General features: G+C 64.5%; 46 protein-coding genes (2 of these 46 running past the window's edge). 24 read left to right on the forward strand and 22 right to left on the reverse strand.

Annotated features, from left to right (window positions below; translation table 11 throughout):
* A protein-coding gene (locus GSQ75_RS16755; RefSeq protein WP_158756019.1) for a S53 family peptidase crosses the window boundary here: on the reverse strand, positions 1 to 1,266 show its 5' portion. Its footprint begins 342 nt before the window's first position; the window shows 1,266 of its 1,608 coding nt (coding positions 1-1,266); its start codon is at positions 1,264 to 1,266; its stop codon lies beyond the left edge, outside the window.
* 181 nt (positions 1,267 to 1,447) lie between these two features.
* Between GSQ75_RS16755 and hemB the strand changes: the two genes are divergently transcribed.
* Together hemB and GSQ75_RS16765 are read left to right on the forward strand one after the other, a co-directional pair.
* Positions 1,448 to 2,440, forward strand: a complete 993-nt coding sequence (gene hemB / locus GSQ75_RS16760; protein ID WP_158756020.1) for a porphobilinogen synthase — start codon at positions 1,448 to 1,450, stop codon at positions 2,438 to 2,440.
* A 183-nt stretch (positions 2,441 to 2,623) separates the two neighbouring features.
* A complete protein-coding gene (locus tag GSQ75_RS16765; protein ID WP_158756021.1) occupies positions 2,624 to 3,343 on the forward strand; it encodes a hypothetical protein in 720 nt (239 codons plus the stop codon).
* 102 nt (positions 3,344 to 3,445) lie between these two features.
* Here the strand turns inward: GSQ75_RS16765 and GSQ75_RS16770 are convergent, their stop codons facing one another.
* The gene (locus GSQ75_RS16770; RefSeq protein ID WP_158756022.1) at positions 3,446 to 3,826 is read right to left on the reverse strand and encodes a tautomerase family protein; all 381 of its coding nucleotides are present in this window, start codon (positions 3,824 to 3,826) and stop codon (positions 3,446 to 3,448) included.
* A gap of 164 nt (positions 3,827 to 3,990) precedes the next feature.
* On the opposite strand from GSQ75_RS16770, the gene pyrC reads away from it, so the two are divergent.
* Entirely contained in the window at positions 3,991 to 5,034 is a 1,044-nt protein-coding gene (gene pyrC, locus GSQ75_RS16775) for a dihydroorotase (protein WP_158756023.1), read from the forward strand.
* Positions 5,035 to 5,114: 80 nt separating this feature from the next.
* On the opposite strand, the gene GSQ75_RS16780 is transcribed toward pyrC, so the two are convergent.
* The 5 genes from GSQ75_RS16780 to trxA form a co-directional block, all read right to left on the reverse strand.
* Entirely contained in the window at positions 5,115 to 6,365 is a 1,251-nt protein-coding gene (locus GSQ75_RS16780) for a lytic murein transglycosylase (protein ID WP_158756024.1), read from the reverse strand.
* A gap of 290 nt (positions 6,366 to 6,655) precedes the next feature.
* Positions 6,656 to 8,023, reverse strand: a complete 1,368-nt coding sequence (locus tag GSQ75_RS16785; RefSeq protein WP_158756025.1) for a glutamate--cysteine ligase — start codon at positions 8,021 to 8,023, stop codon at positions 6,656 to 6,658.
* Between the two features lie 150 nt (positions 8,024 to 8,173).
* Positions 8,174 to 8,992, reverse strand: a complete 819-nt coding sequence (locus GSQ75_RS16790; protein WP_158756026.1) for a hypothetical protein — start codon at positions 8,990 to 8,992, stop codon at positions 8,174 to 8,176.
* A 115-nt stretch (positions 8,993 to 9,107) separates the two neighbouring features.
* Positions 9,108 to 10,988, reverse strand: coding sequence for a transcription termination factor Rho (gene rho, locus GSQ75_RS16795; RefSeq protein ID WP_158756027.1), 1,881 nt, complete (start codon positions 10,986 to 10,988; stop codon positions 9,108 to 9,110).
* A gap of 187 nt (positions 10,989 to 11,175) precedes the next feature.
* The gene (gene trxA, locus GSQ75_RS16800; protein ID WP_158756028.1) at positions 11,176 to 11,502 is read right to left on the reverse strand and encodes a thioredoxin TrxA; all 327 of its coding nucleotides are present in this window, start codon (positions 11,500 to 11,502) and stop codon (positions 11,176 to 11,178) included.
* A 551-nt stretch (positions 11,503 to 12,053) separates the two neighbouring features.
* Between trxA and rhlB the strand changes: the two genes are divergently transcribed.
* The 11 genes from rhlB (at position 12,054) to GSQ75_RS16855 (ending at position 26,482) form a co-directional block, all read left to right on the forward strand.
* Positions 12,054 to 13,808: an ATP-dependent RNA helicase RhlB gene (gene rhlB / locus GSQ75_RS16805; protein WP_158756029.1), complete on the forward strand. Its 1,755-nt coding sequence runs from the start codon at positions 12,054 to 12,056 to the stop codon at positions 13,806 to 13,808.
* Between the two features lie 120 nt (positions 13,809 to 13,928).
* The gene (gene ftsE, locus GSQ75_RS16810; protein WP_158756030.1) at positions 13,929 to 14,606 is read left to right on the forward strand and encodes a cell division ATP-binding protein FtsE; all 678 of its coding nucleotides are present in this window, start codon (positions 13,929 to 13,931) and stop codon (positions 14,604 to 14,606) included.
* A 2-nt stretch (positions 14,607 to 14,608) separates the two neighbouring features.
* Entirely contained in the window at positions 14,609 to 15,601 is a 993-nt protein-coding gene (ftsX, locus tag GSQ75_RS16815; RefSeq protein WP_158756031.1) for a permease-like cell division protein FtsX, read from the forward strand.
* Between the two features lie 137 nt (positions 15,602 to 15,738).
* The gene (locus tag GSQ75_RS16820) at positions 15,739 to 16,581 is read left to right on the forward strand and encodes a response regulator (RefSeq protein ID WP_158756032.1); all 843 of its coding nucleotides are present in this window, start codon (positions 15,739 to 15,741) and stop codon (positions 16,579 to 16,581) included.
* Entirely contained in the window at positions 16,578 to 17,297 is a 720-nt protein-coding gene (ung, locus tag GSQ75_RS16825; protein ID WP_158756033.1) for a uracil-DNA glycosylase, read from the forward strand. The genes GSQ75_RS16820 and ung overlap by 4 nt, the downstream gene beginning before the upstream one ends.
* Before the next feature lie 173 nt (positions 17,298 to 17,470).
* Complete coding sequence (gene rpoH, locus GSQ75_RS16830; protein WP_158756034.1) at positions 17,471 to 18,334, forward strand: RNA polymerase sigma factor RpoH; 864 nt, start codon at positions 17,471 to 17,473, stop codon at positions 18,332 to 18,334.
* Between the two features lie 161 nt (positions 18,335 to 18,495).
* Complete coding sequence (locus tag GSQ75_RS16835; RefSeq protein WP_158756035.1) at positions 18,496 to 19,176, forward strand: response regulator transcription factor; 681 nt, start codon at positions 18,496 to 18,498, stop codon at positions 19,174 to 19,176.
* The gene (locus GSQ75_RS16840) at positions 19,160 to 20,533 is read left to right on the forward strand and encodes an ATP-binding protein (protein WP_254058625.1); all 1,374 of its coding nucleotides are present in this window, start codon (positions 19,160 to 19,162) and stop codon (positions 20,531 to 20,533) included. Before GSQ75_RS16835 ends, GSQ75_RS16840 begins: the two co-directional genes overlap by 17 nt.
* 163 nt (positions 20,534 to 20,696) lie before the next feature.
* Positions 20,697 to 23,888: an efflux RND transporter permease subunit gene (locus GSQ75_RS16845; protein WP_158756036.1), complete on the forward strand. Its 3,192-nt coding sequence runs from the start codon at positions 20,697 to 20,699 to the stop codon at positions 23,886 to 23,888.
* Entirely contained in the window at positions 23,881 to 25,068 is a 1,188-nt protein-coding gene (locus tag GSQ75_RS16850) for an efflux RND transporter periplasmic adaptor subunit (protein ID WP_158756037.1), read from the forward strand. The genes GSQ75_RS16845 and GSQ75_RS16850 overlap by 8 nt, the downstream gene beginning before the upstream one ends.
* Entirely contained in the window at positions 25,055 to 26,482 is a 1,428-nt protein-coding gene (locus GSQ75_RS16855) for an efflux transporter outer membrane subunit (protein ID WP_158756038.1), read from the forward strand. The genes GSQ75_RS16850 and GSQ75_RS16855 overlap by 14 nt, the downstream gene beginning before the upstream one ends.
* 21 nt (positions 26,483 to 26,503) lie before the next feature.
* Here the strand turns inward: GSQ75_RS16855 and GSQ75_RS16860 are convergent, their stop codons facing one another.
* Together GSQ75_RS16860 and GSQ75_RS16865 are read right to left on the reverse strand one after the other, a co-directional pair.
* Entirely contained in the window at positions 26,504 to 27,898 is a 1,395-nt protein-coding gene (locus GSQ75_RS16860) for a S41 family peptidase (protein ID WP_158756039.1), read from the reverse strand.
* A 146-nt stretch (positions 27,899 to 28,044) separates the two neighbouring features.
* Complete coding sequence (locus GSQ75_RS16865; RefSeq protein ID WP_254058626.1) at positions 28,045 to 29,331, reverse strand: peptidoglycan DD-metalloendopeptidase family protein; 1,287 nt, start codon at positions 29,329 to 29,331, stop codon at positions 28,045 to 28,047.
* Between the two features lie 295 nt (positions 29,332 to 29,626).
* Here GSQ75_RS16865 and gltB point away from each other — a divergent pair, with 295 nt between their 5' ends.
* From gltB to ligB, 5 genes are all read left to right on the forward strand, one after another.
* Positions 29,627 to 34,072 (forward strand): glutamate synthase large subunit, encoded by a 4,446-nt coding sequence (gltB, locus tag GSQ75_RS16870; RefSeq protein WP_158756040.1) that lies wholly within the window; start codon positions 29,627 to 29,629, stop codon positions 34,070 to 34,072.
* Entirely contained in the window at positions 34,069 to 35,508 is a 1,440-nt protein-coding gene (locus tag GSQ75_RS16875; RefSeq protein WP_158756041.1) for a glutamate synthase subunit beta, read from the forward strand. The genes gltB and GSQ75_RS16875 overlap by 4 nt, the downstream gene beginning before the upstream one ends.
* Before the next feature lie 69 nt (positions 35,509 to 35,577).
* The gene (locus GSQ75_RS16880; RefSeq protein ID WP_158756042.1) at positions 35,578 to 36,807 is read left to right on the forward strand and encodes a spore maturation protein; all 1,230 of its coding nucleotides are present in this window, start codon (positions 35,578 to 35,580) and stop codon (positions 36,805 to 36,807) included.
* Positions 36,807 to 37,580, forward strand: a complete 774-nt coding sequence (locus GSQ75_RS16885) for an NRDE family protein (protein ID WP_158756043.1) — start codon at positions 36,807 to 36,809, stop codon at positions 37,578 to 37,580. Before GSQ75_RS16880 ends, GSQ75_RS16885 begins: the two co-directional genes overlap by 1 nt.
* 116 nt (positions 37,581 to 37,696) lie before the next feature.
* A complete protein-coding gene (gene ligB, locus GSQ75_RS16890) occupies positions 37,697 to 39,382 on the forward strand; it encodes an NAD-dependent DNA ligase LigB (RefSeq protein ID WP_343160926.1) in 1,686 nt (561 codons plus the stop codon).
* A gap of 22 nt (positions 39,383 to 39,404) precedes the next feature.
* Here the strand turns inward: ligB and GSQ75_RS16895 are convergent, their stop codons facing one another.
* The 6 genes from GSQ75_RS16895 to dinG all read right to left on the reverse strand — a co-directional run bounded on the left by GSQ75_RS16895 (position 39,405) and on the right by dinG (position 44,070).
* Positions 39,405 to 39,809, reverse strand: a complete 405-nt coding sequence (locus GSQ75_RS16895) for a YchJ family metal-binding protein (RefSeq protein ID WP_158756045.1) — start codon at positions 39,807 to 39,809, stop codon at positions 39,405 to 39,407.
* Between the two features lie 43 nt (positions 39,810 to 39,852).
* Positions 39,853 to 40,449, reverse strand: a complete 597-nt coding sequence (locus GSQ75_RS16900) for a DUF938 domain-containing protein (RefSeq protein WP_158756046.1) — start codon at positions 40,447 to 40,449, stop codon at positions 39,853 to 39,855.
* A 28-nt stretch (positions 40,450 to 40,477) separates the two neighbouring features.
* Positions 40,478 to 40,675 carry a hypothetical protein gene (locus GSQ75_RS16905; protein WP_077439231.1) on the reverse strand — a complete coding sequence of 66 codons (198 nt, stop codon included), beginning with the start codon at positions 40,673 to 40,675 and terminating at the stop codon, positions 40,478 to 40,480.
* Positions 40,676 to 40,766: 91 nt separating this feature from the next.
* Positions 40,767 to 41,345: an NnrU family protein gene (locus tag GSQ75_RS16910; RefSeq protein WP_158756047.1), complete on the reverse strand. Its 579-nt coding sequence runs from the start codon at positions 41,343 to 41,345 to the stop codon at positions 40,767 to 40,769.
* A gap of 53 nt (positions 41,346 to 41,398) precedes the next feature.
* Positions 41,399 to 41,953, reverse strand: coding sequence for a HutD family protein (locus GSQ75_RS16915; RefSeq protein ID WP_158756048.1), 555 nt, complete (start codon positions 41,951 to 41,953; stop codon positions 41,399 to 41,401).
* A complete protein-coding gene (gene dinG / locus GSQ75_RS16920; protein WP_158756049.1) occupies positions 41,950 to 44,070 on the reverse strand; it encodes an ATP-dependent DNA helicase DinG in 2,121 nt (706 codons plus the stop codon). Before dinG ends, GSQ75_RS16915 begins: the two co-directional genes overlap by 4 nt.
* 255 nt (positions 44,071 to 44,325) lie before the next feature.
* Between dinG and GSQ75_RS16925 the strand changes: the two genes are divergently transcribed.
* The gene (locus GSQ75_RS16925) at positions 44,326 to 47,280 is read left to right on the forward strand and encodes a GGDEF domain-containing protein (protein ID WP_158756050.1); all 2,955 of its coding nucleotides are present in this window, start codon (positions 44,326 to 44,328) and stop codon (positions 47,278 to 47,280) included.
* 13 nt (positions 47,281 to 47,293) lie between these two features.
* On the opposite strand, the gene GSQ75_RS16930 is transcribed toward GSQ75_RS16925, so the two are convergent.
* The 6 genes from GSQ75_RS16930 to hemH form a co-directional block, all read right to left on the reverse strand.
* Positions 47,294 to 47,962, reverse strand: coding sequence for a DsbA family oxidoreductase (locus GSQ75_RS16930; protein WP_158756051.1), 669 nt, complete (start codon positions 47,960 to 47,962; stop codon positions 47,294 to 47,296).
* 87 nt (positions 47,963 to 48,049) lie between these two features.
* Positions 48,050 to 49,720, reverse strand: coding sequence for an NAD(P)/FAD-dependent oxidoreductase (locus tag GSQ75_RS16935; RefSeq protein WP_158756052.1), 1,671 nt, complete (start codon positions 49,718 to 49,720; stop codon positions 48,050 to 48,052).
* A 123-nt stretch (positions 49,721 to 49,843) separates the two neighbouring features.
* Entirely contained in the window at positions 49,844 to 50,350 is a 507-nt protein-coding gene (locus GSQ75_RS16940) for a DUF1993 domain-containing protein (RefSeq protein WP_158756053.1), read from the reverse strand.
* Entirely contained in the window at positions 50,347 to 51,684 is a 1,338-nt protein-coding gene (locus GSQ75_RS16945; RefSeq protein ID WP_158756054.1) for a TCR/Tet family MFS transporter, read from the reverse strand. The genes GSQ75_RS16940 and GSQ75_RS16945 overlap by 4 nt, the downstream gene beginning before the upstream one ends.
* Positions 51,685 to 51,754: 70 nt before the next feature.
* Positions 51,755 to 52,600, reverse strand: coding sequence for an alpha/beta hydrolase (locus GSQ75_RS16950; protein ID WP_158756055.1), 846 nt, complete (start codon positions 52,598 to 52,600; stop codon positions 51,755 to 51,757).
* A complete protein-coding gene (hemH, locus tag GSQ75_RS16955) occupies positions 52,597 to 53,652 on the reverse strand; it encodes a ferrochelatase (protein ID WP_158756176.1) in 1,056 nt (351 codons plus the stop codon). Before hemH ends, GSQ75_RS16950 begins: the two co-directional genes overlap by 4 nt.
* Positions 53,653 to 53,746: 94 nt before the next feature.
* Between hemH and GSQ75_RS16960 the strand changes: the two genes are divergently transcribed.
* From GSQ75_RS16960 to tatC, 4 genes are all read left to right on the forward strand, one after another.
* Complete coding sequence (locus GSQ75_RS16960) at positions 53,747 to 54,439, forward strand: lipid-binding SYLF domain-containing protein (protein ID WP_158756056.1); 693 nt, start codon at positions 53,747 to 53,749, stop codon at positions 54,437 to 54,439.
* A 63-nt stretch (positions 54,440 to 54,502) separates the two neighbouring features.
* A complete protein-coding gene (gene tatA, locus GSQ75_RS16965) occupies positions 54,503 to 54,763 on the forward strand; it encodes a Sec-independent protein translocase subunit TatA (RefSeq protein WP_158756057.1) in 261 nt (86 codons plus the stop codon).
* Positions 54,764 to 54,787: 24 nt separating this feature from the next.
* Positions 54,788 to 55,249 carry a Sec-independent protein translocase protein TatB gene (tatB, locus tag GSQ75_RS16970; RefSeq protein WP_158756058.1) on the forward strand — a complete coding sequence of 154 codons (462 nt, stop codon included), beginning with the start codon at positions 54,788 to 54,790 and terminating at the stop codon, positions 55,247 to 55,249.
* The gene (tatC, locus tag GSQ75_RS16975) at positions 55,236 to 56,006 is read left to right on the forward strand and encodes a twin-arginine translocase subunit TatC (protein WP_158756059.1); all 771 of its coding nucleotides are present in this window, start codon (positions 55,236 to 55,238) and stop codon (positions 56,004 to 56,006) included. The genes tatB and tatC overlap by 14 nt, the downstream gene beginning before the upstream one ends.
* Positions 56,007 to 56,020: 14 nt before the next feature.
* Here the strand turns inward: tatC and GSQ75_RS16980 are convergent, their stop codons facing one another.
* Positions 56,021 to 57,671, reverse strand: the 3' portion of a protein-coding gene (locus tag GSQ75_RS16980) for a primosomal protein N' (protein ID WP_158756060.1). 524 nt of this gene lie beyond the right edge of the window; 1,651 of the gene's 2,175 nt are visible here — the last part of the coding sequence; its start codon lies off the right edge, out of view; its stop codon occupies positions 56,021 to 56,023.

The following is a 57,671-nucleotide window of genomic DNA, read 5'->3' on the forward strand; positions in this document are numbered from 1 at the left end:
CTGGCCGTCGACCAGCACGCTGTAACCCGTGAGCGGATCCGCGTTGCCGGCGACATCGGGCACGCCGCGCCCGACGAAACCGCCCGGTGCTGCTGGGACCTTCGATGTCGCTTGCCATGCGGGCAGCGCGAACACGGTGCTGACACCGCCGCCGGTGGCGCCCTCGTTGCCGGCGGTCTCGTTCCACACCACCTCGCTGCTGATCGTGCTGCCGCTGCTGATCAGCTCGGTGCCGCCGCAGCCCAGCACGGACGGGCTGGAGGCGGGGAAATCCACGGTCGGCTGGCCGCCACTGACGCCATCGCTGGAGCCGTTGTCGCCGGCCGCCACGGTCACCGTCACGTCGAGCGCGGCAGCATCCTCCAGCGCGGTTTCCATTGCATTGCGCGAGGCCGTGCTCCAGCCGCTTTCGGGGCCGCCCCAGCTGATCGACATCACCGTGGCCGGCTGGGTGGTGCTGTGCGCGGCCTGCGAGATCGCGTTATAGAAACCTTGGTCGGTGTTCCCGCCGAAGTAGACGACTAACTGCGCCGCTGGTGCGAGCGCACCGGAGACCTCGATGTCCAGCATCACTTCCGCATCCGCATCGCCGCCGGGCTGGTTGCTGCCGCTGTCGACCGAAACCGCAGTGATGGAAGGTGTTTTCAGGCCGAGTCCGCTGAAGTAGGTGTCCAGATCGGCCTGCACATAACCGCCGCCGAGTTCGATGATTGCAATGATCTGGCCAGTGCCGTCGCCAGCGGGAAAGTTGTACAACTGGCCGACCTGCAGCGGCGTATAGGTATTGGCCGGCTCTGCCTGCGCGATGCGGAAATGCGGCTGTGCGACCGGGCGTTGATCCAGTCCCAATACGGCGATCACCGCAGGATCGGGCAGGGTCGGTGCCTGCGCGGAGCCGACATAGGACGCCCCGCCAAGGGTGAGCTCGTAATGCCCGAGCTGCACGCCGAACGCCTGCTGCAACGCTTGCGCAGTACCACGCAGATGCAGTGTGCGTCGTCCCGGCTCGCAAGCCAGTTCCTGCAGGCCATGCTGACGGCTGAAGCTGCGCAGGCGCTCCACATCGGCCGGATCGGCGCCGTAGCGCGCCACGAAATCGGCATGCCGGGCGCTGCGCGATGCTGAAGGTGCCAGTTTGCCCAGCGCGTTCTTGCGCCGCAGTACCAGGGTTACATCGAGCGTTTCATCCGAGGCATGCGGACCCAGGTAACGGGCGCTGGCCGGCAGATGCCAGTTGGCAGAGTCGGTGGGCGTGGTCTTGCTCATGGTGCATCCTCCGGTGGGGAAACGGCGGGTCGTGATGTCGAGGGTGCACCGGAAAACGTTACGGAAAAGTGTCGTGGTCGATCGAATCGGCGATCACGTGGGTGCAACCAATGTCGCAGCGCGGCCGCAGGCTTTGCGTTGTGGCCTAAAATGGCCGGGATATCACCCGTCAGGATCCGCCATGAGCTTTCCCGCCATCCGCATGCGTCGCATGCGTCACGACGCCTTTTCCCGCGCGCTGATGCGCGAGAACACCTTGCTGGCAAGCGACCTGATCATGGTCGCGTTCGTGATCGAAGGCGAAGGCCAGCGCGAAGCGGTGCCGTCGATGCCGGGTGTGGATCGGCTGTCGATCGACGAGCTGCTGAAGCTCGCTGGCGAATGCGTGCGACTCGGTATCCCGGCGCTGGCATTGTTCCCGTCGCCGGGTTCGGCAGTGAAGAGCGAGGACGCCGCCGAGGCGTGGAATCCGCAGGGCCTGATGCAGCGCGCCACCCGCGCGCTGAAGGCGAAGTATCCGGAGCTGGGTTTGATCGGCGATGTCGCGCTCGATCCGTACACCACGCACGGCCAGGACGGCCTGATCGACGACACCGGCTACGTGATGAACGAGCCCACCGTCGAGGCGTTGATCAAGATGTCGCTGGCGCAGGCCGAGGCCGGCATGGATTTCGTGGCGCCGTCGGACATGATGGACGGCCGCATCGGCGCAATCCGCGAGGCGCTGGAAGAAGCCGGTCATATTCACACGCGCATCCTCGCCTACTCGGCGAAATACGCCTCTGCGTTCTACGGCCCGTTCCGCGATGCAGTGGGCTCGTCGGCGAACCTTGGCAAGGGCAACAAGCACACCTACCAGATGGACGTTGCCAACAGCGACGAGGCACTGCACGAAGTCGAGCTGGACATCAACGAAGGCGCCGACGCGGTGATGGTGAAGCCGGGCCTGCCGTATCTGGACATCGTGCGCCGGGTGAAGGACACGTTCGGCGTGCCGACCTTCGTGTATCAGGTCAGTGGCGAGTACGCGATGCTGAAGGCCGCGTCTCAGAATGGGTGGCTGGAGGAGAAGGCGGTAGTGCTGGAATCGCTTACGGCGATGAAGCGGGCGGGGGCGGATGCGATTCTTACGTACTACGCAATCGATGCGGCGCGGTGGCTGCGTGGGGAGTAAATGAAGTTTGCTTTGTGACGTCAGTTATCGATCCGTAGCAGCCATTGGTATCTACACTGAGCGTCAATGAAACCGGAGGCAACTCACGGCCATACCCCCACCAACATATGGCCCGACAACTAATCCAAGTGGCTGCGTGTGCTGGCCGCCAATTAACTTAAGCGTTAGAGCGCTGGAGACCCAATGCCGCCACTTCCGCCAGAGCAACGCATCAAGTTCTTCGTCTTCGTAATCGAGTCGCCTTCAGCTGTCGACCTCTATCACAGGCGAAGCGAAGGCGAAATCGTTCGGCAGGCGGTGGAGCTAAACGGCATCAAGTGCACCGTCAAGACAGCAATATCCTTTCTCGCGTTTGACGCATGTCTCAAGGTCGGCTTGTCGGAAGCGATGGGCCAGATGCCAGGTTTCATTCCGCTTTTGCATATCAGTGCGCATGGCGACGCCAACGGTATCCAACTCTCAGACGGTTACAACATGAGTTGGGTGCAACTCAAAGACCTACTTCGTCCGATAAACCAAGCTCTTGGTGGATCGCTAGTCGTCTGCATGTCCAGCTGCGAAGGCTATTCAGGGACTCGCATGGCTATGCATCCGGAGGAATCCGATCTTCCATACTTCGCTCTTATTGGCTGTGGTGCTCAACCTACTTGGGGAGAGACGGCTGTCGCCTATGCAACGCTCTATCACCAACTTTGGCGTGGAGAGCGAATTGACAATGCTGTTCAAGCGATGCGCGTAGCTTGCGGCAATGAATTCTTCTTCTTAGAACATGCCGAGAAAAGCAGACAGAACTACATCGAGTACCTGAATACCGTCAATCCTGCTCAGGCACAGGAAAACTTAGAGCAAATTGTCGCCAATGAATCCGCAGACAATCAGCAGAGTCTCAAGCTCCTTCGGTAAGCTCTCGGTCAAGCACACGTGCTTACTGCGTGTCTCATAATTCAAGTGGTGAATGTCCGTTAATGGCCGTGAGTGATCATTCGCCGTTAGCCGAAAAGAACTTCACGCGTACTGTGCGACACCATTCCCGAACGACCAGTTCTCCTTCGCCACCTCGACCAGATTGATGAATACATCCTCGGGACGCAGGCCCGGGTCGGCGGAAAACTTCTCTGCGATGCCCCGGTACAGCGCCTGCTTCTGCTCCACTGTGCGGCCGCTGTTGCAGGTGATCTGCACGATCACCAGATCGTCGCTGCGATCGACGCTGAGATAGTTCGGGTCGTAGTCGAACTCGTCGGCGTCGTGCTGGCTGACCAGGATGAAGCGGTCGTTCTCCGGCACGTTGAAGGCTTCGCGCATGGCCTGGTAGATGCCGTTGCGCAGGGCGGCGAGGTGGGCGGGCGACTTGCCGCGACGGAGTGAGATGCGAACCAGTGGCATGGCGGACTCTCCACGAGGATGAAGCACGGTAGATGGGGATGGGTGGTGCGATATCATGTGCCATTGGCAGCCATGACACGAGACATCCGGCATATGTCCGCCAGGTAACCAGTCCTGACATCTGCTGTGTTCTTCTCACGATACCCATTCCGAGTCCGCAAGCCATGACACCCACGCGTCTTGAAATCACACGCCCCGATGACTGGCATCTGCATCTTCGCGATGGCGAGACGCTGGCCTCGGTGATCGGACACACCGCGCAGCGCTTTGCGCGCGCCATCGTGATGCCGAACCTGAAGCCGCCGGTGACGACGGTCGCGCAGGCGGAAGAGTATCGGCGACGGATTCTGGCGAGCTTGCCGGCGGGCATGCGCTTCCAGCCGCTGATGACGCTGTACCTCACCGAGAGCACCCCGGCCGAGGAGATCATCCGCGCCAGGGACAGCGACAGCGTCTTTGCGGTCAAGTATTACCCCGCGGGTGCCACCACCAATTCACAGTCCGGCGTGCGCGAGCTGTCGCGGGTGTATCACGTACTCGAAGCGATGGAGAAGCACGAACTGCCCTTGCTGCTGCATGGCGAGGTCACCGACCCGGACATCGACATCTTCGATCGAGAGCGCGTTTTCATCGACCGTCATCTGATGCCGCTGCAGGCCCGTTTCCCCGGCTTGCGCATGGTGCTTGAGCACATCACCACCCGTGATGCAGTCGAATTTGTCCGTGGCGCCCCGGCCAACGTGGGCGCCACCATCACCGCGCATCATCTGCTACTCAACCGCAACGCGCTGTTCGAGGGTGGCATCCGTCCGCACAACTACTGCGCCCCGATCCTCAAGCGGGAGACGCATCGTGCTGCCTTGCTGCAGGCGGCCACCAGCGGCGATCCGCACTTCTTCCTCGGCACGGACAGCGCGCCGCATCCGCGCGAAGCGAAGGAAGCGGACTGCGGGTGCGCGGGGCTCTATACGGCCCATGCGGCGCTGGAGCTGTATGCCGAGGCGTTCGATCAGGTGGGCAGCTTAGATCGGCTCGAAGCGTTTGCCAGCTTCCATGGCCCGGACTTCTACCGTCTGCCGCGCAACCAGGATCGCATCGCGCTCGAACGCACGCCATGGATCGTGCCGGACGAATATCCCCTGGCCGGATCCACCTGCAAGCCGATGCGGGCCGGCGAGTCGGTCGCGTGGTCGGTGGTTGGTGGATAGGGCTTCTGCCTGATCGGCTGACACGGAACCTTCCGGCGTAGCGCAACTTCCGCCGGACTTGCCGATTGCGAGATGGCTGATCAGTGAGTCGTGCTTGGTTGCGCGCGCAACGCCGTGAGAAATTTCTGCCCCGCACGTCCATCGACCGGCATGCCAAGTCGACCCTGCTCGGCGCGGATCGCGACACGCGTCTTGGCACCGATCAGGCCGTCGGGCGTGCCGATGTCGTAGCCGCGGGCCTGCAGCAGGGTTTGCAGCTCACGGTTTTTCGCACGGGACAGGCCTGGATCGTCGGTAGGCCACGGGGTGACGAAGCCGATGTTGTCGCCATGGCTGCCGACCAAGGTGGACAACTGCGCGATCGCCAGCGCGTAGTTTTCGCTGGCGTTGTAGCTGTAGATGGTGTCGAAGTTCTTGCCGGTCAGGAACGCCGGGCCTTGCGTGCCGGTGGGCAGCAGCAGGCCGGTGTCGGGCAGGTTCGACGGCAGCGGCTTGCCGTTGGCTTGGGTGATGCCCTGCGCGGTCCAGTACGCGACATCGTGCTTGTTCTTGCGGGCGGAGCTGCCCGCATAGCCGGCCGGCAACTTCACCTCCAGGCCCCACGGCTCGCCCGTGCGATAACCCGCCTGATGCAGGAAGTTGGCGGTGGAAGCCAGCGCATCGGGCACGCTGCCGACCACGTCGCGGTGACCGTCACCGTCGAAATCGACGGCGGTGTGCAAGAAGGTGCTGGGCATGAACTGGGTTTGCCCGAACGCACCAGCCCATGAGCCGTTGAGCTTGTCCGGTGCGATGTCGCCGTTCTGCAGGATCTGCAGCGCCGCGGCGAATTCGGTGCGGAAATACGCCTGCCGCCGCCCGAAGCACGACAGCGTGCCCAGCGACTGCACCAGCGGCCGGCCGCCGGTGATCTTGCCGAAATTGCTCTCCACGCCCCACACGCTGACCACGATCGCCGGATCGACGCCGTAGCGGCTCTGGATCTGGCGCAGCACGGGCAGCCATTGCTGGTACGCGGCGCGGCCATCGGCCACGCGCTCCTTGTCCACCAGCATCGCCATGTAATCCCACGCTGGTAGCGTGAATTCAGGCTGCTTGTCGAGCAAGGGCAGGATGCTGCCGTCGGGTGCGAGATTCGTCGTGTACTGCTTCCACGTGTCATTGCTGATGCGTGCGAAGTCGCTGCTGTGCTGCAGCCCGGTAAGGCATTGGTTGAATTCGGTCTGGCTGAGGATGGGTGCGATGGCATCCTGCGCGTGGGTGGCGGGCGCCAGGCATGCAGCGATCAACAGAGAAGCAAGGCTCAAGGTGAGGTGTTGTGTGTTGAGCATCGGTCGTCCTTGTGGCGCTGACGGATGGGGAAGAGCAACGATCATAGCGGTTTGCGCTGGGGCGGCATGGTCGCTTTGCTCCCTCCCCTGCTTGCAGGGGTTGGATCAATGCTCCGAACTCAAGGAATCCCCAAGCTCGTCATTCCGGCGTAGGCCGGAATCGCATTGGCTTTGTTGGCGGCATCCGATTGCGCGACGAAAGTGCGATAACCGGCTTCGCTGCTGAAAAGCGATTCCGGCCTACGCCGGAATGACGGTATAGGGAGTTTTCGGGGCAGTGGAGCGTGCCGTCAGTAGGCGAACTCGCGGAACACCGGGTCGACGCTGCCGTTCCACGCACCGTGGAACAGCTCCAGCTTGCGCTCGGCTGGCGTCTGGTTGGCCTGCACGATCTCGATCATCGGCTCGAGGAAGATGCTCTCGTCGGCACCGTTCTTGTTGAGGCGGGCGCGACGCTTGAGGCCGTGGCCGGCGATCTTCAGTGCTTCTTCGGCGAGATCGCGCACGGTGCCGTTGCGGAACGGCAGCTTCAGCGCATGCTTCGGCACGCCATCGCGCAGCGCGTGGCGTTCCTCGCGGCTGAAATCCTTGACCAGATCCCACGCCGCATCCAACGCCTCGTCGTCATAGAGCAGGCCGACCCAGAACGCTGGCAGCGCGCACAAGCGATTCCACGGACCGCCGTCGGCGCCACGCATCTCCAGGTACTGCTTGAGGCGAACCTCGGGGAATGCGGTGGTGAGATGGTCGGCGAAGTCTTTCATGTTTGCCTTGGCGCCGGGCAGCATCGGCAGCTCACCGGCCATGAACTTCTTGAAGTCCTGCCCGGCGAGATCGATGTACTTGCCGTCCTGGAAGCTGAAGTACATCGGCACGTCGAGGATGTAGTCGACGTAGCGTTCGTAGCCGAAACCGTTGGCGAATACGAAGTCCAACATCCCCGTGCGGTGCGGGTCGGTATCGGTCCAGATGTGCGAGCGATACGACAGATAGCCGTTTGGACGTCCTTCGGTGAACGGCGAGTCAGCGAACAGCGCGGTGGCGATCGGTTGCAGCGCCAGGCTCACGCGGAATTTCTTGATCATGTCCGCTTCGCTGGAGAAATCCAGGTTCACCTGCACGGTGCAGGTACGCGTCATCATGTCCAGCCCGAGCGAGCCGACCTTGGGCATGTATTCGCGCATGATCTTGTAGCGGCCCTTCGGCATCCACGGCATCTCGTCGCGGCGCCACTTCGGCTGGAAGCCCATGCCGAGGAAGCCGAGGCCCATGCCGTCGGCGATCGAGCGCACCTCTTCCAGATGCGAGTTCACCTCGCAGCAGGTCTGGTGGATCGTCTCCAGTGGTGCACCGGACAGCTCCAGCTGGCCGGCCGGCTCCAGCGTGATCGAGGCGGCATTCCGTGACAGTGCGACCGGGTTCTCGCCTTCGCGGGCCACGTCCCAGCCGTAGCGGGTAGCAATCGTTTCCAGCAGCAGCTTGATGCCGCGGTCGCCCTCGAAGGTCGGCGGACGCAGAGTATCGGTGAGGAAGCCGAATTTCTCGTGCTCGGTGCCGATGCGCCAGGCCTCACGCGGTTTCTCGCCCGCGGCAAGGTAATCGGTGAGTTGCTGGCGCTCCCGGATCGGGGTGCTCTTGACGGCACTGGGTATGGACACGGGCAAAGCCTCGCAGGGTGAGCGAGTCACTATGGGGGTGTTGCGTGACAACGAAAAGGGGGTAACGGGAAATAATTGTACGCGGCGGTACAGATGCAGAGGTGGCGTTGGCTAGCCGAATAACCAATCGGATGTTCGGGAATCGCCTCGTCAAGGACGAGAAGCGCTGGCCGTGTCGTATGCCGGGCAGGTCAATCGGGCTACTACGTCGTCGGGCAGCTTGGCTCGACGACCCAATTCCGCATAGGTAAGTAAAGGTCGCGTGTTCTCGTGTCCGGGATGTTTCGTATTGTATTCATGCCTGAGTTGCCGTTCACGGCGATCGTCTTCGCATACGTCGACGCGATGATCGAGCAAAGTTTGGACGATGGCCGCATCACCGTGGATGGTGGCCCAGAGCAGCACATCCGCGCCACCACCTCCTGGGCGCAGTTTCGCGTTGGCATGGTGATGCATCAGCACTCCCACCGTAGTCGCGTCCCCACATTCAATGGCTATAGCCAGTGCGGGTCCGGAAGTTCTCAGCTCGCCTTGATCAAGAATGCCCGCGCTCGCGGCTGCCTTGAACAATTGTGGATTGAGAGCCTGCATCTGGCCAACCAGAGCCTTGCCGAAAGTGGGTATCTGCGCGGCGGCATCCACCTCGGCGCCATCTCCAAGGAGGCCATCAATCTCACGGGATTGCCCTGACCATGCGGCGGTAATCATGGCCGCCTGTCGCCATTGCTTTGCGTCCGACGGCGGCATGGCGCTCAATTGTCTGCGTACATCTTCGAGCTTGCCGTCACCCGCATTCACCATCAGCCTGGAAATGTCGGGCGTAGCGCTCATCGCGCCAAGCAGATAGGCCTTCCGAACCACGGTGGTCCATTCAGAAACACATTGCTCATGCTGCAGCGGCAGTTCATCGGCAAAAACGCCGTGAGCCAGCAACATGCCGAGCGCGACGAAAGCAAAGCGAGCAAACATGGATGAGCCCCTGCCCAAGTATTCGCCGATTCCAGCCGAAATCGCCCTGAACAACAAGTCTGAAAACAGAAAGGCCGGCAATCAGCCGGCCTTTCTGTTCGACGTGAACTGACGATCAGCGCTTCATCGAATTGAAGAACTCATCGTTGGACTTGGTGTTCTTCATCTTGTCGAGCATGAACTCCATCGCGGAGAGCTCGTCCATCGGGTGCAGCAGTTTGCGCAGGATCCAGATCTTGGCCAGCATGTCCGGCTCGATCAGCAGGTCCTCGCGGCGGGTGCCGGAGCGGTTGATGTCGATCGCCGGGTAGACGCGCTTCTCGGAGATGCGACGGCTCAGGTGCACTTCCATGTTGCCGGTGCCCTTGAACTCCTCGTAGATCACCTCGTCCATCTTGCTGCCGGTTTCGGTCAGCGCGGTGGCGATGATGGTCAGCGAGCCGCCTTCTTCCACGTTACGCGCGGCGCCGAAGAAACGCTTCGGACGCTGCAGCGCATTCGCGTCCACGCCGCCGGTGAGTACCTTGCCGGAGCTCGGTACGACGGTGTTGTAGGCGCGGGCGAGGCGGGTGATCGAGTCGAGCAGGATCACCACGTCCTTCTTGTGCTCGACCAGGCGCTTGGCGCGCTCGATCACCATCTCGGCGACCTGCACGTGGCGCACGGCCGGCTCGTCGAACGTCGAAGAGATGACTTCGGCGCGCACCGTGCGGGCGATTTCGGTCACTTCCTCCGGACGCTCGTCGATCAACAGCATGATCAGATGCGCGTCGGGATGGTTGTAGGTGATCGCCTGGGCGATGTTCTGCAGCATCATCGTCTTGCCGGACTTCGGCTGCGACACGATCAGGCCACGCTGGCCGCGGCCGATCGGCGCGATCAGGTCGAGGATGCGGCCGGTGATGTCCTCGCTCGAACCGTTGCCGCGCTCCAGCTTGAACGACTTGCGCGGGAACAACGGGGTGAGGTTCTCGAACAGCATCTTGTTCTTCGACGCTTCCGGCGGATCGCCGTTGATGTCGTCGACACGAAGCATCGCGAAGTAACGCTCGCCCTCCTTCGGATGGCGCACGCGGCCGGTGATGTAGTCGCCGGTGCGCAGGTTGAAGCGGCGGATCTGGCTGGGCGACACATAGATGTCGTCCGGGCCGGCCAGGTAGGACTCGTCGGCCGAGCGCAGGAAGCCGAAGCCGTCCTGCAGGATTTCCAGCACGCCTTCGGCCCAGATGCCGCCGCCGGAGCGGGCGTGCGCCTTGAGCACGTTGAAGATCACGTCCTGCTTGCGCGCGCGGGCGATGCCTTCATGCAGGCCCAGCGATTCGGCGAATTCCAGCAACTGGATCGCGTTCTTGCGCTTGAGCTCGGTGAGGTTGATCACCCGGTCGTTGCTGCCCGGATCGGCGTTGTCGTCATCCACCGGGAGGCCGTTCGGATTGGGGCGCGGGTGATTGCCCTGCGGGCGTGGCTGCTGCGGATTGGGATTGCCACCGCGCTCGTTGCGGCGGCGCCGGCCACGGCCGTCGCGACCTTCGCGGGGACCGTTGTTGGGGTTGTTCGGGTTCGGACCCGGGTTCTGGCCCTGGCCGCCCTGATTCGGGTTCTGGCCCTGGTTCGGGTTTTGCGCCTGGTTCTGACCCTGGCTCTGACCTTGGCCCTGATTCGGGTTCGACGCCGGATCCTGATTCTGGTTCTGGCCCTGGTAAGCGGCCGGCTCGCGCGGTTCCTGCGGCGCCCGCTGCGGCGGTGCCTCGTTACGTGGCGCTGGCGGTGTCGCCTGGGTGGCCTGCGCTGGCGTCGGCCGTTCGGCTGGCGGCGGCGCTGGCGCGGCGGCGGCTGGCGTCTTGTCGCTCATGGCTGCCTTCTCTGCGTTGGCCGCTGCAATCGCCGCCGCCGTGCGGCGCGGCGCGCGGGGGCGCGGCTCGGGCTTGCCTTCGGCAGCAGGGCTGGTATCGGCGCGCTTGGCGTCGTTCGGGATGTTGTTTTCGTTATCGGACACGGGCAATCCTCGCGGGGCGCCGTTGAATTACAGGAGGGAGGGTGTGCGTCGCGCTGAAGGCGCAAGGGGACAGGACTGTCCCGACGGACGCGATGAATCTAGCACCCGCTGCGTATCGGCGTAAAGCCTCGCAAGCCGGCCGGGCAATGCCGGGCCGGCTTCATGCAGCGGATTTGGAACAGGTGGATCAGATGGCCTTGTCGATCATCTGGGTCAGCTGACCCTTGCTGACGGCGCCGATCTGGGTCGCCTCGACCTTGCCGTTCTTGAACACCATCAGGGTCGGGATGCCGCGCACGCCATAGGCTCGCGGGGTCTGCTGGTTCTGGTCGATGTTGACCTTGACGATGCGCAGCTTGCCTTCGTACTGCACGGCCAGCTCGTCCAGCATCGGCGCGATGGCTTTGCACGGACCGCACCATTCCGCCCAGAAATCCAGCAGCACGGGGGTTTCGGATTTGAGCACCTGCTGTTCGAAGGCGTCGTCGTTCACATGGGTAATCAGGTCGCTCACCGGGGATCTCCGTGGCTGGGGCGCAAAAACGTGTGGGTGAAAAGTGGGGTGGCAAGGGTGGGAAAACAAGGAGATGGCGACGCCAAGGGCCGTCATCAGCTACACTCAGGCGCCCATAAAGCGCGAGTTGGGCAGGAAGGAGAGGTGCCATGGCGGCAGGTCTTCATTCCAGCGCAACTCCGGGCACGATTCAAGGGCGGCTTGCAAAGCTGCCCGTCAGACCGCCGGCAAACACGGCGTCGCTAGGAGCCTGGGTGGTAGAAAGCCAGCGAGCGAGGCAAAGCGGATTTGAGTCAGGTTTTTCGATCGTTTGAGGCGAATAGCCGTAGCTATTCAACGAAAAGGAGCGGAAAAGATGGCCAAATCCGCGCAGCCGCAGCCGCTGGTGTTTCTGCCACCCAGGCTCCCGACCGCGGCGCGATCTTGTTGACCCTGACATTGAGCCGCTACGCGCCCCCGTCCTGCACCGCCCTCCGCCGACGTTTGACGTCTGGCGTCTGAAGCGGGTGCAGCACATCACGCCGCCGTCAGGCAAGGTTTCCAGTTTCCCTATGTCACAAACCGTACTCACCGATACCTTCTTCACCAACTTCGATTTGCATCCGCTGCTGCAGCAAGGCCTGGACGACAGCGGTTTCACCCGCTGCACGCCGATCCAGGAAATGACCCTGCCGCTGGCATTGGCCGGGCGCGACGTCGCCGGCCAGGCGCAGACCGGCACCGGCAAGACCTGCGCCTTCCTGGTTGCGCTGATGAATCGCCTGCTGACCACGCCGGCCGTGGCCGACCGCAAGGACAGCGACCCACGCGCGCTGATCATCGCGCCGACCCGCGAGCTGGCGATCCAGATCGAGAAGGACGCCAAGGCGATCGGCCGGCATACCGGCCTGCGCAGCGCACTGATCTACGGCGGCGTCGATTACGACAAGCAGCGCCAGCAGCTAAAGGACGGCTGCGACATCATCATCGCCACCCCCGGCCGCATGCTCGATTACCACAAGCAGGGCGTGTTCAGCCTCAACAGCGTCGATGTGATGGTGATCGACGAAGCCGATCGCATGTTCGATCTCGGCTTCATCAAGGACGTGCGCTTCATCTTCCGTCGCCTGCCGCCACGCGAGCAGCGCCAGGTGCTGCTGTTCTCCGCCACGCTGAGCCATCGTGTGCTGGAGCTGGCGTACGAGCACATGCACAACGCCGAGAAGCTGGTGGTGGAGAGCGACAACGTCACTGCCGATTATGTGCGCCAGCTGGTCTACTTCCCGGCCAAGGAAGAGAAGATGCCGCTGTTGCTCAATCTGATCGACCGCGCCAAGCCCAGCCGCAGCATCATCTTCGTCAACACCAAGGCCGCCGCCGAGCGCATCACCGAGCGGGTCAAGCGCCATGGTTGCCGTGTCGGCGCGATCTCCGGCGACGTGCCGCAGCTGAAGCGGCAGAAATTGCTGCAGCGTTTCCAGGACGGTCAGCTGGACATCCTGGTGGCCACCGACGTGGCAGCGCGGGGTCTGCACATCCCGGCGGTCAGCCACGTGTTCAACTACGATCTGCCGCACGAAGCCGAGGATTATGTGCATCGCATCGGCCGTACGGCGCGACTCGGTGCCGAGGGCGACGCGATCAGCTTCGCCTGCGACCTGTATGCGATGTCGCTGCCGGATATCGAGACCTATATCGGACAGAGCATTCCGGTGGCACAGATGGATCCGGAGCTGCTGATCATGCCCAAGCCGCGTGCGATCGATGCCGAGTTCGCGGCGAACGCCGCTGCCGACAGCGCTGCGTTTGGCGATGTGGTGGCGCCGCGCCCAGGCGACAAACCGAGTCGTTCGCGTGGTCCGGCCGGTAGCCGTGATGGCGAACGCAGCGGGTCCCGTACAGGTTCGCGGCCGCCGCGCGAGCGCAAGCCGGCGGCCGTGGTCGATCATGTTGCCAGCGTGACCGAAGCACCGGTCGCCGTGGCCGTGCACGCCACCGAGGGAGCTCCAGTTGCCGACGCTACGCCCGGCGCGGAAGGCACCCGCAAGCCGCGCCGCCGTCGTGGTGGCCGTAATCGCCGCCGTGAAGGTGGTGCCGAGGGCGTGCTCGAAACGAATGGCCAGACGGCCACCAGCGCCGTCGAAGGCAACCGTGCACCGCGTGGCGAGCGCCGTCCGCCGCGCGAACGCAACGCGACGGAGCCCACCGCCAGCGCCAACCGGCCGTCGCGGCAGGTCGCGGTGACCGCGGGCAAGAGCCATGAGCATGCCCATGCGAAGAAACCCGGATTGTTCCGCCGGTTGACCCGGCTGTTCACCGGGCGCTGAGCGGATCGATCGCCGCGGCTGAATCCGCGGCGATCGGCGAGTGCGTGAAGTCCGCATCTTGGTGCCGGCTTCCCTTATCCTTGCCGCTGGTACGACGGCAAGCAGGCACGGGGACGCTCGGTGATCCATTTTGATCAAGTCAGCAAACGCTACGAGGGCGGCCATGAGGCGCTCTCACAGCTTTCGTTCGAGGTGCCGACCGGCGAGATGGCTTTCGTCACCGGTCACTCCGGTGCCGGCAAGAGCACCCTGCTCAAGCTGCTCGGCCTGATCGAGCGGCCCTCGCACGGCACGATCAGCATGGACGGCAAGAGTCTCGCGAAGATCCGGCACAGCGGCATCCCCAAGTGGCGCCGGCAACTCGGCATGGTGTTCCAGGATCACCGGCTGCTGATGGAGCGCACGGTGTTCGCCAATGTCGAGCTGCCGCTGATGATCAGTGGCATCGCCCGCCCCGAGCGCGCCCGACGCGTGCGTGCAGCGTTGGAGAAAGTTGGCCTGCTTGCCTACGAGCGGCAGCTGCCGGCAACCCTGTCCACTGGCGAGCAGCAACGCGTCGGGATTGCCCGTGCGATCGTGGCACGGCCGACCCTGCTGATTGCCGACGAGCCCACCGGCAATCTCGACCCGCAGCTGGCGGTGGAGATCATGGGCCTCTTCGGCGAGTTCCAGCAGGTCGGCACCACGGTGCTGATCGCCAGTCACGATCTGCCGCTGATCAAGCGCATGAAGAAACGCGTGATCGTGCTCGACCACGGCCGGCTGGTCGCCGATCTGGCTGCGCAGGAGGTGCTGTGAACATGCCGTCCGAAGACATCCACGCCACGCCCCCTGCGCCGTCGGTCGAGACCTCGCCGCGTAATCAGCACAGTCATGGGCGCCGGGTCGCCAGCTGGCAGGAGCATCACGGCTGGAGCGCCGCTGCCAGCCTGCGCCGGCTCGCTTCGCGTCCGCTCGGCAGCCTGCTCACGATCGCCGTGATGGGTCTGGCGCTGGCGTTGCCGCTGGCGTTCTACCTGCTGCTGGGCAATGTGCAGAAGCTCGGCGAGGCGCTGGGTCAGAGTCAGGCGGTCAGCGTCTTCATGCAGCCCGGCCAGAGCGAACAGCAGGCACAGCTGCTGGCCAAGCAGTTGGGCGATCGGCCCGAGGTGGCCGCCGTCACCATGAAAACTCCGCAGCAGGGGATGGACGAACTGGCCAAGATGCAGGGCTTCTCCACCGGTGCCCTGCAGACACTGGGCGACAATCCGTTGCCCTACGTGTTGCAACTGCAGCCGCGCGATGGCCTGGACGCTGCCGCCATCGAGCGGCTGGTGAGCGATGTACGCGAGATGCACAACGTCGATCTGGTGCAGGACAGCGGCGACTGGCGCAAGCGGCTGGATGCGCTGCTCGGCGTCGGCAACCGCGCGGTGCTGGTGCTGGCCTCATTGCTGGCGCTGGCAGCGCTGCTGGTGGTGGGCAACACGGTGCGCGTGGATATTGCCAGTCGTAGCGAGGAGATCGGCGTGCTGCTGCTGGTCGGCGCCAGTGGCGCCTTCGTGCGCCGGCCGTACCTGTATGCCGGCATCTGGTATGGCCTGTTCAGCGGCATCCTGGCGGCGTTGCTGGCGGTGCTGATCGAATTCGCGCTGGCCGATCCCGTGGCGCAGTTGAGTCAGGCCTATGATGGCAAGTTGCAGGTGGGCGGACTGCCGCTGTGGCTGTTGCTGGCGGTGCCGCTGGCTGCCGCAGTGCTGGGCTGGCTGGGCGCGCGACTGGTGAGTGCATGGCAATTGCGCAAGCTGGCGTAGCAGGTTTGCTACACGGTGACCGGAATCGCAGCGGTTGCGCTGTGGCCGGTGCACTATCTGTATGGAAGCGGTCGCAGGGGGTGCGGTCGCAGGTTCATCGGCAAGGATCGCCGCGTGTCAGGTGGATGAGCTAAGGAATGAGTACAAATATCAGCAGCCGTCTGCTCACCGAGGCACCGCGGGTGCTGGTGGTCGACGGTTCGCGTGTGGTGCGGCAGTTGATCACCCGCGTGCTGCAGGCCGAGTTGCCCGGTGTCGAGGTGGTCGGCTGCGGCAGCGGTGCCGATGCACAACAGGTACTCGACGCGGGCGTGTTCGACTTCATCACCATTGCGCTGCGCCTGCCCGATATGGACGGGCTGGAGCTGGCGCGTTTCGTGCGCGAGTCGGCGCCGCAGATCTACGTGCCGATCGTGGTGGTTTCCGGTGATGTCGAGGATCGCCTGCACCGGCGCTCGCTGGGCGAGCACGTCACCGATTATTTCGACAAGGCGCTGGGCTTCCAGGCGTTGGCCGAATTCATCCGCGGCTACGTCAGTCCGCAAGCGGCTGCAGAGGGGACCGTGCTCTACGTCGAGGACAGCCGCGTGGTGGCCCTGGCGACCCGGCGCATGTTGGAGAAAATCGGCCTCACCGTGCGCCACGTAGTCAGCGTGGAAGATGCGCTGGCGATGCTGGAAACCGATCGCGCGCTGGGCTGGGTCGGCGCCGACGTGGTGTTGACCGACGTCAGCCTGAAAGGCGAGCTGACCGGCGGTGACCTGCTCGAACACATCCGTGGCGAGTTCGGTTACGGCAAGGGTCGCTTGCCGGTGCTGGTGATGACCGGTGATGAGAACCCGGCCAACCAGGCTGCGCTGATCCGCGCCGGTGCGAACGACCTGGTCGAGAAGCCGGTCGAGGAAAAACTGCTGATCACCAAGCTGCTGTTCCAGTTGCGCGTGGCGCGGCATTTGCGTGAGCGTGCGAGCAACGCATGAGCGACCAGCGGGTCAAGTTGGAGCCGTCGTGGAAAGCGCGCGTCGGCGATTATCTGCAGTGCCCCGAGATGCAGGCGCTGGCGACCTTCCTGCGTGCGGAGAAGCAGGCCGGCAAGCGGATCTATCCGCCCGGTCCGGAAATCTTCGCCGCGTTCGAGCACACCCCGTTCGATGCTGTGCGGGTGGTGATCCTCGGCCAGGATCCGTACCACGGCGCGGGCCAGGCGCACGGCCTGTGTTTCTCGGTGCGCCCCGGCGTGCGAGTACCGCCGTCGCTGGACAACATCTTCAAGGAAATCCAGCGCGACCTCGGCATCGCGCGGCCCGACCACGGCTGCCTTACGCCATGGGCCGATCGCGGCGTGCTGCTGCTCAACAGCGTGCTGACGGTCGAGGACGGTCACGCCGGTGCGCATCAGGGCAAAGGCTGGGAAGGTTTCACCGATGCGGCAATCAACGCGCTCAACCGCGAGCGCGAGGGCCTGGTGTTCCTGTTGTGGGGCTCGTACGCCCAGCGCAAGGGGCAGCTGATCGATACCAGCCGCCACTGCGTGCTGAATTCGGTGCATCCGTCGCCGTTGTCCGCCCATCGCGGTTTCCTTGGTTGCGGCCATTTTTCCGCCGCCAACCGCTACCTGGAATCCCGTGGCCACGCGCCGATCGACTGGTCGCTGCCGCCGCGTTCCGCATTGCAGGGCGGTTTCACGCCCGCTTGAATGCCGGTGGGTGACCCTCATGTCGAGGCCATGGGGCCGGTGGACAAGAGCCGTAAATATCTGTACGATACGGTTCATTAAGTCCCGGAGCTTATCCGGTTCGAACTAATCGCTCGCTTAGCACTCCAACCACCCGAGTGCTAAACTTTGATGTCATTCAGGAGGTTCCACCCATGTCTCAAGCCTTGGTGACCGCCAACTTCCCGCTACCCAGCGTAGTCGGCAGTCTTGATGCCTATATTTCCGCGGTACACCGGATCCCGGTGCTCACCACGGAAGAGGAACAGGCGCTGTCGCGCGACTACCTCGAAGAGGCCAATCTGGCTTCGGCCAAGAAGCTGGTGATGTCGCACCTGCGTTTCGTGGTGCACGTGGCACGTGGTTACAGCGGTTACGGCCTGCAGCTGGCTGACCTGATCCAGGAAGGCAATATCGGCCTGATGAAGGCGGTCAAGCGTTTCGACCCGGATCAGGGCGTGCGTCTGGTCAGCTTTGCAGTGCACTGGATCCGTGCCGAGATGCACGAGTTCATCCTCAAGAATTGGCGCATCGTGAAGGTCGCCACCACCAAGGCGCAGCGCAAGCTGTTCTTCAACCTGCGCAAGAGCAAGAAGCGCCTGGGCTGGATGAACGCGGCCGAAGTGAGCACGGTGGCGAAGGATCTGGGCGTGCCCGAGGCGACTGTGCGCGAGATGGAATCGCGTCTGTCCGGCCGTGATATCGGTTTCGAAGCGCCGGCCGATGCCGACGACGATGCGAAGCCGGCACCGGCCGCGTTCCTGATCGACGAAGGTGCCGACCCGTACGAGAACGTGGCCGACGCCGACGATGCCGACAACCAGATGTCGACGCTGTCGAGCGCCCTGAAGAACCTGGATGCGCGTTCGCGTAACATCATCCAGCGCCGCTGGCTCGATGACGACAAGGCCACCTTGCAGGATCTGGCCGACGAATACGGCGTTTCTGCCGAGCGTATCCGTCAGGTCGAGGCGAATGCGATGAAGAAGATGCGCGGCCTGTTTGCCACCGCCGCCTGATCCAGCGCGACATGCGTCAAGCGAACGGCCTCCTTCGGGAGGCCGTTTCATTCGGCACATCCATATGCCTCACCCTAGGGGGCGGCTATCGCCGTGCAAATCGGCGATCCTGCCGATTTGTCGTTATGCTCGCTCTCAGTACCGCACTTGGTAAATGATCGATGCCACGCATTCTGGTCATCGAGGACGACGATGTCACGGCGCGCGAGATCGCGGCGGAACTGGCCAGCCATGGCATCGAGACCGACCGCGTGGCGGATGGTCGCGAAGGTCTGCGGCGTGCGGCCGATCCCTGCTACGACGCGATTACGCTGGACCTGATGTTGCCTGGCCTGGACGGGCTCAGCGTGGTGACGCAGTTGCGCGGGCAGGGCATCGCCACGCCGGTGCTGATGATCAGCGCACTCAGCGACGTCGACGAACGCGTGCGCGGCCTGCGTGCCGGTGGCGACGATTACCTGACCAAGCCGTTTGCCCCCGATGAAATGGTGGCGCGGGTGGATGTGCTGTTGCGGCGGCACCGCCAGCAGGGACAGCAGACACTGTTGCGCGTGGCCGATCTCGAGCTGGATCTGGTGCGGCATGTGGTCCGCCGTGGCGACACGCAGCTGTCGTTGCTGCCCACCGAATTCAAGCTGCTGGAATTCCTTATGCGGCATGCCGGTCAGGTACTGACCCGCACGATGATCTTCGAGACGGTGTGGGGTTTTCATTTCGATCCCGGCACCAACCTGATTGACGTGCACATTGGCAGGCTGCGCAAGAAGATCGATACAACGGGATGCACACCGTTGATCCATACCGTACGCGGCTCGGGGTACAGCCTTGCGCAGACTGACTGACAACTGGCGTTCCACCACTGCGCGCCTGGTTCTGATCTACGGTTCGTTCTTCGCGCTATGGGGCATCGTGGTGATCGGCCTGATCCACTGGCAGGCGGCCAGCTATCTGACGCGCGTCTCCAACGAGCTGATCGGTCGCCAGGCGAATTATTTCTCGATGCTGGACGAACCCACGCGCCGGCATGCGTTGAACGACTATGTCTCGCTGGAAACGCGGCAACTCAACGCGTGGGGGCTGTTCGACGCTCACGGCAAACCACTTGCCGGCACCATTACTGCGCTGCCGTCGCAGGTGGTGATCAACGGCCCGGTGGCCATCGTGCCGCAGGGTCTGGAGCGCAACGATGGCCACGCGCATGTCAGCGTGCGCGCGGCCGCCGTGCGCCTCGACGACGGACGCATCCTGTTGGTCTCGCGGGATACCAGCATCGTCGACCGGATCGGCACGATCATCTTGCAGGCTCTGCTATGGGGCATTTCGTTGACCGTGGTGCCTGGTCTGCTCGGCGGCTGGCTGCTAGCCCGCGGGCCGCTGCGCCGCGTTCATGCGATACGCGAAGCCACGCTGCCGATCATGCGCGGCGACCTCGCCCAGCGCCTGCCGGTGAGCCGGCATGGCGATGAGCTGGACATGCTCGCTGGTATCGTCAATGCGATGCTCGACGAGATCGAGCGCCTGCTCGGCGAAGTGAAAGGTGTCTGCGACAACATCGCGCATGACCTGCGCACGCCGCTGACGCGGTTACGCGCACGCATATACCGGCTGCAGCAGCAGTTCGACGAAGGCAGCAGCGAGAACGCGACACTGGAGGCATGCCTCGTTGATACCGATGCGCTGCTCAATCGCTTCCGCGCGCTGCTGCGTATCTCGGAACTGGAAAACCAGCAACGCCGCGCCGGCTTCGACCAGGTCGATCTGGCCGAGATCCTGCAGGAAGTGCATGCATTGTATCTGCCGCTAGCCGAGGACCGCGGCCAGCAGTTGGAGTTGGAGCTTCCGCCGTTGCCGCCGATTCGCGCGGATCGGCATCTGTTGCTGGAAGCCTTCAGCAACCTGGTTGGCAACGCGATCAAGTTCACCCCGCCCGGTGGCCACGTGGATATCCGCGCGCGCGCCGCTGAAGACGGTCCGTGGGTGGATGTGTGCGACAGCGGACCGGGTATCCCGGATGACCAGCGCGTTGCGGTGACGCGCCGTTTCTACCGGGCCGAGAGTTGCCGCAGCACGCCGGGCTCCGGACTGGGCCTGAGCATCGTCAGCGCGATCGCGCGCCTGCACGGCTACACGCTGCAGATTGCCGACAGTGAAAACGGCGCGCGCTTGAGCCTGCATTGCCGCGACGCGGCCAGCGCGTAACAGCGGCGCAGCGGGCCGTGATGTCCGGTCTTTTGCATCAGTGAATGCGCGTTCGGCGTGGCATAGCTGCCGAATATGAAAATATCTTCATGCGCTGAATCGATACCTGCGAAGCGTCGCGTGTCAAAATTTGACGCTACGCAACATTCTCGCTGGATACTTCATGCTGGGCATTGTGCGGATCGCCTTGTCGCGACCCTATACCTTCGTCGTTCTCGCGCTACTGATCCTGATCATCGGACCACTTTCCGCGCTGCGGACACCTACCGACATCTTTCCGGATATCCGCATCCCGGTGATTGCGGTGGTATGGCAGTACACCGGCCTGTCGCCGGACCAGATGGAAGGCCGCATCACCTCGCCCTACGAGCGCGTGCTGACCACCACGGTCAATGACGTCGAGCATATCGAGGCGAAATCCATCGCCGGCTTCGGCATCGTCAAGATCTTCTTCCAGCCGACGGTAAATATCGCCACCGCGAACGCGCAGGTCACCGCGGTATCGCAGACCCTGCTCAAGCAGATGCCGCCGGGCGTCACCCCGCCGCTGATTCTGAACTACAACGCCTCGACAGTACCCATCCTCCAGCTGGCCTTGTCCGGCAAAGGGCTGACCGAACAGAACCTCGGGGATCTCGCACTCAACATCCTGCGCCCGCAGCTGGTGTCGGTGGCCGGCGCGGCGGTGCCTTACCCGTATGGCGGCAAGACGCGCCAGGTGCAGATCGACATCGACCCGGCGGCACTGCAGGCGCGCGGACTTTCCGCGGCAGACGTGGCCAATGCGCTGGCTGCGCAGAACCTGATCACGCCGGTGGGTACACAGAAGATCGGTGCGTTCGAATACACCTTGCAGCTCAACAACGCACCGAGCGAGCTCAAGCAGCTGGGTGATCTGCCGATCAAGACGGTCAACGGAACCACAATCTATATCCGCGACGTGGCGCATGTGCTGGATGGCAGTCCGCCGCAGACCAACATCGTGCATGTGGACGGCAGCCGCTCGGTGCTGATGAGCGTGCTCAAGAACGGTTCGACATCGACTCTGGCGATCGTCGCCGGTATCCGGCAACGTCTGGAAGATGCGCGGTCGAGTCTGCCGGACAACCTCAAGGTGGCGCCGATCGGCGACCAGTCGATCTTCGTGCGCGCGGCGATCAGCGGAGTGGCGCGCGAAGGCATCATCGCGGCGGCGCTGACGAGTTTGATGATCCTGCTGTTCCTCGGCAGCTGGCGCTCCACGGTGATCATCGCGGTCTCGATTCCGCTGGCGATCCTGGCATCGATCGCGGCGCTGTCGGCGATCGGCGAGACACTCAATATCATGACGCTGGGCGGCCTCGCGCTGGCGGTGGGTATCCTGGTCGACGATGCCACGGTGACCATCGAGAACATCAACTGGCACCTGGAGCAGGGCAAGCAGGTCGAGCCGGCTATTCTCGACGGCGCCGCGCAGATCGTCACGCCGGCATTCGTGTCGCTGTTGTGCATCTGTATCGTGTTCGTGCCGATGTTCTTCCTTGATGGTGTCGCGCGCTTCCTGTTCGTGCCGATGGCCGAAGCGGTGATGTTCGCGATGATCGCCTCGTTCATCCTGTCGCGCACGCTGGTGCCGACGATGGCCAAGTACATGCTGCATCCGCATGTCGATGAGCATGGCCAGCATGTCGAGGCGCCGCCGACGCGCAATCCGCTGGTGCGTTTCCAGCGTGGCTTCGAGGCTTCCTTCGAGAAGGTGCGTAGTGGCTATCACGGCCTGCTCGCGATGGCGATGGAACATCGGCGGATCTTCGTAATCGGCTTCCTCGCCTTCGTGGTGTGTTCATTTGCCTTGGTGCCGATGCTGGGACGCAACTTCTTCCCCGACGTCGATGCGGGGCAGATCCTGATGCATGTGCGGGCGCCGGTCGGCACCCGGCTGGAGCAGAGCGCGGAGCTGTTCGCGAAGATCCAGAAGAGCGTCAAACGCATCATTCCGCCCAGCGAACTGGGTACCCTGGTCGATAACATCGGCCTGTCCAGCAGCGGCATCAACAATACGTACAACAACACCGGCACGATCGGTGAGCAGGATGGCGACATCCAGATCGCCCTGAACGAAGGGCATCACCCGACCGCCGAGTACGTACGGCAGATGCGTGAGCAGCTGCCGCGGGAATTCCCGGGCGTGACGTTCTCCTTCCCGCCGGCCGATATCGTCAGCCAGATCCTGAACTTCGGTTCGCCCGCGCCGATCACCTTGCAGATTCGCGGCAACAACCTGCCGGCGAACTTCAAATACGCCGATACCTTGCTGCGCGAGATCAAGCGCATCCCTGGCGTGGTGGATGCGCGCATACAGGAGTCGCAGGCCAATCCCGGTTTCAATATCGATGTAGATCGCACGCAGGCGCAGCTGCTCGGCATCACCGAGCGTGATGTCACCAACAGCCTGGTGGTGAACCTTGCCGGTTCCAGCCAGGTCGCGCCCACCTTCTGGCTCAACCCGGTCAACGACATTTCCTATCCGATCGTGATGCAGACGCCGCAGTACACGCTCGACTCGCTGTCGTCGTTGCGCAATCTCGCGATCACCGGCAGCAACGGCGCATCACAGGTGCTGGGCGGACTGGCGACGTTGAGCCGGCAATCCTCGAACGCGGTGGTTGACCAGTACAACATCCAATCGGTCGTGCAGATCTTCGCCACCACGCAGGATCGCGATCTGGGTGGCGTGGCCGGCGACATCCAGAAAGTGTTGAACGCTCACGCCAGCGGTCTGCCCAAGGGCTCGCACATCGAACTGCTCGGTCAGGTGCAGACGATGAATAGCGCGTTCTCGGGCCTGCTGTTCGGTCTGCTCGGTGCGATGGTGCTGATCTACCTGCTGATCGTGGTGAACTTCCAGTCGTGGAGCGATCCGTTCGTGATCATCACCGCGTTGCCCGCCGCACTGGCTGGCATCGTGTGGATGCTGTTCGCCACGCATACCGCGCTGTCGGTGCCGGCGCTGACCGGCGCGATCATGTGCATGGGCGTGGCGACCGCCAACTCGATCCTGGTGGTGACTTTCTGCCGCGAGCGCCTGTTCGAGCACGGCCGCGCGCTGGACGCCGCGCTCGAGGCCGGCTACGTGCGCTTCCGTCCGGTGCTGATGACGGCGCTGGCGATGATCATCGGCATGGCGCCGATGGCGCTCGGCCTCGGCGAGGGCGGCGAACAGAATGCACCGCTCGGTCGCGCGGTGATCGGTGGCCTGATTTTCGCCACGATCGCCACCCTTTTCTTCGTGCCGGTGGTGTTCAGCATCATCCACGCGCGTTATCACCCTGCTTCTGCACCGGTGCCTGCTTCCGGAGAGCCCGTCCATGTCTGATTCAACCTTCCCCAAGGCCTCGCTGCCATCGCATCGCGGCATGCGGCTTGCCGGCCTGATCGCCGTCGTGGTGATCGTGGCCATCGTGATCATCGGCATCGCCACGCGCATCGTCGAGGCCAAGCGTCTGCAAACCTGGACCGACCAGCAGACGGTGCCCACCGTCAATGTCGCTGCGCCGGAAAAAAGCGGCGCCGGTTCGCCACTCGAACTGCCCGGACGTATCGAGGCGTACACGCAGGCACCGATCTATGCGCGCGTGGGCGGCTACCTGAAATCGTGGAAGGTCGACATCGGTGCGCCGGTCAAGGCGGGTCAGTTGATGGCCGAGATCGAGACGCCCGATCTGGACCAGCAATTGCTGCAGGCCAAGGCCGATCTGGCCAGTGCCCAGGCGAATGCCGCCTTGGCGGCCACCACGGCGAAACGCTGGCAGGCGATGCTCGGCTCCGACTCGGTCGCCAAGCAGGAAGTGGACGAGAAGACCGGCGACTTCACCGCCAAGCAGGCACTGGCGCATGCGGCCCAAGCCAACGTGGAACGGATCGAGGCGATGAAGGGCTATACCCGCATCGTCGCGCCGTTCGATGGCGTGGTCACTGCGCGCAATACCGACATCGGTGCGTTGATCAATCCCGGCAGCAGCAGCGGCCAAGCCCTGTTCGTGGTGTCCGATGTGCGCAAGCTGCGCGTCTACGTGCAGGTGCCGCAGAGCTACGTGCCATCGATTCCTGACGGCGCCACGGCCACACTCAGCGTGCCGGAATATCCGGGCCGCACGTTCACTGCCAAGGTCGATGCTTCGGCGCAGGCGGTCAATGCCGGCTCCGGCAGCACGTTGATACAGCTCTCGGTCGACAATGCCGATGGCAAGCTGATGCCGGGCAGTTTCACCAACGTGCGTCTCAATCAGGTGGCCAGCGGGTCCGCGCTGCGGGTGCCGGCCAGTGCACTGATCTTCAATGCCAGCGGTCTGCGTCTGGCCACCGTGGATGCGGATAACCGGGTGACCTTCAAGACGGTGACGATCCTGCACGACTACGGCAAGAGCGTGGAGATCGGCTCGGGTCTGGCGGCAGATGATCGTGTGATCGACAGCCCGCCTGACGGTCTCGCCGACGGTGACCAGGTTCAGATTGCCACTCAAGAAGCCACGGCCAAGCCTCATGCGAAAGCCTGAACTCACCCTTCTGCTGGTGGCCGGCGTGACGCTCGCCGGCTGTTCGCTGGCGCCCGCATACAAGGTACCCGCCGTACCGGTGGCGGCCGCTTATCAGGACAACGGGCCGTGGCAGCAGGCGCAGCCCGCCGACCAGTTGCCGCGCGATCACTGGTGGCAGCTTTATCACGATCAACAGCTCGACCAGTTGCAGCAGCGCCTGCTGGCCAACAACGCCGATCTTGCCGCGGCACTGGCGCATTACCGGCAGGCGCAGGCGTTCAACCTTCAGACGCGTTCGGCGCTGTTTCCGCAGGTCAGCGCCAAGGGCAACGGGCAGCGTGACCGCCAGTCCGACACCGCGCCGCTGCGTGGTGCGACTTCGCCGGCGAATTACGACTCGTACACCGTCGGTGGCGAGGTGGATTACGAGCTCGACCTGTGGGGGCGCGTGCGCAACACGGTCGAAGCCGGCAAGGACGATACGCTGGCCGCAGCTGCCGACCTGGCCTCGGCGCAGCTGAGCCTGCAGGCCCAGCTGACGGACAGTTACATCCAGCTTCGCGGCCTCGATCAGCAGATCGCCTTGCTGCAGCAGAGCATCGACGCCTATCAGAAAGCGTTGCAGCTGACCCAGACCTTGCATGTCGGTGGCATCGTGTCCGGGCTGGATGTGGCGAGTGCGCAGACGCAGCTGTCCTCGGCGAAATCGCTGTGGTCGCAGGCGCTGGCGCAGCGTGCGCTGGTCAAGGATGCGATCGCGGTGCTGGTTGGCGACTCTGCCGATCAGTTCAGCATGGCGGCGCAGACCGCTGCGATCGATCTGCCGCAGGTGCCAGCGAGCGTGCCATCGACCCTGCTGCAGCGTCGTCCGGATATCGCTGCGGCAGAGCGCCGCGTTGCTGCCGCCAATGCACAGATCGGCGTGGCCCGCGCAGCCTATTTCCCTTCACTCACTTTGAGTGCGCAGGGTGGTTTCCAGAGTGCCGCCTACGCCGGTTTGTTGACCATGCCGAATCGCTTCTGGGCGATCGGCCCGAGCCTGTTCGAGACGATTTTCGACGGCGGCCGGCGCAAGGCCGGTGTCGCGGCGGCCAAGGCGGCTACCGACGAAGCCGGCGCGCGCTACCGTGGCACGGTGCTGAACGCGTTCGCCCAGGTCGAAGACAACCTGGCCCAGCTCGATCATGTCGGGACGGCGATGACCGACCAGAAAGACGCCGCCGATGCCGCGCAGCACGCGATGGATCTGGCGACAGATCGCTACAAGCAGGGCGCGGTCAGCTATCTCAACGTGGTGCAGGCGCAGACCGTGGCGCTGGAAGCAAAGCGCAACCTGCTCGAACTCGATACACAGCAACTGCGCGCCAGCGTGCAGCTGATCCGCGCACTCGGCGGTGGCTGGTCGATCGACCAGCTGGCCAACAAACGATAGACGAATGCGTGGTGAACTGCCTCAGCGGCGGGCGGTGGCCGCGTTGCCCAGCGCCATGCCCTTCAGCACGTTCAGCGCCTGCGCCAGCGCGTAGTCGCTGGTGGCGAGCTTGCCATCGGCGGCACTGCCATCGTCGTTGATGTCGGTGCCGGCCTTGGCGTTCTCATTGGCCAGATGGTTCGGCAGGTCGGCCTCGGAATTGATCAGTGAGGGTCCGCTGTCCGCCTTGTTCACGGTCAGGTCGGCCAGCGGGATGTCCGGCTTGATGCCTTCGGCCTGGATCGAGGTGCCGTTCGGCGTGTAGTAGCGTGCGGTGGTGATCTTCACGGCGTGATCGGCATCCAACGGTATCACGGTTTGCACGACGCCCTTGCCGAAGGTGCGCTGGCCCATGATCAGTGCACGGTGGTTGTCCTTCAACGCGCCGGAAACGATCTCGGCGGCCGAGGCGGTACCGTTGTTGGTCAGCACGATCATCGGTGCACCGTTGAGCTGGTCGCCGGGATGTGCGCTGAAGCTCAAGTTGGCGTCCTGCAGCCGGCCACGGGTGGTGACGATGACGCCGGAGTTGAGGAAGTCATCGCTGACCGCCACCGCGGCGTTGAGCAGGCCGCCGGGATTGTTGCGCAGGTCCAGCACGGCACCCTTCTGCGGGCCGTTCTTGGCGATCAGTTCGCCCAGCTTCTTGTCCAGGTCGCCGCCGGTGTCGTCCTGGAACTGGCTGATCCGTATATAGGCGTAGCCCGGTTCCAACTCGCGCACCTTGACGCTGCTGACCGCGATGTTCTCGCGTACCAGATGCAGGTCGATCAGCTTGTCGCTCTTGTCGTGGACGATGGTCAGGTCGATCTTGCTGCCGGGTTTTCCACGCAACTGCTTGAACAGGTCGTCGACATTCTGTGGATCGATCAGGGTGCCGTTGATCTTGACGATGCTGTCGCCGGGCTTGATGCCCGCGCGCGCCGCTGGCGTGTCATCGATCGGCGAGACGATGCGCAGGCCGCCATCCTCTTCCATCACTTCGATGCCGAGACCGCTGTACTCGCCGGTGGTGTCTTCGTTGAGCTGGCTCAGGCCGTCCTTGTCCAGGTATTCGCTATGTGGGTCGAGTCCACTGAGCATGCCGGTGATTGCAGCCTTCATCAGGGTCTTGTTGTCGACCTTTTCTACATAGGCCTGGCGCACCACTTCGTAGACGCGGCTGAAATTGCGAATGTCATCCAGATCCACCTGGTCGGCCGTGGTACTGGCATGCGCCGGGGCGTCGGCGCTGCTGTCGGTGGCGGGCAGATCGACCGGTGGTGAGACAACGCTGGCGGCACTGGCTGGCGCGCTCTGCGCGAAGGCGCACGGCACCGTTAACAGCAGCGGCACGGCCAGCAGCAAGGCGATCTGGTGACGGATGGAAGGACGCATGAGGGTGACTCCGTGCAACGGACAGACGTCGCGCGGCCACGCGACGGAAAGGGTGGACAGATGTCTGACAACCGAACCTCGACGTAATTCATCGGATGCCATTCATCGAAAGCTGGAGGCTAGCCTGCGGCGCCGTGGCGGTGGCGTCAACGGCGCTGGCTCAGCCAGCTGCGCGGATCGACCGGCTGGCCGTCCTTGCGCAGTTCGAAATACGTGCCGGTGTTGACGCCGGTGGGCGCGCTGGCGGTGCCGATCGTCTCACCGGCCTCGACCTGGTCGCCGACGCCATGCAGCAGCGTCTCATTGTTGCCGTACATGCTCATCCAGCCGTTGCCATGGCTGACGATGATCAGCATGCCGTAACCGCGCAGGAAGCCAGCATAGATCACCCGGCCGCGCGCCACCGCATGGATATCGCTGCCGCCGCTGGCCTTGATCAGTACGCCGCTGCCGTAGCTGTTGACCACGCCGCTGGCCGGCCACGGCAGGTTGCCGCGGATGTTCGCGCTGGCGCTGCCGACCTCGAGCGGTGGTGGTGGCAGCTTGTGCCCGGGATGATTCTTCGCGGCCGCCGCGCGCGCCGCGGCTTCGCGGGCTGCCGCTTCGCGTGCGGCCTCGTCGATCGCCTTCTGCAGCTTGTTGACCAGGTCGTTGAGTGATTGCGCGTTCTGCTTCAGCGCGGCCAGCCGCTGCGCCTGATCCCTGTATTGCGCATCGGTTTCGGCGGCCAGCTTTTGTTGCGCAGCGCGTTGCTCGGTCAGCGTCTTGGCCTGCTGCTCGCGTTGGGCCTTGGTCGCCTGCAAGGCCTGTTGTTCGGTGGTGATCGCGGTTTCCACGTCCTGCAGCTTGGTCAGGTCAGCCATCAGCTGCTGCACACGCTGCACCCGGTCCTGCTGGAAGTACTTCGAATAGACCAGTGCCCGCGAGATGCGCGCCACGTCCTCGTCGCCCAGCAGCAGGCGCAGGTCGGAACCCTGGCCGAGCGCATAGGTGGCGCGCAGCAGGTCAGCGATCGCTGCGCGCTGGCTGTCCAGCGTCTGTTTCAGAGTGGCGCGCTGCTGCTCCAGCTGGTCCAGCTGCTGCTGCTTGGTGGTCAGCTCGGTGTCGGTTTGGTGCACCGCGCGTGCCGCGACGGCCAGCGCATTGGCCTGCTTGGCCAGTTCCGCATTGGCGCTGTCGCGCCGCGCGGCAGTATCGGCCTGCTGTTTCGCCAGCGCTTCCATCTTGCTGCGCAGGTCGGCCAGCTTCTGCTTGGCCGTGGCCTGCTCGGCCTGGCTCTGGCTATTCTGGAGCGCCTGGGCCGGGAGCGCGGTGATGGCGCCGCCAAAGGCGACGGAAACCAGCAGGCTGGAGATGAACGCGCGGGTGAAGCAGGCGGGATTGGGCATGCGGCGATTATCGCCGAGCCGGGCGACGGGAGCGAGCTGGCTCACGAGATGGTCCGGCGGTTGCCGATGCCGCTCAACTGGTATGGCCAAGCAGCCGCAACAGGGGGCCGTATCGGCGCACTGGTCATGAGAATGCGCATTCACTGGCGGGAAGCCGCGATGAATCCTCACGGCATCGTGATTGGGCATTGTCGGCATGCGTAAGCATATGGACGTCCAAATAACTTTTGACGCGGCGCAACAACTGTGCTTTAGTCGGTTTCCACCCTGCGTGCAGCAACGGGGCCCATGGCACCGCTGGCTGCACGCGCCCAGCAAGTCCATAGGCCGTGGAGGCATGATGGCGCAGCCAGGTAGCATGACGTTGTACGACCCGGCTTTCGAGCACGACAGCTGTGGCTTCGGCTTGGTCGCGCAGATCGATGGGCGCCCCAGCACGACCCTGGTCGACACGGCGTTTGCGGCGCTGGCCAAACTTTCCCATCGCGGCGGCGTCAATGCCGACGGCATCAGTGGGGACGGTTGTGGCGTGTTGATCCATCGGCCGGCGATGTGGTTGCGTACGCTGGCGGCGGAAGCCGGTTTTTCTCCGACCGAACGCTTTGCCGCCGGGCTGGTGTTCCTTGATCCGGTCGATGGCGCGAAAGCAGCGGAGGTATTCGAGCAGCATCTTGCCGAGGCTGGACTGACCGTGGCCGGCTGGCGCGAGCTGGCGATCAATGCCGAGGCTTGTGGGCCACTGGCCAGCGCCACTTGTCCACGCGTGCGCCAGGTCTTCGTGAATGCTGCAGTGACGATGGATGACGATACTTTCGAGCGTGCGCTGTTCCGTGCGCGCCGCCGCGCCGAGACGGCGCTGGTGGATGATCCTCAGTTCTACGTGGTGAGCCTGTCCGCCCAAGTGATCGGCTACAAGGCGATGGCGGCGCCGGGCCAGCTGCGCGAGGTATTCGCGGACCTGCGGCATCCGGCACTGGCCAGTGACGCGGTGGTGTTCCATCAGCGCTTCTCCACCAACACCACGCCACAGTGGCGGCTGGCGCAGCCGTTTCGCGTGCTCGCGCACAACGGCGAGATCAACACGATCCGTGCCAACCGGCGCTGGATGCAGGCGCGCGAGTCGATCATGCGCTCGCCGCTGGTGGATCTTTCGGACATCGGTCCGCTGGTGCGACAGCAAGGCTCCGATTCGGAAAGCCTGGACAACGCGCTGGAAGTGCTACTGGCCGGCGGCCTCGATCTGCTTGCCGCGATGCGCGTGCTGGTGCCGCCGGCGTTCGCCGCACGCGAAGGCATCGACGAGGATCTGGCCGCGTTCTACGAGTACTACGCGCTGCACAGCGAGCCGTGGGACGGCCCGGCCGGGCTGGTGATGTGCGACGGCCGCTATGCCGCTTGCACGCTGGATCGCAACGGCCTGCGCCCGGCGCGCTGGGCGTTGTCGGACGACAACCATCTGATCGTGGCTTCCGAAGCGGGCCTGTGGGACGTCCCATCCGCACGCGTGATCGCCAAGGGCCGGCTGGCGCCGGGCGAGATGATCGCGGTCGACTTCGTGCAGCATCGCCTGTTGCGCGATGCCGACATCGATGAGATCAACCGCAAGCGTGCGCCCTACCGCGACTGGCTGCGCGCCGGCGTGAGCTACCTGGAATCGGACCTGATCGATCCTTCGCTGGCGGCCGAGCCGCTGCCCGCCGACGAGCTGCACTGCTATCAGAAGCTGTATGGGCTCTCGCGCGAGGAGCGCGAGACGGTGCTCAAGGTGATCGCCGAACTCGAAGCCGAAGCCACCGGCTCGATGGGCGACGACACCCCGGTCGCGGCGATGTCGCGCCAGGTGCGGCCGCTGTTCGACCGTTTCCGCCAGGGCTTCGCCCAGGTCACCAATCCGCCGATCGATCCGCTGCGCGAGAAGCTGGTGATGTCGCTGATCACGCAGATCGGGCCGGAAGGCAACGTGTTCGAACTGAAGCCGGAGAACGCGAAGCAGGTCCTGATCAACTCGCCGATCCTGTCGCAGCGCAAGTTGCGACAGCTGCTGGCGCTGCCGCAGTTCACCGGCACGCCACGCTTCGATCTGATGTATGCGCCGGAAGAGGGACTGGAAGCGGCATTGCGCCGGCTCTGCGAAGAGGTGGCGCAGGCCGTGCGCGGCGGCTGTGCGCTGGTATTCCTCAGCGACCGCTATCCGCAGCGCGATCAGTTGCCGATCCATGCGCTGCTGGCCACCGGTGCGGTGCATGCGTACCTGATCGAGCATGAGCTGCGCTGCCAGTGCAACATCATCGTGGAGACCGCCACGCCGCGCGACCCGCACCAGTTCGCCTGCCTGGTTGGTTTCGGCGCCACCGCGATCTATCCGTGGCTGGCCTACCAGAGCCTGTTCGAGCTGGGCCACCAGGGCCATATCGAGGGCGACCGGCTGGAGATCGGGCGCAGTTACCGGCGCGGCATCCGCAAGGGGCTGCTGAAGATCCTCTCCAAGATGGGCATCTCCACCATCGCCGGTTATCGCGGCGCGCAGCTGTTCGAGATCGTCGGACTGGCGCCGGACGTGGTTGCGCTGTGCTTTCCCGGCACGCCGTCACGCATAGGTGGTGCCGGCTTCACTGATCTGGAACACGAGCAGCGCCTGCTCGCGGCGGAGGCGTGGAACCAGGCGCTGCCGTTGCGCGCCGGCGGCCTGTACAAGTTCGTGCACGGTGGCGAGTACCACATGTACAACCCGGACGTGATTGCCACGTTGCAGCATGCGGTGCGCACCGGCAATCCGGCCGACTACCGCCTCTATGCCGATCACGTCGATCGTCGGCCGCCGTCGGCGCTGCGCGACCTGCTCGGACTGAAACCTGCCGCGGCGCCGATTCCGCTGGATGAGGTCGAGCCGATTGAGACGATACTCAAGCGCTTCGATTCGGCCGGCATGTCGCTCGGCGCGTTGTCGCCGGAAGCGCACGAGGCGCTCGCGATCGGCATGAACCGGCTGGGCGCGCGCAGCAATTCCGGCGAAGGTGGCGAAGACCCGGCGCGCTACGGCACCGAGAAAATGTCGAAGATCAAGCAGGTTGCGTCGGGCCGCTTCGGTGTCACGCCGGCCTATCTGATCAACGCTGAAGTGCTGCAGATCAAGATTGCCCAGGGCGCCAAGCCCGGCGAGGGTGGGCAGCTGCCCGGGCACAAGGTCGACGCCACCATCGCGCGGCTGCGTTATGCCAAACCCGGCATCGGCCTGATCTCGCCGCCGCCGCATCACGACATCTATTCGATCGAGGATCTGGCCCAGCTGATCCACGATCTGAAAGAAGTGAACCCGAGCGCGCTGATCTCGGTGAAGCTGGTTTCGCATGCCGGTGTCGGCACGGTCGCCGCCGGTGTGGTGAAGGCCGGCGCGGATCTCATCACCGTGAGTGGTCACGACGGCGGCACCGGTGCCAGCCCGCTCACCTCGATCAAGTACGCCGGCACGCCATGGGAACTGGGTCTGGCCGAGACGCAGCAGACTCTGCGTCGCAACGACCTGCGCGGCCGCGTGCGGCTGCAGACCGACGGCGGCCTGAAGACCGGCCTCGACGTGATCAAGGCTGCGCTGCTCGGCGCCGAGAGCTTCGGCTTCGGCACCGGCCCGATGGTGGCGCTGGGTTGCAAGTATCTGCGCATATGCCATCTCAACAATTGCGCCACCGGCGTGGCGACCCAGCATCCGGTGCTGCGCAAGGAACATTTCATCGGCCTGCCGGAAATGGTGATGAACTATTTCCGTTTCGTCGCTGAGGACGTGCGCGCGCATCTGGCGCAGCTCGGTGTGCGCAGCCTCGGCGAGATCGTCGGCCGCACCGATCTGCTGCAGCAGGTCGCGGGCACTACGCCGGTGCAGCACAAGCTCGATCTCACGGCGTTGATCGACGGCGCTGGCCTGAGCGAGCGCAGCGACTTCGCCTGCACGCTAGCGCGCAACCCCATGCGCGATGCGGCCGCGCTGGCGACACGCATCGCGGCGGATACGGCGCCACTGGTGGAACTGGGTGAGGCGGGCCACTTCAGTTATGCGATCGCCAACACCGATCGCGCGATCGGCGCGCGGCTGTCCGGTGCGATCGCGCGCCGGCACGGCGACCACGGCATGGACGAACATCCGATTCTGCTCAAGCTGGAGGGTGCGGCGGGACAGAGCCTCGGTGCGTGGAACGCCGGTGGCGTGCATATCGACCTGACCGGCGAGGCGAACGACGGCGTCGGCAAGGGCATGGCTGGTGGCCGCATCGTGGTGCGCCCACCACTGGATGCGCCGTATGCCAGCCAGGATGCGGCGATCATCGGCAACACCTGCCTGTACGGCGCCACCGGTGGCGAGTTGTATGCCGCGGGCCGTGCCGGCGAGCGATTCGCGGTGCGCAATTCCGGCGCGCAGACGGTGGTCGAGGGCGCCGGCGATCACTGCTGCGAGTACATGACCGGTGGCGTGGTCGCGGTGCTCGGCAAGGTCGGGCTCAACTTCGGCGCCGGCATGACCGGCGGTTTCGCCTATGTGCTCGATCTCGAACGCGATTTCGTCGACTGTTACAACCATGAGCTGGTCGACATTCTGCGCATCTCGCCGGAGGGCATGGAGAACTACATGCAGCACCTGCGCAACCTGGTCACCCGCCATGTGGAGCTGACCGGCAGCGACTGGGGGCGGCAGGTGCTGCGCGATTTCCGTGGCCTGCAATACAAGTTCTGGCTGGTGAAGCCGAAGGCCGCGAGCCTTGCCGCGCTGGCCGAAGAATTGCGGAGGGCAGCATGAGCGACAAGCTGTTCCGTTTCCTCGACCTGCCGCGACAGCCGCCCAAGGCGGTGCCGGTGGCGATCCGTGTGCTTGGTTATGGCGAGATCAGCGGCGATTTCGCGCCTACGGCTTCGGTGGGCCAGGCCGAGCGCTGCCTCGACTGCGGTAACCCGTATTGCGAGCACGCCTGCCCAGTGCACAACTACATTCCCGACTGGCTGAAGCTGGTGCAGGAAGGACGCCTGTTCGAAGCAGCAACGCTGATGCACGAGACCAATCCGCTGCCGGAAATCTGCGGTCGCGTCTGTCCGCAGGATCGTCTGTGTGAGGGTGCCTGCACGCTGGAGCAGGGTGGCTTCGGCTCGGTGACGATCGGCAGCATCGAGCGTTCGATCACCGACGAGGCGTTCCGCCAGGGCTGGCGACCGGATCTCTCCGGTGTGGTCGAGACCGGCCGTCGCGTGGCGGTGGTCGGCGCCGGCCCGGCGGGATTGTCGTGCGCGGATCGTCTGCGCCGTGCCGGTATCGCGGTGGATGTGTTCGATCGCCAGCGCGAGATCGGCGGTCTGCTCACGTTCGGTATCCCGCCGTTCAAGCTGGACAAGAGCGTGATACGCACCCGTCGCGAAGTACTGGAAGGAATGGGTGTGCAGTTCCATCTCGGCGTCGAGATCGGGCGCGACATCACGTTTGAAAGCTTGCTCGACGACTACGACGCGGTGTTCATCGGCACCGGTGCCTATACCTTCGTCGATGGTGAATTGCCGGGTCGCGAACTTGCTGGCGTGCATGACGCACTGCCGTTCCTGATCGCCAACGCGAACCGCCTGCTCGATGACCAACCAGTACCGTCTGCGCTCGACCTCAACGGCAAGCATGTTGTTGTGCTTGGCGGCGGTGATACCGGCATGGACTGCAACCGCACGGCGATCCGCCTCGGTGCAGCCTCGGTGACCTGCGTCTATCGGCGTGACGAGGCGAGCATGCCCGGTTCGCGTCGTGAGGTGGCTTACAGCCGCGAGGAAGGCGTCAAGTTTCTGTTCCACCGACAGCCGCTTGAGCTGCTCGGCGAGCATGGAAAACTGCGCGGCGTACGTGTGGTGACTACCGAACTGGCCGACCATGGCGACGGCCGACCCCGCCCGCGCAATGTCGAGGGCAGCGAAACCGAACTGCGCGCCGACGTGGTGATCCAGGCCTTCGGCTTTCGCCCGAGCCCGCCGGCGTGGTGTGCTGCACAAGGTATCGCACTCGATGCCAGCGGCCGCATCCTCGCCGGTGGCACGGGCCGCTTGCCGTTTCAGACTGACCACTCAAGGGTGTTCGCCGGCGGCGACAACATGCGCGGTGCCGATCTGGTGGTGCGTGCTGTGCATGACGGGCGTGAGGCTGCGGGTTCGATCGCGCAGATGCTCAGCAAGCTCACAGTGATGACGATCGAGCAGGTCGCCTGACCGCAGCGCTGTCCAATCATGTGTCAGGTTGATTAAGCTCCAGCTTGATGACGACCAACGGCATGCTGCGTGCTCAATAGACTCTGGTTCGGGTTTTTCCTGACTGCTGCGGTAGCGGCGTTGTCGCGCTGGCTCATTGGTGGCGACGAGGGCGTGTTCGCAGCAGTGGTCGGCTCACTGTTCGACATGGCTGACCTGTCGGTCAAGGTAATGCTGCTGCTGTTCGGCACGCTGGCACTGTGGTTGGGTTTCCTGCGCATCGCCGAACAGGCCGGGCTGGTCGATCAACTCGCCCGCGTACTGGGGCCGTTGTTCGCGCGGCTGATGCCAGGCGTACCGCGCGGACACCCGGCGATCGGGCTGATCACGTTGAACTTCGCTGCCAACGCGCTGGGGCTTGACAATGCCGCCACGCCGATCGGCCTGCGTGCGATGCGCGAGCTGCAGACGTTGAATCCTTCGGCAGACACCGCGAGCAATGCACAGATCCTTTTCCTGGTACTCAACGCCTCGTCGCTGACGCTGTTGCCGGTGACCGTGTTCATGTACCGCGCGCAGGCCGGCGCGCATGATCCGACGTTGGTGTTCCTGCCGATCCTGCTGGCGCACTTTGCCGCCAACCTCACCGGCCTGCTGTCGGTGGCATACATGCAGCGCCTGAAGCTGTGGGATCCGGTCGTGCTGGCATGGCTGGGCGGTGGTGCGCTGCTGCTCGGCGGTTTCATCGCGCTGCTGGCTTCGTTGACGGCCGTGGCACTGGCTTCGTTGTCCTCGCTGCTGGGTAATCTGCTGTTGTTCGGCGTGATCATCGCTTTCCTATGCGCCGGCGCGTACAAGAAGGTGTCGCTGTTCGAAAGCTTCGTCGAGGGCGCGAAGCAGGGCTTCGAGGTGGCCAAGGATCTGCTGCCCTACCTGATCGCGATGCTGTGCGCGGTCGGCGTGCTGCGTGCCTCGGGCGCGCTGGATTTCGCGCTGGACGGCATCCGCTGGCTGGTGCTGCACGCGGGCCTGGATGATCGCTTCGTCGATGCGCTGCCCACGGCGCTGGTGAAACCGTTCTCCGGCAGCGCCGCGCGCGCGATGCTGATCGAGACCATGCACCACTCGGGCGTGGACAGCTTTCCCGCGCTGCTCGCCGCCACCATTCAGGGCAGTACCGAGACCACGTTCTATGTGGTGGCGGTGTACTTCGGCGTGGTCGGCATCAAGCGCGTGCGGCATACCGTGGGCTGCGCGCTGCTGGCCGATCTGGCCGGCGTGCTGGCCTCCATTGCCGTCTGTTACTGGTTCTTCGGCTGATGTGCCTGATCGCCTTTGGCTGGAACGCGCACCCGCACTGGCGCCTGCTGCTGGCCGGCAATCGCGATGAGTTCCATGCGCGTCCCAGTGCGCCGTTGGCGCGCTGGGACGATGCGCCGATCATCGGCGGCCGCGATCTGCAAGCCGGTGGTACCTGGCTTGGGGTGACTGATGCGGGGCGCTGCTGCGTAGTGACGAATGTGCGCGATCCACGTGATCCGCAGCTTGGCGTTTCACGCGGCATGCTGGCGACCGATTACCTTGGCGGCAGCGCGGATGCCAAGGTGCACGCGCAGCAGTTACTGCGCTCGGCGGCGGACTACCGGCCATTCAACCTGCTCACCTTCGATGCGCATGATGCGTTCTATCTGGGCAATCGCCCGGAGCCGCGTGCGCAGGCGATAGTTCCCGGTGTGCATGGCCTGTCGAATGCCGACTTCAACACGCCATGGCCAAAGACGCGTGCGCTGATGCGGTGCCTGCAGGACTGGATCGACGGCGGTGGTGAAGACGACTTCGCGCTGCTGTTCGCGGCGCTCGCCGATGAACGCGTCGCAGCGGATGCACAGTTGCCAGACACCGGTGTCGGCTTGGAGCGCGAGCGCTGGTTGTCTTCGGCGTTCATCCGAGGCGAACACTACGGCACGCGTGCCAGCACGGTGGTGGCGATCGGTCATGACGGTAGTGGGGTGATCATGGAACGCCGCTTCGGGCCGAATGGCCACTTCGAGGGCGAGACGATCTTGCGGACGGCAGGTTTGCCTTCCGCATAACGCTGATCCGTTGCGAGGCCGGCACCTACGCGCACTGTCGATACGATCGCATGCCGGCGTTGTCGGTCGTTGGCTAGCCTGTCAGGCATATCCATGGATGGGAGGGTCTCATGCGCATGCGATGGCTATGGCCGATCGCCAGTATCACGGCACTGACCGCTGGCGCGGTGCATGCAACGGATTGTCCCGACTGGTCACCGGCACAGGCGAAGCAGGAACTGAATGCACTGTATGACCGGCTCGATGGCTGGAATCATGCGTATCGGGTCAGCGGGCAATCGCCGGTCGACGACGCCATCTACGATCAGGCACTCAAACGCTTTTCCGCCTGGCGCCGCTGCTTTCCAGCACAGGCACCAGCGATGCCGGCGCATCTCGCCGACGCCAGTGGCGACCTGCGCTCGCCGGTGGCGCAGACCGGCCTGGCGAAGTTGCCGGATGCCACGGCGCTGGCCGCGTGGATGCATGCACGCGACGAACAGGATCTGTGGGTGCAGCCAAAAGCCGACGGCGTGGCGGTAACCTTGCTGTATCTGGACGGCCAATTGCGCCAGGCGACCAGCCGTGGCGACGGCCTGCACGGCTCGGACTGGACGGCGATGGCGCAACTGATCGAGGCGATTCCAAAACATCTGCCAAATGCACCGGCGCGCGTGGTGCTGCAAGGCGAGATCTACTGGCGTATCCCCGGTCATGTGCAGGCGAGCGATGGTGGCGTCAACGCACGCTCGGCGGTGGCGGGAGCGCTGGCACGCGACACTCTGGATGCGGCGACAGCCGTGAAGATCGGCCTGTTCGTCTGGGACTGGCCCAGCGGGCCAGCTGACATGCCGGCACGTTTGGCGGGCTTGCAGGCGATGGGGCTGGCTGACAGCGTGGCGTATACCCATCCAGCCAGGAACATGGATGACGTCAAACGCTGGCGCGAGCAGTGGTATCGCCATCCGATGCCGTTTGCCGCCGATGGTACGGTGGTTCGCCAGGGTCATCGGCCGCCTGCATCGAGCTGGCAGCCCATGCCGCCGACCTGGGCGGTCGCCTGGAAATATCCGGCGGCGTCGGCGCTGGCCGAAGTACGTGCGGTGAACTTCACCGTTGGTCGCAGCGGCCGTATCACGCCGGTGCTGGAACTGGTGCCGGTGCAACTGGACGATCATCGCGTGCAACGGGTCAGCGTGGGCTCGGTGGCGCGCTGGCGGCAGCTGGATATCCGCCCGGGCGATCAGGTCGAGGTGGTACTCGCCGGCCTGACCATTCCGCGCCTGCAGTCGGTGGTATGGCGCACGCAACAGCGTGCTGACGTGACGCCACCTGATCCCGGGAAGCATGAGCCGCTGAGCTGCTGGCAGGCCACACCCGGTTGCGAGGACCAATTTCGCGCGCGACTGCTGCGGTTGGCTGGCAATCAGGGCCTACGACTGGATGGTTTGGGCGCGAGTACTTGGCAGGCGCTGATCGACGCCGGGTTGATCCATGGGCTGCTTGACTGGATGAACCTCACACCTGCGCAGCTTGCTGCCGCGCCGGGGTTTGGCCAAGCGCGCGCCAGCACGCTGGCACAGACGTTTGCCAGCGCCCGTCAGCGTTCGTTTGCCCGTTGGATGCACGCACTCGGCATGCCGGCCAGTGCCGGCGCGGAACTGACGGACTGGGCCACACTGAGTGCGCGTAGCTCAGACGAGTGGCAGGCCGTCGATGGCATTGGCCAAGGCCGTGCGGATCGATTGGTCGAGTTCTTCACTCACCCCGAGCTGCGCGCGCAGGCCGTGCGATTGCATGCGGCAGGCGTGCAGGGTTTCTGAGGCGTGCGGTGAAACCTGCAGCTCAGTTCTTCAGCTCGCCATCGAGGTAATACCAGCGGCCGTATTCGCGCACGAAGCGACTGGTCTCGTGCTGCCGTTGGGCGCGGCCACCGCCGAGGCGGTAGCGGGCGACAAACTCGACTGTCGCGTGGTCATCATCAACCGTCTCATGCCGCCGGATTTCCAGCCCGAGCCAGCTCGGTGCCGGCTGTTGCGCGGCCAGCCGCAAGGAAGCCGGGCGTGTATCGGCATGCCAGCTTGCCAGCAGGTAGTCCTCGCGCCGCAGCACATAGGCGCTGTAGCGCGAGCGCATCAGTTGCTCGGCACTGGCGGCGACTGTGGCACCGTCGTGCAGGGGTCCGCAGCATTCGGTATATCCGACAGGGTTGCCGCAGGGGCAGGGGGTCAGCGTGTCGATCGACTTCATGCCGCCTTTGTACCCGCTTCGGCGGGTTTGTGCAGGTGGGGATTCAGCCGTGCTGGCGTCGCCACACGCGGCAACGGTTGTTGGCCGGCATCGCGATATCGTCGATCAGGGCGAAGCCGGCTTTGCCTGCCAATGCATCTACCGCTTCGGCATCGCGGATTGCCATTTGCGCGCCGCGGGCCTGCAGCCATTGGTCAAACGCGGCGTTGCTGTCGCTGCTGTAACGGCCCGCATAGTTGAACGGGCCATAGATGATCAGCGTGGCCTTGGGCGTCGTGACGGTAGTCAGCTGCGCGAACAGGTACTCCACTTCGGACCACGCCATGATGTGCAGGGTGTTGGCGCTGAATACTGCGTCGTAGCGCTCAGCAGGCCATGCGCCGGTGACATCGAGTTCCAGCGGCGGTGGCGTGTTCGGCAGCGCCGCCTCGTCCAGCCATGCGCGGATGCCAGGCAGGTTCTCTGCGCGGTCCGAACTTTGCCAGGTCAGTTGCGGCAGGGCCGCGGCGAAATGCACGGCATGTTCGCCAGTGCCACTGCCGATCTCCAGAACATGACTATGGCCGGCAAAATGCCGGCGCAGTACATCGAGTATCGGCTCGCGGTTGCGTCTGCACGAGGGCGAATGCGGTTTCTCCATCAGGCCGGCATCGATCGTACCGGCGCGATCAGACCGGGCGGCCGCGCAACACGCGTGCCGGCAGCATCAGCAGAGCACCGAGGAAGGCGAACACCGCGCCGACGGTGAAGCCGACCAGCCGGAATGGCAACAGCAGCAGCCACACGATCGGGTACAGCACCAGCGCCAGCAGGGCGAGCGGCCAGCAGAACACCAGGAGCAACAGCCAGAGCAGGAAAGCGGCCATGACACGACCTCGTGCAGATTGGATGAGCGGACTCTAGCGCAGGCGACGGCAGGTGCACAGATGACTCTTGCCACCCCTGCCGTTTACGCGGTCATGCCATCGGATTCACACCGATCAGCCACAGATGCAGCCACAGCGCGAAAACGACCCAGACCACGACACCGATGACCACAGTCAGCACGTCACCCTTGATCGAGCCGGCCGGATAAACAGTACCGGCCGTGCGGTCGCGCCGGCGCGACACGGCAAACAGCACGATTGCCCATAGCAGGAACGTACCGAACAGCACCACGTCGTGCAGCATGCCGGTGGCGAGCAGGTGACCGAAAGCCCACACCTTCACCGCCAGCACCTGCGGGTGGTGCAGTTTCGCCTTGATGTGGTTGCGTGGCACACGCGCGGCGAAAAACAGCACGAACGCGATCAGCGTGAACAGCGTATTGAGATGACGTAGCGGCATCGGCGGCACATACAGCAGCACGGGATGCTGGCGGGCCAGCCCGAAGCCCCAGCAGATCAACACGAAACCGATGATCGAGGCCAGCGCGAACAGACCTTTCCAGCGTTTCTCGCCCAATCGAGCGATCTGCCGGTTGCGCCAGTCGTTGGCGAAGATGCGCAGGGAGTGCATACCGAGAAAGATCAGCAGGCCAAGAATCAGCACGGACATGACGGCTACCTCGCGGATGGGTTCGCTCGAGTATAGGCGCCTACCGGCTTCGGTCAGGTGGCGCGGGGCTCGATTCGGATGATGAGTGCCAGGGCGTTATGGTGCAGCTTGACCCGACTCGCCGGCGAAGGCCGCCACGCATCGCCCGCGTGTAGCGGGCCGTCAGCCGTACCGATCACGCCGCGGGCGCAATAGACCAGTACCGTGAATGGATCAGGCAGCTGTTCCCCGGGCTCCTGCCATGCCCGTACCTCGCCGCGTGCCCGCGCACGCCGCACCATCAGGTTGAAATCGCGCGTCGGCCCATCCACCAAGGTCACCGCCACCCTGGCCTCGCCGGCAAAGGCGAATGGAGCGAACGGTGTGGTCAACGCATGTACGCGGCCATCTTCCAGCGTCATCGTGAAGCCGTTGCCGTCGAGCAGGGCGATCTGCCGGTCGATGCCGGGGAAGCTGGAGAACGGCGCCGCGCTGTCGACCTTGGCGATGCTCACGCGCCACAGGAAATCGTCGCTGCCGGCACCCTCCGGATGGACGGCTATTTCGCACGTGCTGCCAAGGCCGTTCTTCCATGGCTGCGGTGGACAATCGTGCAGTCGGATGATCATGCGGTTCGCTCGATGATGCGTTCAAATGGTGGTAATGCCTTCAGCATGCCGCTGCCGTAGCGCTTGGTGACCACGCGGCGATCCAGCAGCACGATGCGACCGCGGTCGGTCTCGTTGCGGATCAGGCGTCCGCAGTACTGGGTGAGCAGGCGTGTGGCTTCGGGGATGCTCACTTCGATGAACGGGTTGCGGCCGCGCGATTCCAGCCATTCGGCATAGGTGGCCCCGACCGGATCGGTTGGTACCGCGAACGGCAGCTGGGTGATCACTACCGTCTCGCACAGCTTGCCGGGCAGGTCGAGGCCTTCGCCGAACGAAGCCAGTCCGAACAAGGTGCTGCCCTTGCCGGCTTCGATATCGGCACAGTGCTCGGCGACCAGTTGTGACTTGCCCAGCGAGCCTTGCGCACGCACTTTGCGCACGTGCGCAATCGGCAGCTTCTGCAGCACGCGGTCGAGTTTCGCGCGCGAGGTGAACAGCACCAGATTGCCGGCATTCCAATCGAGATGCTCGGCCAGCCACTCGCTGATTTCCTCGGCATGCGCCTCGCGTGCGTCGGGCAGCGTGCGCATCGCTGGTACTTCCAGTCGTGCCTGCGTAGCGAGGTCGAATGGCGAGGGCAGGCTCAGCGTCACCGCATCATCGGGCAGTCCCACCGAGTCGGCAAAACCGCGGAAGTTGCCACCGGCGCTCAACGTGGCCGAGGTCATCAGCACGCCGCTGGCGTTGCCCCACAGCACGCTGCGCAACAGGCCACCGGCGGACACGGCCGAGGCATGGCAGACCAGTTGCTGGTCGCCGCTGAGGGTGACCCAGCGCGCCAGCGGTGGCGCGTCGTCAGGGTCGCTGCTCGACCACGCGTGCCAGGTACTTGCCTGCTTGCCGATGCGCTCCAGCGCGATGCCGAGCTCGCGCGACAGTGCTTCCTGGGTCGGACCGCCATCGGTCATCTCGACCACCGCGCGGCGTACTGCGGTCAGCCAGCGCTGCACTTCGCCAGTGCAGGCGCTGAGCATGCGCGCATGCTCCACCCACGGCTGTGGCAGCTGGCCGAGCGAGCCGCGATACATCGGCTCGGTTTCGGCGGGGTCGGGCAACCAGCCGAGGCGGATCTCCTTTTCCAGCTCCTCCAGTCCATTGCTGAGTTCCTGCAGTTTCGCGTCGCCGCGGTCGAGGCTGAGCTTGCCCAGGGTCTCCTTGTCGGTGAGCGAATACGCCGCGTGGACCTGCCGGCCGAGCCGGCTCAGCTGGCGCACGGTGGCGGTCATGTAGACCTCGGCGGCGCCGCGGTCGATCGCCTTGGCCGGCACATGATGGCCTTCGTCGAAGATGTATAGAGTTTCGTCCGGTCGCGGCAGGATCACACCGCCCCATGCTTGATTGCCGCCGCCTTCATCCTCGCCGGGCATGGTGAGGTCGGCCAGCACCAGATCCTGGTTCGCCACGATGATCTCGGCATCATCCACCGCGCGGCGTGCGGCGAAGAACGGGCAGATCATGAACTGGCCACACCTGCGGTTGGTGCAGCCGCCAGCGCTGGTGGTCACCATCGGGCGCAGCAGGTCACTGACCGGCTCCGGCGCGCTGTCCATGTCGCCGTTCCATTCACCGTTGTCGAAGGAGGCGCTCAACTTGCCCAGTGCCTGCTTGTCGCGTGGCTGCGGCGGCTTCGTCCACAGCGCGAGGTCCGCATCGAAACCGGCCAGACCCATCTGCCCGGAATCGTTCAGGCTGTTCGCTGCCATGCGCAGGTTGCGCGGACACAGGTAGCGGCCACGGCCCTTGGCCAGAGCCACCTTGGCCTCGATCTCGTTGAGCTTCAGGTACAGCGGAATGTCCCGCTGTACGAGTTGTTCCTGCAGTGCCACGGTGGCGGTAGCGATCAGCAGCTTCTTCTTCTGGAAACGCGCTACGGCCACACCGGCGATCAGGTAGGCCATCGACTTGCCGGTGCCGGTCGGCGCCTCGATCACGGCCACGCCGCCGGTGCGGCCGAACGCCTTGGCCACCTCGGCGATCATCCTTCCTTGCGACGCGCGCGCGCGGAAGCCCGGCAGCCCGTCCTTCAGGCGCGCATAGGCGGCGCGGATGGCGTCTTTGGTGGTGTCGGCGAGCATGTGGGGGTGGGGCCTGTGGTGCGGGTTATGCGTGAGTATGGGCCGGGATGCGGCCAGTCGCTGGAGGACGACCGCAGTCCGCGCATCGCGCCGGACCCATTAGTGCCGAATGCAATAGGACAGTTTATCGGTATTGCGTACCCGGCCGCATGGAGGCAGGCTCATGCCTAGGCTGGCGTCAGCCTTGTCGCGCGGATTGAAAGGGTATGCTGATCACTCGGCGCTGGGAGGCCCGGGCTTGGGGGAGCTCTATAGATGAAGCACGCGGATGCTGTTGAGTCGACGTTGTCCGACGGCTCATTGCAGCTGACATGGCTGGCTCGCCTCACGGCGGCCCACACACCCGACGAAGTGGCCAGGGTGATTGCGGGTCTGGCGCAGGCTGGATCGGGCTGCAAGGCTGCCTGCGTGTTGTGGGGGCTGGATCAGCCGGCCAGCCATCACAGTGTTCCGCCGACCCGCATGGATCCTGCCGACTGGTCGTGGCTGCTCGACGCAAGCCAGTCCGGGCAGCCCTGCTGGAATCCGGACCAGCATCGCATCGCGATTCGCCTGTGCCAGCAACCCGAACCGGCACTACTGTTGCTCACGCTGTGGCCGGGGCACGATGCCACCAGTTTTCTCGATGAACTGGTCGCGGCACTGCAGCTTGCCGGCCAGCATCTGCGCCGGGCGCTGGAGTGGTCCGACCTGCAGCACTCGCATCGGCAGCTGGAACGTTCCGAGGCGCTACAGCGCGCCCTGTTCGCGATCTCCGACCTGGCCGGTTCCGAGCGCGACATGCCGGACATGCTGCGCGGTATCCATGCCATCGTCAGCACGCTGATGTACGCGGAAAATTTTTTCATCGTGCTGTATAACGCCGAGCAGGACACGATCCGCTTTCTGTATTTCGTCGATGTCGAGTCACCCGCCGTGTTCGAAGTGGGCCAGGATCTGCCGCTGAGCACGATCGAAAACACGTTGACCTGGTACGTGATCCGCGATGGCAGCGCGCGCATGGGTGACACCGAGGAATTGCTGGCCCAGGTATCCGGGCCGGTCGCGCTGATCGGGTCGGACAGTTACGACTGGCTGGGCGTGCCGATGTTGCGTGATGGCCGGCCACGCGGTGCGCTGGTGGTGCAAAGCTATCGCCAGGACATCGGTTTTTCGGACGAGGATCTGACTCTGCTGCAATTTGTAGGCAGCCATATCCTCACCGCAGTGGAACGCAAGCAGACCAAGGATGATCTGGAACAGCGGGTACATTTGCGTACCCTTGAACTGGCCGAGGCGAATCGCGGCCTGCAGCTGGAAATCATCGAGCGGCAGCGCGCCGAACATCTGCAGGTAGCCTTGTTCCAGATCGCCGAGCTGGCCACCGCAGATATCGATCAGAGCGAGTTCTATCGGCGCGTGCATGCCGCGGTCGGCGAGTTGCTGAATGCGGAAAACTTCTTCATTGCCCTGCTTTCCGATGACGGTCAGCGTTTGACATTTCCCTACTCGGTGGATGAAGTCATGGCGCCGCCCGAAGAGCGGCCGCTGGCGCGTGGTCTGAGCGAATACGTACTGCGTTGTGGTACCGCCCTGTGGGCCGACAACGCGGACATCGAGGAACTCGTGCGCCAGGGCGAGGTGGCATCGGGGCGTTCTGGCGCGCCAGCGATGTCCTGGCTGGGCGTGCCGTTGATCGTCGGCGACGAGGTGATCGGTCTGGTGACGGTGCAGAGCTACAGTCCCCTGATCGTCTACGGGCCGGCGGACCAGGAACTGCTCAGCTTCGTGGCCTCGCAGGTCGCCAACAGCCTGGTCCGTCGTCGTTCCGCCGAGTCGCTGCGGCGCGCCTATGAACAGCTCGAGCACCGGGTGGAAGAGCGTACGTTGGCATTGCGCAAGGAAATCAACGAACGCGAACGCATCCAGGATCAACTCAGGCATCAGGTGATGCACGATTCGCTGACCGGGCTGCCCAATCGCGGCTACCTGCGCGATCGCATCGACCGCGTTTTGAACAGCATCCGACACGAGCCGTTGCGCCGTTGCGCTTTGCTGTACCTGGATGTCGACCGCTTCAAGATCATCAACGACAGCCTGGGGCACCTGGCCGGAGACGAGGTGCTGAAAGAGGTCGCGATGCGCCTGGCTAGTTGCGTGCGTCATCCCGATCTGGTGGCACGGTTGGCCGGTGACGAGTTCGCGATCCTGCTGGAAGAGGTGGAGATCCCGTCGGTGGCCATGACCGTGGCGCAGCGAGTGCTGGACGCGCTCGGGGCGCCGATGCTGGTCGCCGGCAAGGAACTGCAGCCAACTGCCAGCGTGGGTATCGCGATCGGCTACGCTCATTACCTGGCCGCCGACGAGTTGCTGCGCGATGCCGATATCGCGCTGTACCGGGCCAAGGAACTCGGGCGCAAGCGCTTCGAGATGTTCGACGAGACGCTGGCGAAGAACGTGGTCGACGTGCTGGCGCTGGAGGTCGAGCTGCGCCAGGCACTGCAGCATGATCAGTTCGAACCGTACTTCCAGCCGATCTGCCGGCTCGATGGTGGCGAGGCAGTGGGTTACGAAGCACTGATCCGCTGGAACCATCCGTCGCAAGGGCTGCTCAGGCCAGCGGATTTCATGAAGATTGCCGAAGACAGCGGGCTGATCGAGACGATCGACTGGCGCATGTTCGAACTCAGCTGCCGCCAGCTGGTGCGGCACGGTCGGGACGACACCTTCATGACCTTGAATGTGTCTGCATTGCACCTGCGTCATGCGGATTTCGACGTACGGCTGATCCAGCTTCTCGAACGCACCGGCCTGCCGCCCACGCGCCTGATCTTCGAAGTCACTGAAGGCGCGCTGCTGGACAATCCCGAGCGCGTACGCGCCACGCTCGACCGGTTGCGCATGGCTGGCGTGGGCGCCGCGCTGGACGATTTCGGCACCGGCTACTCGTCACTGAGCTACCTGCACTCGCTGCCGTTGCGCATGCTGAAAATCGACCGCGCATTCGTGCACGAGCTGGACAAGGATCAGAACAGCAGCAGCACCACCGTAGTGGCGGCGATCCTTGCGCTGGCGCGGGCGTTGAACATCCAGGTGATCGCCGAAGGCATCGAGACCGAAACCCAGCGCGATGTCCTGCTGGCGATGGGTTGCGAGATGGGGCAAGGCTATCTGCTGGGCTACCCGGCACCGATCGGACAATGGCTGGAAGCCCACACCGATAGCGAGTGAGCCGATGGGCTAGTCAGTGTGGCGCTGCCGCCGCGATCTGCCGCAATGCTTGCTCGAATGCCTCAGGCGGCTGGCCACCGGAAATCAGGTGTTGGCCGTTGATGATGGTTGCCGGCACCGAGTGGATGCCACGACTCTGGAAGAACTGCTCCTGTGTACGTACATCGTCGGCATAGGTATCACTGGCAAGAATTTGCTGCGCACGCTGGGTATCCAGGCCAGCCTCGCCGGCCAGTCGCGCCAGCGTGTCATGCGCGCTGACGTCCTCGCCATCAGTGAAGTAGGCGCGCAGAAGTACCTGCTTCAGCGCGAGGTCACGACCTTCCAGTTCCGCCCAGTGCAGCAGCCGATGTGCATCGAAAGTGTTGTAGACGCGGCTGCGCCGGTCCATCCGGAACGTGAAGCCGAGCGACTCGCCACGCGCGCGGATCGCTTCGCGGTTGGCATCGATCTGTTCGGGTGTGCTGCCGTATTTGTGTACCAGATGCTCGGTGGAATCCTCGCCTTCCGGCACCATCTGCGGATTCAGCTCGAACGGCTGAAAGTGGATTTCCGCAGCGACCTCGCCATCCAGCTTCGTCAGCGCCTGCTGCAGTGAGGCGAGCCCGATCGCACACCACGGGCACGAGACATCCGAGACGAAATCGATACGGACCGGAACGGGGGTGGCTTGCGTGGACATCGGGGCACCTTCAAGGGATAGGTATGTCGCAGGCCGGTTGGACTGCAGATCTGCTCTAGATAGGGTCGCCAGGTGATGCAATCAATCTCAATTTCTCGACAGCGTCGTGATGCTCAAAGCCACCGCCTCGGCGATCTTGATCCCATCGACGGCCGCGGACAGGATGCCGCCGGCATAGCCGGCACCTTCGCCGGCGGGATAGAGGCCGCGGGTGTTGAGGCTTTGCAGGCTGTCGTCGCGTTTGACTCGCACTGGCGAGGAGGTGCGTGTCTCGACGCCGGTGAGGATCGCGTCGTGCATCGCATAGCCACGGATCTGGCGCTCGAATGCGGGCAACGCCTCGCGGATCGCGGCGATCGCATAACCGGGCAGCGCGCTGTCGAGCTTGCCCAGAGTCACGCCTGGCTTGTAAGACGGCTGCACGTCACCGAATTCATGCGAGGCGCGGCCGGCGAGGAAGTCGCCGACCAGCTGGCCCGGCGCGCTGTAGTTTTCGCCGCCCAGGATGTAGGCGCGGCTTTCCAGTTCGCGTTGCAGCGCGATGCCGGCGAGCGGGTCGAGCTGGCCGTTCTCGAGCCGGTTGTCGAATGGCGCAAAGTCGGATGGCTCGATGCCGACCACCACCGCCGCATTCGCATTGCGCTCATTGCGTGAGTACTGGCTCATGCCATTGGTAACCACGCGGCCGGGTTCGGAGGCGGCGGCGACCACGGTACCGCCCGGGCACATGCAGAAGCTGTAGACCGAACGACCGTTGCCCTCGTGATTGCCCTTGCAGTGGTGCACCAGTTTGTAGTCGGCGGCACCGAGGATCGGATGGCCGGCCTGCGGGCCGAAGCGGGCATGGTCGATGACCGATTGCGGATGCTCGATGCGGAAACCGATCGAGAAGGGCTTGGCTTCCAGATAGACACCGCGTGCGTGCAGCATCTCGAAGGTGTCGCGCGCGCTGTGGCCGACTGCCAGCACCACATGGTCGGTACGGATCTGCTCGCCATTGGCCAGGGTCACGCCACGGATCTGCTGCTGGCCGTCCACGCTGGGCTCAAGCAGCAAGTCGTCGACGCGCTGGCTGAAACGGATCTCGCCACCCAGTGCTTCGATCGTGGCGCGCATGTTCTCCACCATCGTCACCAGTCGGAACGTGCCGATATGCGGCTTGCTGACGTAGAGGATCTCCTCCGGCGCGCCGGCCTTGACGAACTCGGTGAGCACCTTGCGGCCATGATGCAGCGGATCGCGGATCTGGCTGTGCAGCTTGCCGTCGGAGAACGTACCGGCACCGCCTTCGCCGAACTGCACGTTGGATTCCGGGTGCAGGTTGCGCTTGCGCCACAGGTCCCAGGTGTCCTTGGTGCGCTCGCGCACTTCCTTGCCGCGATCGAGGATGATCGGACGGAAACCCATCTGCGCCAGGATCAACCCGGCGAACAGACCGCAGGGGCCGAAGCCGATCACCAGCGGGCGGTGTTCCAGCTGGGCTGGTGCCTGGGCGACAACGTGGTAATTGGTGTCCGGTGTGGGCTGGACATGCTGGTCGTCGGCGTAGCGTCGCAGCAGTTCCGCTTCTCGCGGCGTCTCGATGTCCAGTGCGTAGATCAGTGCGATCGCGCCACGTTTGCGCGCGTCGTAACCACGCCGGGCGACGGTGTAGCGGGTCAGCGCTGCGGCCTCGATATCCAGCCGCTTGAGGATCGCGGCGGTCAGCGCGGCCTCGGTGTGATCGAGCGGCAGCTTGAGGTCGGTCAGTCGCAACATGGGTCTGGGAATCCGGAAACTGAAATCAGCTGCAGGATTTTCGCAGATATCGCGTTGGCGTGATGGTTGGAGCTGGCGCCACGGCCGTAGCCGTGGCGCCATGCGTCGGAGCGCCTGTTCGAATCAGGCCTGACCGATGAAATCGTTCTTGCCGATCTCGGTGCCCGCCTCACGCAGGATGTTGTACGCGGTGGTGCAATGGAAAAACACGTTCGGAAGAGCGAAGCCCAGCAGGTAGGCCTGGCCTTCAAACGTCATCTCGCCGCTGCGCATCTTGAGGACGATCGTGCGGCCCTCGCTGCCGTCGATCTGCTCGGGCTTGAACGTCTTGATGTATTCGATCGCGCTGTCGATGCGCGCGTAGAGCTGCTCCAGCGTGGTCTCGTTGTCCTCGAACGACTTCGGCTCGACCCCGGCCAGGCGGGCGCTGCCGCGCGTCGCCATATCACAGGCGATCTGCACCTGCTTGACCAGCGGCAGCATGTCGGGGATCAGCCGGGTCTGCAGCAGCACTTCGTCGCTGACGTTCTTTGTCTTCGCGTGTTCCGCGCCCTTCTGCAGCACGTGCTTGAGATTGCCGAGCGCACGGATGAAGACGGGGACGGCAGCCTGATACATGGACAGTGTCATGGGGATTGCTCCGGTGGGACGTGGGGAAGCGGTTCGGACGAAAACTCGTTGAATGGCAGGGTGGGGACGATCTCGTCTGCTGCCAAGGGGGCGGATGCTGGCACGTGACGGGTCACCTTTATGGCAATCAAACCCGCAGTCAGCAGCAGCGCCGCGGCCAGCACGAAGGCCGCGCCCGGCAGATGCTGCACCGGCGCGTGGTCACTGATGAATAGCGCGAACAGATTGGAGAACAGCGCCGGGCCGAAGATACCGGCGAGGCTGGCCAGGCTGGTCAGCGCACCCTGCAGACGGCCTTGCTCATGCGGGTCGACCTGATGCGTCATCATCGCCTGCGCCGGCGGTCCGGCCAGTCCACCGAGACTGAGGAACGGAATGCCGAGCAGGAATACCCACGGTAGCGACGCAAAGCCAAAGAACACATAACCGACGATACACAGCGCGAGCCCGGCCAGGATCATCCGTCGCTCGCCCAGTTTCGGCATCAGCCGGCGCACCAGCACCGCCTGCACCAGCCCGCTGCACAGGCCGACCAGACCCAGCGTATAGCCGACGGCTTGCGGTCCCCAGCCATAGCGGTAATCGGTGTACAGCACGTAGGTGGAGTTCAGCGAGAACTGCGCCAGGTTGATCAGGAAGAACACCGTCGCCAGCCCGAACACCTGCGGATAGCGGCGCAGCAGCACCACGGCGCCGAACGGATTGGCATGGCGCCAGTCGAAGCGCGCACTGCGGCGTTCCTTCGGCAGCGATTCGGGCAGCACGAAATAGCCGTAGCCAAAGTTGATCAGCGACAGGCCGGCCGCCACCCAGAACGGCAAGCGGATATGCAGGTGGCCGAGGAAGCCGCCCAGCGCCGGACCCACGATGAAGCCGATGCCGAACGCGGCACCGAGCGTGCCGAACGCCGCGGCGCGCTTCTCCTTCGGCACGATGTCGGCGATATACGCATTCGCGGTGGAGAAGCTGGCCGCGCAGATGCCGGACACCGCGCGGCCGACGAACAGCAGCCACAGCACCGGCGCCAGCGCCATCACGATGAAGTCGACGCCGAGGCCGAAGCTGGAAATCAGGATCACCGTGCGTCGGCCGTAGCGGTCCGACAGCGCGCCCTGCACGGGCGAGAACACGAACTGCATGAGCATGAACAGCGTGACAAACGCGCCGGCCCACACCGCGGCTTGCGAGATGCTGCCGCCAATCAGCTGCACGATCAGATGCGGCAGCACTGGGATGATGATGCCGAACGCCAGCATGTCCAGCATCACGGTGACAAAGATGAAGTTGAGGGCGGCGCGGTGGCGCGGAGCGGCGAGGGTGGGTGGCTGATCCATGGGGCGAGGCGAGGCGATGGGAGATGCACGATAGCCGAACGGCGCTGCCGCTACATGTGCGGAGGCTGCGTTAGGTCGCCGTGTTGATCCAGGTAGCGACTGCTTCGGGGTGTTCGAGATGCAGGTGATGACCACCAGCCATGTGGCTGACGGTGATGTTCGGCACGCAGTCAGCGCGCGCCTGCATTGGCGCCCCCGGCAGGTAGGAGGTGACAGGGCGAGCCAGCAGCAGCGCGGTAGGGGCTTCGATGCCGCGGAGCAGATCGTGGATCTGCGACTCGGCCAGCCGCACGGGGCTGGGTCGGGTCAGCCGGGGATCGCTGCGCCAGCGCCAGCCGCCGTCGGCTTCGATCAGCCCGCGTTCGACGATCGGTTGTGCCAGCTCGGTCGGTAGCCCGCTGACCATGCTGCGCGCGCTGGCCGCCTGCGCGATGCTGTGGAAGACGCGCAACGGCTTCGCGTTGTCGCCACGCGGTGCGAACGCGTCACGGAAGCGTTGCAGCGTATGCGAGCCGTCATCGCCGAGCGGGCCGAGGCCTTCGATCAGCCACAGGCGCTCGATCCGTTGCGGCGCGGTGGCGGCCACCAGCGCGGCAATCCCTGCACCCAGCGAGTGACCGAGCAGGCTGTAACGCTTCAATTGCAGGGCATCGGCGGCGGCGAGTACCGCCTGCACGTAGTCGAGATAGCGATAGCTGGCGCCGGCGGCCACGTGATCGGAATGGCCGTGGCCGGGCAGCTCCAGCGCGATTACCCGAAAGCGGGCCGCCAGCAGCGGTGCCAGCAATGCGAAGCTGCCGGCATTGTCCAGCCAGCCGTGCAGGGCCAGCAGCGGCGGCAGTGCTTCGCTGCCCCAGACCTGCGCGCTCAGGCTCAGGTGCGGCAGCGCGATGCGGCGCTCACTGGGTGTGCTCACGCGATGGATTCCGGCCAGCCACGAACATGCCGTCGTACCAATGCGGCGAGACTGCGCACCTGTTCGGCACTGTCGTTGAGCGCAGGGATATAGCGCAGCGTTTCGCCGCCGGCAGCAAGGAAGAAATCGCGGTTCTGCATCGCGATCTCCTCCAGCGTCTCCAGGCAATCCACGGCGAAACCGGGGCAGGCCACGTCGAGTTTCTTCACGCCAACGGCAGCGAGCTGGCGCACGGTAGCGTCGGTGTAGGGTTGCAGCCACTGCTCGCGACCTACGCGCGACTGGAAGCTCAGAATCATGTCATCGGCACTTATGCGCAGCCGTTCGCGCAACAGTCGCGCGGTGGTCTGGCACTGGTCGAAATACGGATCACCCAGCCGCACATAACGCTCGGGAATGCCATGGAACGACAGCAGCAATTTGTCGCCGCGGCCATGCGTCGCCCACCAGCGCTCGATGCTGGTCGCCAGCGCGTCGATATGCCTGGGATCGTCGTGGTAGTCGTTGACGAAGCGCAGTTCCGGTGGCCAGCGCAGCGTCTTGAAGACATCGGCGACGGCATCGATCACCGAGCCGGTGGAGGTGGCCGAATACTGCGGATACAGCGGCAGGACCAGCAGTCGGCGCACGCCTTCGCATTGCAACTGTTCGATCGTGTGCGCCACTGATGGCTCGCCGTAACGCATCGCCAGTGCCACGCGCAGCGTGCCCGGCTGCTGCCGGTCCAGTTCGGCCTGCAGGCCGGCGGCGAGTGCCTCGCTGCCGAAACGCAACGGCGAACCCTGCGCGGTCCAGATCTTGGCGTAGGCATGCGCCGAACGTGCTGGTCGTACGCGCAGGATCACGCCATGCAGGATCAGCCACCATAGCCAGCGCGGGTAGTCGATCACGCGCGCGTCGCCGAGGAATTCAGCCAAATAAGGGCGCACCGCTTTTGCGGTGGGCGCGGTCGGTGTACCCAGGTTGACCAGCAGCACGCCAGCCTGAACGGACTGAACGCCCGACGCGTCGGAATGGCTGGCAACGCCGGTATAGTGATTGCTGCGTGGCATCGTGGCAGTCATGGCTGAATCAGTCGTGGAGTCTGCCACAAGCCTTGGCGCGCTGCGGCGCGCTGCCCCCATCCCCGCCCAAGTGGAGCCGCCCATGTTCAAGACACCACTGCATCGTCTGCTGTTGATTGGCCTCGCCCTGTTGCTGCCGGCCATGGCCGCACATGCCGAAGATCCGCCGCTGGTGCGTGCGCAGAACGCCGTGCGCGTGCTCAACGACATCATGCAGGCGCCGGACAAGGCGATTCCGCAGGATCTGCTGCGTGATGCCCGGGCGATCGCGGTGATTCCGGACATGCTCAAAGTGGGCTTCGTCTTCGGCGGCCGCCGCGGTGAAGGCCTGATTTCGGTGAAGGGGCCGGACGGTACCTGGTCCAATCCCAGCTTCATCAGCATGACCGGCGGTAGCGTGGGCTTCCAGGTTGGTGTGTCGTCGACCGACGTGATCCTGGTATTCCGCACCCAGCGCGGTGTCGATTCGATCGTGCGCGGCAAGTTCACGCTCGGTGCCGATGCTTCGGCGGCGGCCGGCCCGGTCGGGCGCACCACCAGCGCCTCCACCGACGAACAGATGAAGGCGGAGATCTACTCCTATTCACGTTCCCGCGGCCTGTTTGCCGGCGTGGCGATCGATGGCGCGGCCCTGCGCATCGACTACGACGCGAATGAAGCCGTTTATGGCGCCGGTATTACACCGCGGCGCATCTTCGAGGGGGGCGTCAGCAACGTGCCGGGGCCGGTGGTCGATTTCCGCGACCGGCTTGAGGAGTACACTTCGCGTCAATGATTGCGAAGTGCCGGCGCGAATCGCGCCTGGACGACTTGGCTGGAATCCGCCTCGAGGTTGACTATGGGTTTTGACAGTATCTGGCATTGGCTGATCCTCCTGGTGGTCGTATTGCTGATTTTCGGCACCAAGAAGATCCGCAACCTCGGGCCGGATCTCGGCGCGGCGATTCGTGACTTCAAGAAAGGCCTCAGCGGTGACGACGAGGCGAAGCAGAAGGAAGAGGAAGCTGCGCGCAAGGCTGCCGAACAGCTGCGCGCCGACCCGCCGCCGGCCGCCGGCAGCACCACGCAGAGTCAGCGCGACTCCAGCGAAACCAAGTAAGCGCGCGGCGGGCGGAGCGCGGCAATGATCGAGATCAGTCTCGGCAAAATGGTGCTGCTCGCCCTGATCGCGTTGATCGTGCTCGGTCCCGAGAAGCTGCCTGGCGCCGCGCGTACCGCTGGTGCGCTGCTGCGGCGTGTACGCAGCGGCTGGGACAACGTGCGTGCCGAGGTCGAGCGCGAACTGGAGATCGAGGAAATCAAGCGCACCGCGCGTGAGGCGGCGGCTCAGGCGGAGGCCGCGCAGAATGCGATGAAGGACACGCTGCAACAGGCACATGAGCCGCTTGCCGATGCCGCGGCGATGATCAAGGACGTGTCGAGCAAGGACGTGATGGTCAAGGCCGAGTTGCCAGCGGCTTTATCGGCTGAGGTGGCTCACGACATCACCCTTGACGAGCGGGCCGGCCAGATGCAGGCGGAATTGCCACTGGGCGAACCATCAGCCACCCCGCACACCCGGGAGGCCTCGCATGGCGACGCCTGAATCCGAGCCGTCGATCGCCGAGGACTTGCAGCAGGGACTGTTCTCGCATCTGCTGGAATTGCGCACGCGTCTGCTCAAGTCGGCGGCGGCGCTGGTCTTGGTACTGGTGGCGCTGGTGCCGTTTGCCAATCGCCTATACAGCGAACTGGCCGCGCCGCTGGTGGCGCGCCTGCCGCAAGGGGCGCACTTGATCGCCACCGGCGTGACCAGTCCGTTCATCACGCCGCTGAAGCTGGCCTTCTATGCCTCGCTGTTCATCAGCATGCCGGTGATCCTGTACCAGCTGTGGGCGTTCGTCAGCCCGGGCCTGTACAAGCACGAAAAGCGCCTGGCCCGGCCGCTGCTGGCAGCCGCGCTCGTGCTGTTCTACACCGGCGCGGCGTTTGCCTATTTCCTGGTGCTGCCGGCCGCGTTCCGCTTCCTCATCGCGGTGACGCCGCAGGGCGTGGAGATGATGACCGACATCACCCAGTACCTCGACTTCGTGATGCTGATGTTCTTCGCGTTCGGGCTGTGCTTCGAGGTGCCTGTGGCGGTGGTGATACTCGCCGCGGTGGGCGTGGTGGATCTGGACAAACTCCGCAGCGGGCGGCGTTACGCGATCGTCGGCGCGTTCGCGATTGCCGCGCTGATCACGCCGCCGGACATCACCTCGATGCTGATGCTCGGTATCCCGATGTGCCTGCTCTATGAGCTGGGCGTGCTGGCGGTGCGCTGGCTGGTGAAACCTGGCTCGCTGAGGCGCGACGCGGCCTGATAATTCATCGGCGATCAGTACAGATCGATCGGATCGACGTCCAGCGACCAGCGTACCCGCCGTGCCGACGGCAACCCTGCCAGCGCCAGCTGCCATGTACGCAGCATCCCGTGCAGCGTGCTGCGGCTGCTGGCTTCCAGCAGCAACTGACCGCGATAACGGCCTGCGCGCAGCGGCATCGGTGCAGGCATCGGACCGGCGATCTGCAACTGGTCATTGATGGGTAACGCGGCGTTTGCGTCGACGAGAAAAGCCTCGACGTGCTCGCGCAGCGGTGCCTCGGCGCGCAACAACACCTGATGGCTGTACGGCGGCAACTGGATCTGCCGGCGTTCCACCAGTAGCTCGCGTGCGGCCGCGGCGTAACCTTGCGCCAACAGACTGCGCAGCAACGGATGTTGCGGCTGGTGCGTCTGCAGCAGTACGCGTCCCGGTTTTTGTGCACGTCCGGCGCGGCCGGCCACCTGCACCACCAGCTGGGCCAGCCGCTCGCCGGCGCGGAAATCCACGCTGTGCAGACCTTCGTCGACACCCACGATCGCCACCAGGGTGAGGTTGGGCAGGTCGTGGCCCTTGGCCAGCATCTGGGTGCCGACCAGGATCGCCGGTTGATCGTCCTTGAGCGTAGCCAGCAACTGCTCGAACGAGTCGCGACGCCGCGTGGTCTCACGGTCGACGCGCAGCACCGGCACCTGCGGGAACTGTGTGATCAGAGCTTCCTCCAGCCGCTCGGTACCCTGGCCTTGCGGCTTCAGCTCGGTGGCACCGCAGGTGGGGCAGGCGGCTGGCATGCGGGTCTGGTAATCGCAGTGATGGCAGAGCAGCTGGCGACGGCCCGCGTGCAGGGTCAGTGGACGTTCGCAGCGTGGGCACTGCGCATGCCAGCCGCAGCTGTGGCATAGCAGCACCGGCGCGTACCCGCGACGGTTGCGGAACACCAGCGCCTGCTCGCCGCGCGCCAGCGTGTCGGCGACCGCCGTCAGCAGTGCCGGCGACATGCCGTGCTCCAGCCGTTGCGCGCGCATGTCGATGATCTGCACCTGCGGTGGCCGGATCGCCCCGGGGCGGGCGCGCAGATGCAGGGTGCGATAGCGGCCGGCCTCGGCGTTCGCCAGCGATTCCAGCGACGGTGTACCCGAACCCAGCAGCACCGGCACACCCAGCGCACGTGCGCGCACCAGCGCCAGGTCGCGCGCGTGATAGCGGAAGCCTTCCTGCTGCTTGTAGGCACTGTCGTGTTCCTCGTCGACAATGATCAGGCCGGCTTGCGGCAGTGGGGTGAACACCGCCGAGCGAGTACCCAGGATCACCCGCGCGCTGCCGTTGCGGGCGCGCAGCCAGGCGCGGGCGCGATCGCCTTCGGACAGGTTGGAGTGCAGCACCTCGACGATCACGCCCAGCCGTTCGCGCAGGCGACGCACGGTTTGCGGCGCCAGACCGATTTCCGGCACCAGCAGCAGCGCCTGTTTGCCCCGCGCCAGCACCTGCTCGATCAACGCCAGATAAACCTCGGTCTTGCCGCTGCCGGTGACGCCATCGAGCAGGAACGGCTGGTACTGGCCGAGGCTGGCGCCGACCGTGCTGACGGCCAGTTGCTGCTCGTCGTTCAGTTGCGGTGCGAGCGACGCCGGTAACGTGCGGTCGAGCGGCGGACGTTCGCTGCGT

The sequence above is a fragment of the Dyella sp. S184 genome, assembly GCF_009766065.1.
Classification (GTDB): domain Bacteria; phylum Pseudomonadota; class Gammaproteobacteria; order Xanthomonadales; family Rhodanobacteraceae; genus Rhodanobacter.

Coding starts and splice junctions, on each gene's coding strand:
- GSQ75_RS16915 (WP_158756048.1), bottom strand. CDS start 41,953: ATGATCATCCGACTGCACGATTGTCCACCGCAGCCATGGAAGAACGGC.
- hemH (WP_158756176.1), bottom strand. CDS start 53,652: ATGCCACGCAGCAATCACTATACCGGCGTTGCCAGCCATTCCGACGCG.
- ftsX (WP_158756031.1), top strand. CDS start 14,609: ATGCCGTCCGAAGACATCCACGCCACGCCCCCTGCGCCGTCGGTCGAG.
- GSQ75_RS16945 (WP_158756054.1), bottom strand. CDS start 51,684: ATGGATCAGCCACCCACCCTCGCCGCTCCGCGCCACCGCGCCGCCCTC.
- GSQ75_RS16960 (WP_158756056.1), top strand. CDS start 53,747: ATGTTCAAGACACCACTGCATCGTCTGCTGTTGATTGGCCTCGCCCTG.
- GSQ75_RS16935 (WP_158756052.1), bottom strand. CDS start 49,720: ATGTTGCGACTGACCGACCTCAAGCTGCCGCTCGATCACACCGAGGCC.
- GSQ75_RS16845 (WP_158756036.1), top strand. CDS start 20,697: ATGCTGGGCATTGTGCGGATCGCCTTGTCGCGACCCTATACCTTCGTC.
- GSQ75_RS16820 (WP_158756032.1), top strand. CDS start 15,739: ATGAGTACAAATATCAGCAGCCGTCTGCTCACCGAGGCACCGCGGGTG.
- GSQ75_RS16910 (WP_158756047.1), bottom strand. CDS start 41,345: ATGTCCGTGCTGATTCTTGGCCTGCTGATCTTTCTCGGTATGCACTCC.
- GSQ75_RS16765 (WP_158756021.1), top strand. CDS start 2,624: ATGCCGCCACTTCCGCCAGAGCAACGCATCAAGTTCTTCGTCTTCGTA.
- rhlB (WP_158756029.1), top strand. CDS start 12,054: ATGTCACAAACCGTACTCACCGATACCTTCTTCACCAACTTCGATTTG.
- GSQ75_RS16855 (WP_158756038.1), top strand. CDS start 25,055: ATGCGAAAGCCTGAACTCACCCTTCTGCTGGTGGCCGGCGTGACGCTC.
- GSQ75_RS16875 (WP_158756041.1), top strand. CDS start 34,069: ATGAGCGACAAGCTGTTCCGTTTCCTCGACCTGCCGCGACAGCCGCCC.
- GSQ75_RS16885 (WP_158756043.1), top strand. CDS start 36,807: ATGTGCCTGATCGCCTTTGGCTGGAACGCGCACCCGCACTGGCGCCTG.
- GSQ75_RS16905 (WP_077439231.1), bottom strand. CDS start 40,675: ATGGCCGCTTTCCTGCTCTGGCTGTTGCTCCTGGTGTTCTGCTGGCCG.
- tatB (WP_158756058.1), top strand. CDS start 54,788: ATGATCGAGATCAGTCTCGGCAAAATGGTGCTGCTCGCCCTGATCGCG.
- hemB (WP_158756020.1), top strand. CDS start 1,448: ATGAGCTTTCCCGCCATCCGCATGCGTCGCATGCGTCACGACGCCTTT.
- GSQ75_RS16895 (WP_158756045.1), bottom strand. CDS start 39,809: ATGAAGTCGATCGACACGCTGACCCCCTGCCCCTGCGGCAACCCTGTC.
- rpoH (WP_158756034.1), top strand. CDS start 17,471: ATGTCTCAAGCCTTGGTGACCGCCAACTTCCCGCTACCCAGCGTAGTC.
- GSQ75_RS16790 (WP_158756026.1), bottom strand. CDS start 8,992: ATGTTTGCTCGCTTTGCTTTCGTCGCGCTCGGCATGTTGCTGGCTCAC.
- tatA (WP_158756057.1), top strand. CDS start 54,503: ATGGGTTTTGACAGTATCTGGCATTGGCTGATCCTCCTGGTGGTCGTA.
- gltB (WP_158756040.1), top strand. CDS start 29,627: ATGGCGCAGCCAGGTAGCATGACGTTGTACGACCCGGCTTTCGAGCAC.
- GSQ75_RS16780 (WP_158756024.1), bottom strand. CDS start 6,365: ATGCTCAACACACAACACCTCACCTTGAGCCTTGCTTCTCTGTTGATC.
- GSQ75_RS16835 (WP_158756035.1), top strand. CDS start 18,496: ATGCCACGCATTCTGGTCATCGAGGACGACGATGTCACGGCGCGCGAG.
- GSQ75_RS16930 (WP_158756051.1), bottom strand. CDS start 47,962: ATGTCCACGCAAGCCACCCCCGTTCCGGTCCGTATCGATTTCGTCTCG.
- GSQ75_RS16860 (WP_158756039.1), bottom strand. CDS start 27,898: ATGCGTCCTTCCATCCGTCACCAGATCGCCTTGCTGCTGGCCGTGCCG.
- GSQ75_RS16940 (WP_158756053.1), bottom strand. CDS start 50,350: ATGACACTGTCCATGTATCAGGCTGCCGTCCCCGTCTTCATCCGTGCG.
- ligB (WP_343160926.1), top strand. CDS start 37,697: ATGCGATGGCTATGGCCGATCGCCAGTATCACGGCACTGACCGCTGGC.
- tatC (WP_158756059.1), top strand. CDS start 55,236: ATGGCGACGCCTGAATCCGAGCCGTCGATCGCCGAGGACTTGCAGCAG.
- dinG (WP_158756049.1), bottom strand. CDS start 44,070: ATGCTCGCCGACACCACCAAAGACGCCATCCGCGCCGCCTATGCGCGC.
- GSQ75_RS16770 (WP_158756022.1), bottom strand. CDS start 3,826: ATGCCACTGGTTCGCATCTCACTCCGTCGCGGCAAGTCGCCCGCCCAC.
- GSQ75_RS16900 (WP_158756046.1), bottom strand. CDS start 40,449: ATGGAGAAACCGCATTCGCCCTCGTGCAGACGCAACCGCGAGCCGATA.
- GSQ75_RS16850 (WP_158756037.1), top strand. CDS start 23,881: ATGTCTGATTCAACCTTCCCCAAGGCCTCGCTGCCATCGCATCGCGGC.
- GSQ75_RS16925 (WP_158756050.1), top strand. CDS start 44,326: ATGAAGCACGCGGATGCTGTTGAGTCGACGTTGTCCGACGGCTCATTG.
- pyrC (WP_158756023.1), top strand. CDS start 3,991: ATGACACCCACGCGTCTTGAAATCACACGCCCCGATGACTGGCATCTG.
- ung (WP_158756033.1), top strand. CDS start 16,578: ATGAGCGACCAGCGGGTCAAGTTGGAGCCGTCGTGGAAAGCGCGCGTC.